General features: G+C 70.6%; 44 protein-coding genes, 3 tRNA genes and 3 pseudogenes (2 of these 50 running past the window's edge). 23 read left to right on the forward strand and 27 right to left on the reverse strand.

Annotated elements, in window-relative coordinates:
- On the forward strand, positions 1 to 1,926 hold the 3' portion of the coding sequence (locus tag EES42_RS21935; RefSeq protein ID WP_164495287.1) for a type I restriction-modification system subunit M. Its footprint begins 81 nt before the window's first position; only the last 1,926 of its 2,007 coding nucleotides appear in the window; the start codon falls outside the window, past its left edge; it ends in the stop codon at positions 1,924 to 1,926.
- Positions 1,927 to 1,976: 50 nt separating this feature from the next.
- Here EES42_RS21935 and EES42_RS21940 read toward each other — a convergent pair whose 3' ends face one another.
- The 4 genes from EES42_RS21940 to EES42_RS21960 form a co-directional block, all read right to left on the reverse strand.
- Positions 1,977 to 2,222: an LLM class flavin-dependent oxidoreductase gene (locus EES42_RS21940; RefSeq protein WP_266620539.1), complete on the reverse strand. Its 246-nt coding sequence runs from the start codon at positions 2,220 to 2,222 to the stop codon at positions 1,977 to 1,979.
- A gap of 241 nt (positions 2,223 to 2,463) precedes the next feature.
- Positions 2,464 to 3,699 carry an SWIM zinc finger family protein gene (locus EES42_RS47315; RefSeq protein ID WP_124719937.1) on the reverse strand — a complete coding sequence of 412 codons (1,236 nt, stop codon included), beginning with the start codon at positions 3,697 to 3,699 and terminating at the stop codon, positions 2,464 to 2,466.
- Positions 3,696 to 6,479 (reverse strand): DEAD/DEAH box helicase, encoded by a 2,784-nt coding sequence (locus EES42_RS21955; RefSeq protein WP_241196537.1) that lies wholly within the window; start codon positions 6,477 to 6,479, stop codon positions 3,696 to 3,698. Before EES42_RS21955 ends, EES42_RS47315 begins: the two co-directional genes overlap by 4 nt.
- 184 nt (positions 6,480 to 6,663) lie before the next feature.
- A complete protein-coding gene (locus tag EES42_RS21960) occupies positions 6,664 to 8,928 on the reverse strand; it encodes a plasmid pRiA4b ORF-3 family protein (protein ID WP_164495288.1) in 2,265 nt (754 codons plus the stop codon).
- A gap of 232 nt (positions 8,929 to 9,160) precedes the next feature.
- Here EES42_RS21960 and EES42_RS46295 point away from each other — a divergent pair.
- Together EES42_RS46295 and EES42_RS21970 are read left to right on the forward strand one after the other, a co-directional pair.
- Positions 9,161 to 9,408 (forward strand): annotated as a pseudogene (locus EES42_RS46295) (hypothetical protein).
- Positions 9,405 to 9,893 (forward strand): annotated as a pseudogene (locus EES42_RS21970) (DNA-binding protein). The pseudogenes EES42_RS46295 and EES42_RS21970 overlap by 4 nt, the downstream one beginning before the upstream one ends.
- Before the next feature lie 12 nt (positions 9,894 to 9,905).
- Here the strand turns inward: EES42_RS21970 and EES42_RS21975 are convergent.
- The 5 genes and pseudogenes from EES42_RS21975 to EES42_RS21995 all read right to left on the reverse strand — a co-directional run.
- Positions 9,906 to 10,121, reverse strand: a pseudogene (locus EES42_RS21975) (LLM class flavin-dependent oxidoreductase); the annotation flags it as partial.
- A gap of 67 nt (positions 10,122 to 10,188) precedes the next feature.
- Positions 10,189 to 10,731, reverse strand: a complete 543-nt coding sequence (locus EES42_RS21980; RefSeq protein ID WP_124719940.1) for an RNA 2'-phosphotransferase — start codon at positions 10,729 to 10,731, stop codon at positions 10,189 to 10,191.
- A 170-nt stretch (positions 10,732 to 10,901) separates the two neighbouring features.
- Complete coding sequence (locus EES42_RS21985) at positions 10,902 to 11,879, reverse strand: MerR family transcriptional regulator (RefSeq protein WP_124719941.1); 978 nt, start codon at positions 11,877 to 11,879, stop codon at positions 10,902 to 10,904.
- A complete protein-coding gene (locus tag EES42_RS21990; RefSeq protein ID WP_164495289.1) occupies positions 11,876 to 13,657 on the reverse strand; it encodes an SDR family oxidoreductase in 1,782 nt (593 codons plus the stop codon). Before EES42_RS21990 ends, EES42_RS21985 begins: the two co-directional genes overlap by 4 nt.
- Positions 13,654 to 14,505: a M24 family metallopeptidase gene (locus EES42_RS21995; protein ID WP_124719942.1), complete on the reverse strand. Its 852-nt coding sequence runs from the start codon at positions 14,503 to 14,505 to the stop codon at positions 13,654 to 13,656. The genes EES42_RS21990 and EES42_RS21995 overlap by 4 nt, the downstream gene beginning before the upstream one ends.
- Before the next feature lie 334 nt (positions 14,506 to 14,839).
- On the opposite strand from EES42_RS21995, the gene EES42_RS22000 reads away from it, so the two are divergent.
- From EES42_RS22000 to EES42_RS22025, 6 genes are all read left to right on the forward strand, one after another.
- A complete protein-coding gene (locus EES42_RS22000) occupies positions 14,840 to 15,829 on the forward strand; it encodes an ABC transporter ATP-binding protein (protein ID WP_124720178.1) in 990 nt (329 codons plus the stop codon).
- Entirely contained in the window at positions 15,819 to 16,727 is a 909-nt protein-coding gene (locus tag EES42_RS22005) for an ABC transporter permease (protein WP_124719943.1), read from the forward strand. The genes EES42_RS22000 and EES42_RS22005 overlap by 11 nt, the downstream gene beginning before the upstream one ends.
- Positions 16,724 to 17,635 (forward strand): ABC transporter ATP-binding protein, encoded by a 912-nt coding sequence (locus tag EES42_RS22010; RefSeq protein ID WP_124719944.1) that lies wholly within the window; start codon positions 16,724 to 16,726, stop codon positions 17,633 to 17,635. The genes EES42_RS22005 and EES42_RS22010 overlap by 4 nt, the downstream gene beginning before the upstream one ends.
- 30 nt (positions 17,636 to 17,665) lie before the next feature.
- On the forward strand, positions 17,666 to 18,385 hold the full coding sequence (locus tag EES42_RS22015; protein WP_124719945.1) for an ABC transporter permease: 720 nt from the start codon (positions 17,666 to 17,668) through the stop codon (positions 18,383 to 18,385).
- 294 nt (positions 18,386 to 18,679) lie between these two features.
- Complete coding sequence (locus tag EES42_RS22020) at positions 18,680 to 19,378, forward strand: hypothetical protein (RefSeq protein WP_124719946.1); 699 nt, start codon at positions 18,680 to 18,682, stop codon at positions 19,376 to 19,378.
- A gap of 331 nt (positions 19,379 to 19,709) precedes the next feature.
- Positions 19,710 to 19,797 (forward strand) — tRNA-Ser (locus tag EES42_RS22025).
- Positions 19,798 to 19,900: 103 nt separating this feature from the next.
- On the opposite strand, the gene EES42_RS22030 is transcribed toward EES42_RS22025, so the two are convergent.
- The 9 genes from EES42_RS22030 to EES42_RS22070 all read right to left on the reverse strand — a co-directional run bounded on the left by EES42_RS22030 (position 19,901) and on the right by EES42_RS22070 (position 29,842).
- A complete protein-coding gene (locus tag EES42_RS22030) occupies positions 19,901 to 20,710 on the reverse strand; it encodes an HAD family hydrolase (protein ID WP_124719947.1) in 810 nt (269 codons plus the stop codon).
- On the reverse strand, positions 20,707 to 21,996 hold the full coding sequence (gene serS / locus EES42_RS22035; protein ID WP_124719948.1) for a serine--tRNA ligase: 1,290 nt from the start codon (positions 21,994 to 21,996) through the stop codon (positions 20,707 to 20,709). The genes EES42_RS22030 and serS overlap by 4 nt, the downstream gene beginning before the upstream one ends.
- A 635-nt stretch (positions 21,997 to 22,631) precedes the next feature.
- The gene (gene pheA / locus EES42_RS22040) at positions 22,632 to 23,567 is read right to left on the reverse strand and encodes a prephenate dehydratase (protein ID WP_124719949.1); all 936 of its coding nucleotides are present in this window, start codon (positions 23,565 to 23,567) and stop codon (positions 22,632 to 22,634) included.
- A 27-nt stretch (positions 23,568 to 23,594) separates the two neighbouring features.
- On the reverse strand, positions 23,595 to 24,875 hold the full coding sequence (efeB, locus tag EES42_RS22045; RefSeq protein ID WP_241196538.1) for an iron uptake transporter deferrochelatase/peroxidase subunit: 1,281 nt from the start codon (positions 24,873 to 24,875) through the stop codon (positions 23,595 to 23,597).
- Positions 24,876 to 24,997: 122 nt separating this feature from the next.
- On the reverse strand, positions 24,998 to 26,989 hold the full coding sequence (locus EES42_RS22050; RefSeq protein ID WP_124719951.1) for a copper resistance CopC/CopD family protein: 1,992 nt from the start codon (positions 26,987 to 26,989) through the stop codon (positions 24,998 to 25,000).
- A gap of 14 nt (positions 26,990 to 27,003) precedes the next feature.
- Positions 27,004 to 27,453 (reverse strand): copper chaperone PCu(A)C, encoded by a 450-nt coding sequence (locus EES42_RS22055; protein WP_124719952.1) that lies wholly within the window; start codon positions 27,451 to 27,453, stop codon positions 27,004 to 27,006.
- The gene (locus EES42_RS22060; protein ID WP_093548233.1) at positions 27,450 to 28,103 is read right to left on the reverse strand and encodes an SCO family protein; all 654 of its coding nucleotides are present in this window, start codon (positions 28,101 to 28,103) and stop codon (positions 27,450 to 27,452) included. The genes EES42_RS22055 and EES42_RS22060 overlap by 4 nt, the downstream gene beginning before the upstream one ends.
- A gap of 45 nt (positions 28,104 to 28,148) precedes the next feature.
- On the reverse strand, positions 28,149 to 28,889 hold the full coding sequence (locus tag EES42_RS22065; RefSeq protein WP_124719953.1) for a YcnI family copper-binding membrane protein: 741 nt from the start codon (positions 28,887 to 28,889) through the stop codon (positions 28,149 to 28,151).
- A gap of 149 nt (positions 28,890 to 29,038) precedes the next feature.
- Complete coding sequence (locus tag EES42_RS22070) at positions 29,039 to 29,842, reverse strand: hypothetical protein (RefSeq protein WP_206433533.1); 804 nt, start codon at positions 29,840 to 29,842, stop codon at positions 29,039 to 29,041.
- 203 nt (positions 29,843 to 30,045) lie between these two features.
- Here EES42_RS22070 and EES42_RS22075 point away from each other — a divergent pair, with 203 nt between their 5' ends.
- Entirely contained in the window at positions 30,046 to 30,609 is a 564-nt protein-coding gene (locus EES42_RS22075; protein ID WP_124719954.1) for an ATP-binding protein, read from the forward strand.
- Positions 30,610 to 30,635: 26 nt separating this feature from the next.
- Here the strand turns inward: EES42_RS22075 and EES42_RS22080 are convergent, their stop codons facing one another.
- Positions 30,636 to 32,099: an aminopeptidase P family protein gene (locus tag EES42_RS22080; protein WP_124719955.1), complete on the reverse strand. Its 1,464-nt coding sequence runs from the start codon at positions 32,097 to 32,099 to the stop codon at positions 30,636 to 30,638.
- A gap of 121 nt (positions 32,100 to 32,220) precedes the next feature.
- Entirely contained in the window at positions 32,221 to 33,747 is a 1,527-nt protein-coding gene (locus tag EES42_RS22085; protein WP_206433547.1) for a PP2C family protein-serine/threonine phosphatase, read from the reverse strand.
- A 499-nt stretch (positions 33,748 to 34,246) separates the two neighbouring features.
- Here EES42_RS22085 and EES42_RS22090 point away from each other — a divergent pair, with 499 nt between their 5' ends.
- Complete coding sequence (locus EES42_RS22090; protein WP_124719957.1) at positions 34,247 to 34,924, forward strand: bifunctional DNA primase/polymerase; 678 nt, start codon at positions 34,247 to 34,249, stop codon at positions 34,922 to 34,924.
- Between the two features lie 801 nt (positions 34,925 to 35,725).
- Here the strand turns inward: EES42_RS22090 and EES42_RS22095 are convergent.
- The 3 genes from EES42_RS22095 to EES42_RS22105 all read right to left on the reverse strand — a co-directional run bounded on the left by EES42_RS22095 (position 35,726) and on the right by EES42_RS22105 (position 38,378).
- Positions 35,726 to 36,691, reverse strand: coding sequence for a DUF5926 family protein (locus EES42_RS22095; RefSeq protein WP_124719958.1), 966 nt, complete (start codon positions 36,689 to 36,691; stop codon positions 35,726 to 35,728).
- 149 nt (positions 36,692 to 36,840) lie between these two features.
- On the reverse strand, positions 36,841 to 37,491 hold the full coding sequence (locus EES42_RS22100) for an ATP-binding protein (RefSeq protein ID WP_124719959.1): 651 nt from the start codon (positions 37,489 to 37,491) through the stop codon (positions 36,841 to 36,843).
- 53 nt (positions 37,492 to 37,544) lie between these two features.
- Entirely contained in the window at positions 37,545 to 38,378 is an 834-nt protein-coding gene (locus EES42_RS22105) for a glycerophosphodiester phosphodiesterase (RefSeq protein ID WP_124719960.1), read from the reverse strand.
- A gap of 254 nt (positions 38,379 to 38,632) precedes the next feature.
- Between EES42_RS22105 and EES42_RS22110 the strand changes: the two genes are divergently transcribed.
- The 3 genes from EES42_RS22110 (at position 38,633) to EES42_RS22120 (ending at position 42,540) form a co-directional block, all read left to right on the forward strand.
- A complete protein-coding gene (locus EES42_RS22110) occupies positions 38,633 to 40,066 on the forward strand; it encodes a S1C family serine protease (protein WP_124719961.1) in 1,434 nt (477 codons plus the stop codon).
- A gap of 148 nt (positions 40,067 to 40,214) precedes the next feature.
- Positions 40,215 to 40,299: transfer RNA gene (locus tag EES42_RS22115), tRNA-Ser, on the forward strand.
- Between the two features lie 648 nt (positions 40,300 to 40,947).
- The gene (locus tag EES42_RS22120; RefSeq protein WP_124719962.1) at positions 40,948 to 42,540 is read left to right on the forward strand and encodes an ABC transporter substrate-binding protein; all 1,593 of its coding nucleotides are present in this window, start codon (positions 40,948 to 40,950) and stop codon (positions 42,538 to 42,540) included.
- 16 nt (positions 42,541 to 42,556) lie between these two features.
- Here the strand turns inward: EES42_RS22120 and EES42_RS22125 are convergent, their stop codons facing one another.
- Positions 42,557 to 43,423: a bifunctional DNA primase/polymerase gene (locus tag EES42_RS22125; RefSeq protein ID WP_124719963.1), complete on the reverse strand. Its 867-nt coding sequence runs from the start codon at positions 43,421 to 43,423 to the stop codon at positions 42,557 to 42,559.
- Positions 43,424 to 43,713: 290 nt separating this feature from the next.
- On the opposite strand from EES42_RS22125, the gene EES42_RS22130 reads away from it, so the two are divergent.
- The 8 genes from EES42_RS22130 to EES42_RS22165 all read left to right on the forward strand — a co-directional run bounded on the left by EES42_RS22130 (position 43,714) and on the right by EES42_RS22165 (position 51,723).
- Positions 43,714 to 44,025: a hypothetical protein gene (locus tag EES42_RS22130; protein ID WP_124719964.1), complete on the forward strand. Its 312-nt coding sequence runs from the start codon at positions 43,714 to 43,716 to the stop codon at positions 44,023 to 44,025.
- A 267-nt stretch (positions 44,026 to 44,292) separates the two neighbouring features.
- On the forward strand, positions 44,293 to 45,504 hold the full coding sequence (locus EES42_RS22135; protein WP_124720180.1) for an acyl-CoA dehydrogenase family protein: 1,212 nt from the start codon (positions 44,293 to 44,295) through the stop codon (positions 45,502 to 45,504).
- Positions 45,501 to 46,451: a bifunctional MaoC family dehydratase N-terminal/OB-fold nucleic acid binding domain-containing protein gene (locus tag EES42_RS22140; protein WP_124719965.1), complete on the forward strand. Its 951-nt coding sequence runs from the start codon at positions 45,501 to 45,503 to the stop codon at positions 46,449 to 46,451. The genes EES42_RS22135 and EES42_RS22140 overlap by 4 nt, the downstream gene beginning before the upstream one ends.
- A gap of 1 nt (position 46,452) precedes the next feature.
- The gene (locus EES42_RS22145) at positions 46,453 to 47,502 is read left to right on the forward strand and encodes an acyl-CoA dehydrogenase family protein (protein ID WP_124719966.1); all 1,050 of its coding nucleotides are present in this window, start codon (positions 46,453 to 46,455) and stop codon (positions 47,500 to 47,502) included.
- A gap of 2 nt (positions 47,503 to 47,504) precedes the next feature.
- Positions 47,505 to 47,900, forward strand: coding sequence for a MaoC family dehydratase (locus tag EES42_RS22150; protein ID WP_277426134.1), 396 nt, complete (start codon positions 47,505 to 47,507; stop codon positions 47,898 to 47,900).
- Positions 47,897 to 49,063: a lipid-transfer protein gene (locus tag EES42_RS22155; protein ID WP_124719968.1), complete on the forward strand. Its 1,167-nt coding sequence runs from the start codon at positions 47,897 to 47,899 to the stop codon at positions 49,061 to 49,063. The genes EES42_RS22150 and EES42_RS22155 overlap by 4 nt, the downstream gene beginning before the upstream one ends.
- 183 nt (positions 49,064 to 49,246) lie before the next feature.
- Positions 49,247 to 49,927 (forward strand): SigE family RNA polymerase sigma factor, encoded by a 681-nt coding sequence (locus tag EES42_RS22160; protein ID WP_124719969.1) that lies wholly within the window; start codon positions 49,247 to 49,249, stop codon positions 49,925 to 49,927.
- Positions 49,928 to 50,073: 146 nt separating this feature from the next.
- Positions 50,074 to 51,723 carry a long-chain fatty acid--CoA ligase gene (locus EES42_RS22165; RefSeq protein ID WP_124719970.1) on the forward strand — a complete coding sequence of 550 codons (1,650 nt, stop codon included), beginning with the start codon at positions 50,074 to 50,076 and terminating at the stop codon, positions 51,721 to 51,723.
- A gap of 70 nt (positions 51,724 to 51,793) precedes the next feature.
- On the opposite strand, the gene EES42_RS22170 is transcribed toward EES42_RS22165, so the two are convergent.
- Together EES42_RS22170 and EES42_RS22175 are read right to left on the reverse strand one after the other, a co-directional pair.
- Positions 51,794 to 55,633: a PAS domain-containing protein gene (locus EES42_RS22170; protein WP_124719971.1), complete on the reverse strand. Its 3,840-nt coding sequence runs from the start codon at positions 55,631 to 55,633 to the stop codon at positions 51,794 to 51,796.
- 284 nt (positions 55,634 to 55,917) lie between these two features.
- Positions 55,918 to 56,373: an SSI family serine proteinase inhibitor gene (locus tag EES42_RS22175; RefSeq protein WP_124719972.1), complete on the reverse strand. Its 456-nt coding sequence runs from the start codon at positions 56,371 to 56,373 to the stop codon at positions 55,918 to 55,920.
- A 231-nt stretch (positions 56,374 to 56,604) separates the two neighbouring features.
- Between EES42_RS22175 and EES42_RS22180 the strand changes: the two genes are divergently transcribed.
- Positions 56,605 to 56,695 (forward strand) — tRNA-Ser (locus tag EES42_RS22180).
- 86 nt (positions 56,696 to 56,781) lie between these two features.
- On the opposite strand, the gene EES42_RS22185 is transcribed toward EES42_RS22180, so the two are convergent.
- Positions 56,782 to 57,671, reverse strand: the 3' portion of a protein-coding gene (locus EES42_RS22185; protein ID WP_124719973.1) for a DUF7507 domain-containing protein. Its footprint extends 505 nt past the window's final position; 890 of the gene's 1,395 nt are visible here — the last part of the coding sequence; the start codon falls outside the window, past its right edge — the gene reads right to left on this strand; its stop codon occupies positions 56,782 to 56,784.

A 57,671-nucleotide genomic window follows, 5' to 3' on the forward strand; every position in this document is an offset into this window, starting at 1 on the left:
CAGTACCGTGATGTCGTCTCCGGAATGCTGGTCCTCAAGCGGGCCTCGGACCAGCCCGGTGTTCTTCGGGTGCCCGAGCGGGCGCGTTGGTCCCACATCGTCGGCTACCAGGGCAAGGCGCTGGGTCACGTACTCAACGACGCCTTGTGGGAACTCGAGCGGAGCAACCCTGAGGTACTGAAGGGTGTCTTTGAAGCCCCCGACTTCGACAGAAGGTTGGGCCGTGCCGAGTTGAAGGCACTGGTCGATCACTTCGACCACATTCTACTGAGCGACGACAACCTGGAGTTCGGCGATGAGGTCGGGCGTGCCTATGACCTGATCCTCAGCGAGTTCGCTGACAGCGCGGGGAAACGGGGTGGTGAGTTCTTCACCCCCCGCTCTGTGGTCCGGCTGATGGTGCGCCTGGTCCGGCCGCAGGAGGGACAGTCGGTCTACGACCCGTTCGCCGGTTCGGGAGGCATGCTCGTCCAGGCCAGGCAGTATGTCGACGAGCACGACGGGGACGGCGCGGACCTCGCTCTGTTCGGGCAGGAAGTGAACGGCGCAACGTGGTCCACGGCCCGGCTGAACCTCCTGTTGCACAGCATCACGGACGGTTCGGTGCTCTGCGGCGACACACTGACCGATCCGCTTCACTCAGTGGAGGACGGGCGTCTCAGACGCTTCGATCGTGTGCTTACCAATCCTCCCTTCTCGATGAAGTACTCCGAGAAGGAGGTGAGGCACCCGGAGCGGATGAAGTATGGCGGGGCATCAGGACAGCTTAAGAACGCCGACCTGATGAACGTCCAGCATGTTCTGGCCACACTCCGTCCGGACGGAATCGGAGCTGTGGTCACACCTCATGGTGTGCTGTTTCGGGGTGGGGCTGAAAGGGAGATCCGCCGGGGCATCGTCGAGGACGCACGGCTCGAAGCGGTAATCGGTATCGGGCCGAACGTCTTCCACGGCACGTCCCTCCCCGCCTGCATCCTGGTGCTACGGGGTGCGAACGGAACACCAGCGGATCAGCGCGGCCAGGTGCTGTTCATCAACGCCGAGCGGGAAGTGGTCACCGGGCGGTCTCAGAACCGACTAGAGCCACAGAATATTGAGAAGATCGTGAGCGTTTTCCGTGAATGGATGGAAATTCCTGGATTCTCGCGGGCGGTCTCGCTGCAGGAGATTGCGGAAAACGACTTCAATCTCAATATCCGGCGCTACGTGGACGCGAGTCCTCCTGCCGAACCACCGCTGGACGTACGTGCGACGCTGTTCGGCGGCGTACCACGAAGCGAAGTTGAGACGGAAGTAGCAAAGTTCCACTCTTACGGCATCGGACTCGCTGACCTGTTCACGCTGAAGAGTGCCGACTATCTCGATTTTCTGAGCGGCGGCTGCGAGGCGACTGCGGCACGTCTCCCGGGCCTCGCTGCTGCCCGAGAGGAGGAGTTCATCGACAGCTGCCGTTCTTGGTGGGAGGAAGCGGCATCACGAATTGCGGAACTAGCCGAGAGCGAAAGGCTATTGATGCTGCGCCCCCGGCTCATGGCTTCGTTCCGTGAGGAACTGTTGCCAGCTGAGATTCTGGACCGATACCAGCTGGCCGGAGCCTTCGCTGCATGGTGGTCGAACCGGCAGGACGACCTCAGAAGCCTGGACCTCCGTGGCTTTCCTGGGGTGATCGACCGGTGGGCCACGGCCGACGGCAGACAGTCTTCGTATCTCCCTCAAAACATGGCGCGCGAACGAGTACTCGATGTTCTTGGTGAGGATCTCCGATCTCGAGTGGAGAAGCTCGTTGTCGCAGAACGACAGGGACTGGTCAATGTCTACCGCTCATGGGGCGACCGATACGAGACCTCGCTCATGGACCTGGAGAGGCAGAGCGAGGCTGCTGCGGCAAGGCTTGGAGCTCGGTTGAAGGAGCTTGGTTACACGTGATCGGCTTGCGCCCTTGGCGCGGATCAACGTGCAACCTGCGTTTCTGCAGTTCAGGCCGCGATGGGTGAAAAAGGCTTGACTGACGTCACGAGCGTTCCCAAACGGATACGCTCGGTTGATGCGGCGGCAGCGCCAAGGGTGGGTACGGCACCGAACCAGGGTTGGTCGCGGAAGCTCCGCCACGACAGGTGGTCATAGGTGTAGGCGGCGTGGAAGTCGAGTTCCTCGGCTCGCTGCCACACTTTCTTCCCCTCGGCCCAGGGGTAGATCGGAAGGATCACGGTGCTCAGGCGCATGGGCAGAGCCTACGTGGCGGCCGAAGGTCGCCATCCTCACGTCCGACGTCGACGATTTTCCGCGGTTGTGCGGCAGCAAGGTTCGGCTCATCGGCCTCTGGCCGCAGCACTGTCCCGAAGTCGGTTGCCGGAGTCCGCAAGAGCAGTGGGCCGGTCGGTTTCGCAGGTCAGCGCATGATGCATGAACGAGGCGCGACTGACGTGGACTTGTGCCCCACCGCCCACGGGCCTGTCGTTCGTGTCACGCCTCGGTCTGCTGCCAGACCGCGGTGAGCGCTGTGATCGGGTCGGTATCGGCCGGTGCTGCGGGCCACCATTCGCCGTCGTCATCCTGGAGGTAGGGGTACCAGCAGGTGTCGGGGCCCAGGCGCAGCTGGATGCCGTGGTCGGTGAGGGTGAGGCGGTTGCGCCAGGTCCGGAGAGGGCCGGGTGTGGTGGTCATCTCGGTGAGGGCTGTGGTCAGAGTGGCGCGGGCAGCCGACATCGTTGCCGGGGCTGGGGTGTGGGGTTGTTCGGCGACGGTGAGGCCCGTCGTGCCGCCGTGGCGCCAGGCGCGGGTGAGGCGGGCGAACTCGGTCGGTCTGGTGCCGGTGTTCTCGATCAGGTGGTGAAACCACTCGGGGCCGGGGCTGCACGCGGCGATCCGTACCGTGTCCTGGTGCTGGGTCAGGTGCAAGTCGGCGGTGTCACCCGCGAGGAGCCGTACGGCGCGTGAGGCGGTGTCGGCTACGAGGTGCTCCAGGTCCGTGGAGGTCAGGCCGCTGCCGGGTGGTGGGGCTACGGGCAGGGTCGTGGTGTGGGCGGCCGGTGCGGGGAGTTCTGGCAGCCCGGGGGCGTGTTCGGCCCAGTCGGTGTACGCGGCGGAGGCCGGGACGCCGGTCGGGGCCGGGGGGCTCGCTGCCTGCCGGGGCACTGTACGGCGTGTGCGCAGCTGGGCGAGGACCTCCTCGCGGCCTCGGCCGCGCAGCGCGAAGAGCACGAACGGGTCGGCGTCGATGGCGGCGGCGATGGCGTAGCAGAGCGCGGCGGCGTGTTTGCAGGGGTATCCCCAGTCGGGGCAGGAGCAGTCCGGGTCGAGTTCGGTGGGCTGGGGGAGAAGGGGGACGCCCGCCTGGCGGGCGTCGTCGACGAGTTCGGCGGGCATCTCGCCGTCGAGGAGCGCCGCCAGATGCCCGGCACGGGCTGCGACGGTGTCGAGCAGGGTGTCCCATTGGGCGTCGGTGAGGACGGGCAGACGGACCGAGGAGCGGTACGGGCTCGGCCGGCTGCCCTGGACGGCGGCCTTGACCCGGCCCGGGGCGACATCGGCTGGGCCGACCTTGCCCTGACGGGCGTAGGTACGTCCGCGGGACAGGCGTCCGGCGTCCAGGGTGGAGTCCTCCAGGGCCGTCACCCACGCCTGGCCCCACCAGGTCGTGGCGAAGGCGCGCTTGCCACGGGCGGGTGTGCGGCGCTGGCCGGGGAGTGCACGGGTCATGACTGCCTTCCCAGGGCGACGAGTTCGGCGAGGTCGGCGTCGGACAGCTCGGTCAGGGCGGCCTCGCCGGAGCCGACGACGGCGTCGGCGAGCGTGCGCTTGGACTCCAGCAGCTGCGCCACCTTGTCCTCTACGGTGCCCTCCGCGATGAGCTTGTGCACCTGGACGGGCCTGTCCTGGCCGATGCGGTAGGCGCGGTCGGTGGCCTGGTCCTCGACCGCAGGGTTCCACCAGCGGTCGTAGTGCACGACGTGGGTGGCGCGGGTGAGGTTGAGTCCCGTGCCCGCCGCCTTCAGCGACAGCAGGAACACTGGTACCTCACCGCGCTGGAAGCGCTCCACCATCTCCTCGCGCCGCGCGACGGGGGTGCCGCCGTGCAGGAAGAGGGTGGGGGTGCCGCGTTCGGCGAGATGTTTCTCCAGGAGGGTCGCCATCTGCTTGTACTGGGTGAAGACCAGCACCGACTCGCCCTCGGCGGTGATGGTGCCGAGCAGCTCGTCGAGCAGGTCGAGCTTGCCGGAGCGGCCGCCGAGCGGCGTGGACTGGCGCAGGTACTGGGCGGGGTGGTTGCAGATCTGTTTCAGCCCGGTCAGCAGCTTGAGCACCAGACCGCGGCGGGCGATGCCCTCGGATTCCTCGATCTTCGCCATGGTCTCGCGGACCACCGCCTCGTAGAGGCCCGCCTGTTCGGCCGTCAGCGCCACGACCCGCTCGGTCTCGGTCTTGGCCGGCAGCTCGGGCGCGATTCCCGGGTCGGACTTCCTGCGGCGCAGCAGGAAAGGGCGCACGAGACGGGACAGGCGTCCGGCGGCCTCGGGGTCCTCGCCCGACTCGATGGCGCGGGCGTGCCGGTCTCGGAAGGCCGCGAGGGGGCCGAGGAGCCCCGGAGTGGTCCAGTCGAGGAGCGCCCACAGCTCGGAGAGGTTGTTCTCCACGGGCGTGCCGGTGAGGGCGACGCGGGCGCGGGCGGGCACGGCGCGCAGCTCGCGGGCGGTGACGGCGTAGGGGTTCTTGACGTGCTGTGCCTCGTCCGCGGCGATCAGCGACCAGTCGGACCCGGCGAGGGCTTCGCGGTCGTGGCGCAGCACCCCGTAGGTGACCAGGACGATCTCGTCGTCGGCCAAGTCGTCGAGGTGGCGCTCGCCGCCGTGGTAGCGGCGCACGGGAGTGGACGGCGCGAACCGGGCCGCCTCGCGCTCCCAGTTGCCGAGCAGGGAGGCCGGGCAGACGACGAGGGTGGGGCCGGCGGTCGCGGGGTCGGTCTGGCGGTGCAGATGCAGGGCGAGAAGGGTGATGGTCTTGCCCAGGCCCATGTCGTCGGCGAGGCAGCCGCCGAGGCCGAGCTCGCACATCTCGGCCAGCCAGGCGAGGCCCCGCCTCTGGTAGTCGCGCAACATGGCCTTGAGCGCGGCGGGCTGCGGGGCGGGAGTACGTGACTCGGGATCGCGGATACGGGCGACGAGGTCGCCGAGCGCGCCGACCGCCTCACAGGGGATCTGCTCGCCGTCCCTTTCCACCTCGCCGGTCAGCGTGGCGCTCAGCGCCTCCATGGGCGTGAGCGGTTCCATCCGGCGGCGCCTGACGCGGGCCACCAGCTTCGGGTCGGCGACCACCCACTGGTCACGCAGCCGAACCAGAGGGCGGCGTGTCTCGGCGAGGGCGTCCATCTCGGCCTCGGTGAGCGGCTCGCCGCCGAGCGAGATCTGCCAGCGGAAGTCGAGGAGTGCGTCGGCGCCGAGGAGTCCGCCAGCACTGGAGCCGGGGGCGGTGCGCTGCCCGATCTCCGCGGCCGCGGTGAGTGCCTTGACCAGCTCACGCGGCCAGTGCACGTCGATGCCGGCCGAACGCAGTGTGTCGGTGGCGTCGCCCAGCAGGTCGAGGGCCTCGTCGTCGGACAGACGGAGTTCGTCGGGAGCGGTGTCTCTCAGCAGCCGCTGAAGCGGAGGCCAGGCGCGGGCTCCGCGGCGCAGCGCCAGCAGCGTCTCGGTCTCGGCGCGCGGGCCGAGCAGCCGTTCCACCTCGTCCGGCTCGCTCCACAGCCGGGCGGCCTCGACGACGAGCCCCGGATCCGCCGCGGTGTGCAGCTGCGGCACGGCCCGGAACACTCGGCGCCGTCCCTCCGGGGGGTCGACGCGCAAGGAGACGCCGACATCGGCGGTGAACGCGGTGGCGGTCTCCTCGGCCCACTCGCGCAGGGCGGGTACGGCACGCGTCTCGCGCCAGGCGTACGGCAGCGCCCCCATGGCGAGCGGCGCGGCCGGGGTGCGGACCAGGTCGTCGGCGACCGCGTCGCAGAACTGGCGTACCAGCGCGGTGGGTTCGGCGATCCGCACCGGAGGCGGGCCGGGCTCGGGCAGACAGTGGGCGTGGGGCGGGAACGCGGCGGCGAGGGCGTCCAGGTTCTGACGCTGGGCAGCGGTGAAAGGCCCCGCCTGCCAGGTGTCGTAGCCGGCGGGGGTGAGGGCGGGGTGGAGGCGGCCGTCGGCGAGCAGCCGGAGCGCGAAGCGGGCGGCGGCCTGCCAGGCGGCGGCGGACGGATTCGGTGGCTGCGCCCCGGTCAGGGCGGCGACGGCGAGGGCGGCGGGCAGCGCGTGTCCCGTCACCTTGCGCCGCCTGACCGAGCGGCCGTGCGGCAGCACCAGTTCCACCGCGTCGGTCTCGACGCCGATGGGTGCCGTGCCCTCGGCGGCGGCCGCCCCGGCGGGCTGCCACAGCAGCAGCCGGCCGAGGCGGGCGGGCTCGCCGGGCAGAAACACCGCCGCCCAGCCGTTGTCGAGCAGGCCCCGCGCCCAGGAGGCCGACTCCGGTGCCGCCAGCGGCAGCACACTCCTGCGGCCCGTGCCCGGCTCCCGTGCGACGACTCGCGCCACCTTCCTCAACTCCGTCCTCCTGTGAGCGAGCCGCACCGTGCCTCGCTCATCACCACGTACCCGTCGTTCTCCGGTGAGTTCCGCCGCCCCGCCGTCACCGGCGGGAGCGCGCCTTGTTCGCCGCGGTGCGGATACGTTTGGCCAGCCGCTTGTCGACATCGCGCAGGCTCTCGCCCAGCTCGGCAAGGACCTGGGCGGTGGCTGGGTGCTCCACTCGCCAAAGGTCGTCCACCCGCTGTTCGAGCACCTCTGGTGCCACGTTCGGGTTCTCCTGGAAGCCCAGGAGCAGCTCCTCGTCCTCCTGGGCACCGACGAAGAGCGAGAGACTGTCGATGAACAGCCACAACCGGGCCTGCTCCGCGCGCGCCGCATCCGCGTGGGCGTCCGCCTCAGGGCGTGCGCCCAGGGCCGCGGCGGCCACCTGGCGGCATCCCTCGATGCCGGAGTCCGCCGCCTTGCGCAGCACGCGCAGTGCTCGCGAGTCGTCGAGTACGGCCAGCACCGGCTGGACCACGGCGCGTCTGGCCGCGATGTCGGGGCCGTCGCCCGCACAGGCGTCGAGCAGCCCCACCGCGGCGTCAGCCCCGGAACGGTGCTTCAGCCACCCTTCGACCTCTTGGCGCGTCTCCTCGGGGGAGTAGCCCAGAAGGCCCTGGAGGAGGGTGTCTGCGTCGGCTTCGGCGTACTCGCCGAGCAGCGGCGCGAGTGCACCGCATTCCATCAAGTAGGCGCGCAGCCCGTGGCGGCCGAGCGGGGTGAGCCGCATGCGGTCCCCGTTCTCGTGGTCCCTCGGCCGGCCCGAGGCGTCCGACCAGGCATCCGAACCGGAGAGCCCGCGCCCGCTGACAGCGTTCAGGGGCGTGGCCAGGAGATCCTCGGCCGCGACGACACCATGGTCACCGGGAACGAACTCCACCGCGCCCAGGTAGGCGAGCTCTTCCGCCAGGTCCCGGAAGGTCGTCGCGAACAAGGCCAGGAGGAAATCGAGCTCGGGCCCTTCGGCACCCGCCTCTCGGGCTTTCGCCCGCAGGTCGTCGATCTCCACCCAGGTGCCGTCCAGGGCGTCGTACAGCTGCCCGATCAGCGCGTCGGCGATCTCGGCCGACAGCTCGTCCAGCTCGCCCAGCTCTCCCAGCTCGCCGAGCGGTTCGTCCAGTACCCCCGTCTCGTCGATCTCCTCCAGCAGGTCGCCCAGGGTGACCGACCAGAGCTCCAGAAGATTCTCGCCGGCGAAGTCGGCCGCCTCGCCACCCCAGGCGCGGCCCCCGCTGATCGTGATCAGCCCGCGGTTCACGGCGAAACTCCACGGCTCGTCGAGAACGTCCACGTCCTTGGCGCTGCGCAGCGCCTTCAACGCACGGGCCCGGGCGGTGGCCTCGGCGTACGGCGAGCCCTCGTCGGCGAACTCCCATAGCCGGAGCTCCTCGACGGCCTCACGGGCGAGCGCGCGCCGCAGCACCCGGCTCGCGGTGACCTGCCGTCCCTCGCGGCACCAGGTGGTGAGCCGCAGCGCCGATTCGAAGAGCGGGACATCCCGCACAGCCGCCGCGAGGTCCTCCCCCGGAGCCAGGGTCACCGGGCGCAGCACGGGCACACTCGCGACCGGTCCGTCGACTCCGGGGTCGACCGGGCTGCCCGGCCCTCGGCAGCGCCCGCAGGCGCACGATGCCGTGTCCTCGGCCGCCGGCTGTCCCCCACCGCCGCGCCCGGCCCGGGTACCGGCCGGCGGCTTCGCCGTGCCGGGCACCATGTCCGGCGTCAAACGGGCCAGCCGCTCGGCGATCCCGTCCCGGGGGAAATCTGCCGGGTTGTAGCCGGCCGACCGCAGCTCGGCGACCAGCTCGTCGAACGGGCCGTCTCCCGCCCTGTCGGGCACTTCGAGGCGTGCCAGTACCTCGCCCAGGCCCCACACCCCGCCGATGTCCTCGGCCGGTACGTCGGCACGACGGCCGCCGACGCAGCGCACCGCTCGCTCCGCGCCGACCGGTCGCGGCAGTGTCTTCTCCAGCGTGATCCGGTGCTCCCAGTCATCGCCGAAGTCGTAGACATAGCGCAGCCGCGCCCCGTCCTCGGGCAGAACATCACCGAGCGCGATGGCGTGCTGGTCGCTGCTGCCGGGGCCGAAGCCGAGATCGATGTCGGTGAGCCGGGCCGCGTCGCCGTACACCCGGCCGGACTCGTCGGTGAAGAGGTGCAGATGGCCACCCTGCCAGCCGAAGGCGGCCTGGACGGCGTCGTGCAGGGTGCGAAGAGAGGTGTCGGACGGCAGTACGAGCCGCCGCCACAGAGGCGGCTGGGTGCCGTGCAGCGCGATCTTCAGCTGGAGATCGGACGGGGCCGCCCCCGTCTCTCGTCGCATCCTTTGTCTCCCACCCGTCCGAGGCCGCTCGAATGGCCCCAGCATGACGGTCGCGTGTGGCCCAACCCAAACCGGATCACTTCGGCTGCGGTCATTTCGGTCGTGGCGGCCCCGGTATCGCTCGCAGCGGATACCCTGTGCCCGCGCACCGACCTCGCGGCCCCGCCATGCGCGGACGCATACCTGGCGGGACGACAGCAGTGGGGTGCGCATATCGCAGTATGTTCGCGTCATGGCGGATACGACGCGCGTCACGGTGACGCTGCCGACCGGGCAGGTCGCCGAACTGAGGTAGCTCACCGACAACGTTTCCGGTTATGTCGCCGAGGTGGCGGCGCGGCAGTTGCGGCACCAGCTTCTGGGGGCGGACCTGCTACGCCACCAGAGGAACACGGGGCCTTCACCGAGGAGGAGCTGGCGGAGGCCCGTTCCGGCATCTCCGGGACGGCGAGCGCCGACGGGTCGGCGAGCGCGGCGTGAACGATCATGCCGAGGCCGTGGTCCTGGACTCCCGAGGGCTCTCCCGCCTGGATCGCGCAGGACCGCAAGATCCTTGCCGTGTTCCGGGTGTTCCACGCCATGGGGCCGATTTCGTCATCGACGCCAACAGCATTGTGGAAGTCAGCCATGCACGCGTGAACATGCCTCGGCCGCGGTGGGCGCTGCCCCGCGTCAAAGTGGAGCCGGTGACCGAGGGCGCGGCGAAAGCGTCCGCAGAACTGCTCAAGGCCGCGGAACTGCTCAAGGCCGCGGGCCTGCAAGGCCACAAGTACGCGATCGACGCGACAGTCGCCGAGGTGGCACTGCGCCAGCCGGGTCCGGTGGTCGTATTGACGTTCGACATCGACGACATGACGCGGCTGTGTGGGGGCCGCGTCCGGCTCATCGGCATCAGAGCGGACGGGCGCAGGTGCCCGTGCGCCGGCCCCGGAGGGAATCCGCCCTCGTCACACCGTGATGGGTGAAAAAGGCTTGACCGAGGTGACCAGGGTGCCCAGGCGGAGCCGGTCGGTGGCGGCGGCCGCGGCGGTGAGAGTCGGCACCGCGCCGAACCAGGGGCCGTCGCGGAAGGTCCGCCAGGCCAGGTGGTCGTAGGTGTAGGCGGCGTGGAACCCCAGTTCCTCGGCACGCTGCCAGACCTTCCGGCCTTCGCTCCAGCGGTGGATGGGGAGGATCAGAGTGCTCAGACGCATGGATACGACCATACGGGCCCGGAAACGGACAGGTCTGCTCCGTGCAGGCACGGGGCTGAGCCGCTGGTCAGTCGCGGAACCGCAGGAACGCGGGCGGTACGGAAGCGGTGAGCCAGACGCCGTTGGCGCTGACGTGGAAGGTGTGGCCCGCGCGGTGCATCGCGCCCGCGTCCACGGACAGGACGACGGGCCGGCCCCGCCGGGCGCCGACCCTGGTCGCCGTCTCGCGGTCGGGCGAGAGGTGGACGTGCGTGCGGGCCATGGGCCGCAGGCCCTCGTTCCGGATCGAGTCCAGCGCATGGCCCACCGTGCCGTGGTACAGGTACGCGGGCGGCTCGGCCGGTGGCAGGTCGAGGTCCACCGGGACGGTGTGGCCCTGGCTCGCGCGGATCCGGCCGTTCTCCACGGCAAAGCGCTGCTTGTCGTTCGTGGCCACGACATGGTCGAGCTCGGCCCGGGTGAGGGGGACGTTGTTCCGGGCCATGGCACGCAGCAACGCGTCGATCGGCACCCAGCCGTTCGCGTCGAGCGTGATGCCGATCCGCTCCGGCTGATGGCGCAGGTGCTTCGAGAGGTACTTGGACACCTTGACGGTGCGTCTTTCATCCATGTCGCTAGGGTGCCGGGGATCGTCTCGTCGGCGCATCCGGGTTTCGCTCACGATGCGCTGGAGCAATTCTCGGCCGGACTGAGGAAAGTTTTCGTCCACAGGTTTGATCCACAGTCAACTTGAGTTATCCACAAGCTGATTGGCGATTCTGTGGACAAGTGCAGCCGAAATTAACCGTTTTGCTTAATTCGCTCCGGTTTGGGGATTGGTGGAGTGAGTGCGTCCAATGTCCTTGATTGCACCTCGCGTTCCGTGGAGGCCGTGACGAAGGCGGAGACGTTCTCCGCGCCAACCAGCTGTTGGACGGCCCGGATTGTCTCGGAAGGGAGATCCACGCGACGCGTCGCGAGCGACGGGGGATCGGATCCGAGAGGTGTGTCCGAGGCGAGGTGATGATGCAGATGGCGGGTCGCGAACGTCCGCATCGCACGGGCGAGTTCGGCGTCGACCGTCTGCTGGGCGAGCGGACGCAGCCTGCGCACCATGGCGGCCGCCTCGGCCGCGTCCGTGTCGGTCGGAGGCCGATGGCCGAGATAGCGGGCGAAGACGTGCTCGGTGGTGAACTCCAGGAAACGCGAGGCGATCTGCTCGACCTGGCCGCGAAGTTCCCTCAAATGCCCGGAGATTGCGCTGAGTGGTACACCAGCCGCGTGCAACTCGACTGCGACAGACAGCTCTTGGGGGCTGGGCACCAGAAACTCGTCGTCCCTTCCCGGGATCGGTTCGAGCACGCCGAGCTCCACCGCTTCGGCGACCGCCTCGTCGTCCGGAGCGCCGCCGAACTTTCGGATCAGCTCGTCCAGGGTGATCCGGTCGGCCTGTTCGTCCGTCCAGGGGCCGTGCACCTCGGCCACGAGCCCGAGCACCCCGCCCAGCCCGCGGCCGGTGTCCCAGGCGTCCAGGAGCTCCTTGATGCTGGCCAGTGTGTATCCGCGGTCCAGCAGATCGGCGATCTGCCGGAGCCGGGCGAGATGGGTGTCCCGGTACACATTGGCCCGGCCGCGCCGCTCCGGTGTCGGCAGCAGACCGCGGTCCTGGTAGGCGCGGATCGTGCGGACCGTGGCCCCGCTCGCGTGCGCCAGGTCCTCGATCCGGTACTCGGCGGCGGCCTTCCGGTCCGCCGCCGGTGACTGCCCGGGGCCGCTCACAGCGGCGGCTTCAGCCGGGCGATCCCGCGCAGCGCGCCGGGGCTGAACCGGGACAGGAAGCGGGCGCCGCGGGCCTCCGGGGTCACCGGCACGACGGCCTGGTTGCGCACCACCGCCTTCAGGATCGCGTCGGCCACCCGCTCCGGCGGGTAGTTGCGGAGCCCGTACAGCCGGCTGGTCCGCTTGCGCAGGCGCTTCTCCTCCGCGGCGTCGGCCCCGGCGAAGTGCGTCGTCGCGGTGATGTTCGTGTTGACGATGCCGGGGCAGATGGCGCTGACCCCGATCGACCGATCGGCGAGCTCGGCCCGCAGGCATTCGCTGAGCATCAGCACGGCCGCCTTGGAGGTGCTGTACGCGGGCAGCGCCCGGGACGGCTGATAGGCGGCGGCGGAGGCCGTGTTGACGATGTGGCCGCCCTGGCCGCGCTCGGCCATCTGCCTGCCGAAGAACCGGCAGCCGTGGATGACGCCCCACAGATTGACGTCGAGGACGTTCTTCCAGTCCTCGCTCGTGGTGTCCAGGAAGGAGCCGGAGAGGCCGATCCCGGCGTTGTTGACCAGGACGTCGACGATTCCGTACTCGGCGGCGACCTTCTCGGCGAGCTTCTCCATCGCCTGCTCGTCGCTGACGTCGACCTCTTCGCCCCAGGCGGCCGGAGCTCCTATGAGCCGGGCCATCTCGGCCGTCCTGGCCGCGCCCTCCGCGTCCCGGTCCACGGCCACCACCCGGGCGCCCGCCTCGGCGAACGCGAAGGCGGTGGCCCGGCCGATGCCGCCGGCCGCGCCCGTCACGAGAACCAGCCGGCCGCCGAACCTGTCCGCGTACGCCCCGGTCGGCGCGGTGTCCTGCATCGGACGGCCGTCTTCCTCGGCGGCCTCGTTGGCGGCGACGAACTCACTGATCCAGGAGGCGAGCTGGTCCGGCCTGGTGCGCGGCACCCAGTGCTTGCCGTCGAGAGTGCGGCGTACCAACTGCGGCGCCCACAGCTCAAGTTGGTCGTAAAGCTTCTCCGAGAGGAAGATGTCGCCGGTCGGGGTGATCAGCTGGACCGGCACATGGGCGTAGGCGTCCGTGCGCGGCCGGCTCAGCCGGGCGCGGACGTTGTCGCGGTAGAGCCAGGCGCCGTGCGCCGCGTCGTCGGGCAGCGAGGACGTCGGGTAGTCGCCCGCCGGGACCTTCTCCAGCCGTTCGAGCATCCGCGGCCACCGCTTGCCGAGCGGGCCGCGCCAGGCCAGCTCCGGCAGGACCGGCGTATGCAGCATGTAGACGTACCAGGACTTGGCGCCCTGGCCGAGCAGCTGGCCGACCCGGCGCGGGGTGGGCCGGGCCATCCGCTGCTTGATCCAGTGCCCGAAGTGGTCCAGGGAAGGGCCGGACATCGAGGTGAACGAGGCGATCCGGCCCTCGGTCCGCTTGACCGTGGCGAACTCCCAGGCCTGGACCGACCCCCAGTCGTGCCCGACCAGATGCACCGGCCGGTCGGGGCTCACCGCATCGGCGACGGCCAGGAAGTCGTCGGTGAGCTTCTCCAGGGTGAAGCCGCCGCGCAGCGGCATCGGGGCCGTGGACCGGCCGTGCCCGCGCACGTCGTACAGCACGACATGCCACTGGTCGGCCAGCTGCTTCGCCACCTCCGTCCAGACTTCCTTGCTGTCCGGATAGCCGTGCACCAGGACGACCGTGGGCCGCTCCTCGTCGCCCAACTCGGCGACGCACAGCTCGATTCCGCCCGTACGCACCCGGCGCTCGCGCGCTCCCGGCAGGTCTCGCAGACTCATGCCGCCACCCTTTCCTCGGCCCAGCGCCGCACATGCGGCAGATCGTCGTCCAGCCAGAAGGCGCTCTGCTCGGGGTCCTTGGAGTCGGTGACCACCAGGATCTCCTCGAACTTGGCGCCCGTACCGCGGAATCCGAGATGGGGCTCCACCGCCCACAGACCCGGCTGCGGGGGATGGTCGGAGAAGCTGTACGGACTCCACAGCGGCGACCAGCCGTCCCGGTGCCCGTGCAGCGCATCGCTCATCAGCCCCTTGATGGACTGGGTGCCGAAGCCGAACACCTGCGGGGACCAGCGGCGCTCGGCGACGCGGTCGACCTTGTGGGCAATGACGCCGAAGGGGTAGGCGCGATGCCGGTTGGCGTACCCCTGCTTGATCATCAGGCGTTCGACGTTCTCGTATATCTCCCGCAGTGAGCGCCGCTCGCGCACCTCGCGCAGTATCAGCTCGCGGTGGGCCTCCAGATCGGCCAGCAGCTTGTCGTGCAGGGGGTTGAGCCCGAGACAGCCGGAGTAGCCGATGTCGGCCGTGAAGCCCTTGTACACCGGGGCCAGGTCGAGGATGAAGGGCATTCCCGGCTCCAGCTTCCGGTTGGTCGGGAAGAACTGGAGGGGCACCTTGAAGCCGGCGAACGCCGTGCGGTCCCCGAACCAGGCGAAGGGGAGGTGGAACCAGTCCCGCACCCCGCGCTCACGCAGCCAGTCGCGCTGCATGCGGGCAGCCTCGCGCTCGGTCATGCCCGGCTTGAGCCCGCCCGCGACCGCCTCCGCGCAGGCGTACGCAAGGCTCTGGACTTCTCTGAACCCCCGCAGCTCCGGGGCGTTTTCGTCCTTCACTGCCGAGTTCATGCCACCGTCCGTTCCCTGCCGTGTGCGGTACGTGCCCGTAACGTGACACTGATGAATGTGACAATGTCCGGCGACTACGTCAAGGGGTGTGCGGAGACCTGTGGACAACTCGGCCGCGCCACCCCTCCGGCCACCCGCCGCGCCACCCCTCCGGCCACCCGCCGGGCCACCCCCGACCGGCTCCTCATCCTTCGCGGTGGCCCCCTACGGGTCCGTACATCTGGAGTCGGAGGCCGATCCAGCCGCCAGGGCTGACGACTGATGTGGCCCGCGCCACTACCTTCGGACTGTGACTGTGATCGCGACCGAAAGCCTGAGCAAGCGGTTCCCCCGGGTGACCGCGCTTGACCGGCTCTCCTTGGACATCGGCCCCGGTGTGACCGGCCTGGTGGGTTCCAACGGAGCCGGCAAGTCCACATTGATCAAGATCCTGCTGGGTCTGTCCCCCGCCACCGAAGGCCGGGCCGCGGTGCTCGGGCTCGACGTCGCCACCAGTGGCGCCGCCATCCGGGAACGGGTCGGCTACATGCCCGAGCACGACTGCCTGCCACCGGACGTCTCGGCCACCGAGTTCGTCGTCCACATGGCGCGCATGTCCGGACTGCCGCCGACGGCGGCGCGCGAACGCACCGCCGATACGCTGCGGCACGTGGGCCTTTACGAGGAGCGCTACCGGCCCATCGGCGGCTACTCGACCGGTATGAAGCAGCGGGTGAAGCTGGCGCAGGCGCTGGTCCACGACCCGCAGCTGGTCCTGCTCGACGAGCCGACCAACGGCCTCGACCCGGTCGGCCGCGACGAGATGCTCGGACTGATCCGCCGCGTCCACACCGACTTCGGCATCTCGGTCCTGGTCACCTCGCACCTCCTGGGCGAGCTGGAACGCACCTGCGACCACGTCGTCGTCATCGACGGCGGCACGCTGCTGCGCTCCAGCTCCACCAGCGACTTCACCCAGACCACCGCGACCCTCGCGGTCGAGGTCACCGACAGCGACACCCACCCGGACGGCACCGACGCGCTGCGCCAGGTCCTCACCCGGGCCGGCGTGGAGTTCATCGGCCAGGACGGTCTCGACACGCAGGGACTGCCCGGCGCGGGCCACATCCTGCTGGTCGAGGCGGTCGGCGAGGAGACGTACGACATCGTGCGCGACAGCGTCGCCGGGCTCGGACTCGGTCTCGTACGGATGGAGCAGCGGCGCCACCACATCGCCGAGGTCTTCCGTACCGAGGGGGCGCCCGAGGCCACCGGACCCGTAGAGCAGCACGCCGTACAGCAGTCCGCCGTACAGCAGAAGGGGAGCGGTCGCGATGAGCACTGAGACCGGGACCGTGGCCGGGAGCGACACCTCCCGCATCCACAACATCGGATACCGCTCCTACGACGGCCCGCGGCTGGGCCGTGGCTATGCGCGGCGATCGCTCTACTCGCAGTCCCTGCGCGGGGCGTTCGGGCTCGGCCGTTCCGCCAAGTCCAAGGTGCTGCCGATGCTGCTCTTCGGCGTGATGTGCATGATCGCGGCGATCATCGTCGCCGTCGCCATCGCCAACCCCGCGGCGACGGCCCTGCCGATCAAGTACACCGCGTTCGCGATCTATCTCCAGGCCGTGATCGGCCTCTTCCTCGCCGCACAGGCACCGCAGTCGGTCTCCAGGGACCTGCGCTTCAAGAGCGTGCCGCTGTACTTCTCGCGGCCGATCGAACGGGTCGACTACGTCGTGGCCAAGCTTGCCGCCATGGCCTCCGCGCTCCTCATCCTCACCGGCACGCCGCTGCTCATCCTGTATGTGGGCGCGCTTCTCGGGAAGTTCGACTTCGCCGACCAGACCAAGGGATTCGGACAGGGGCTGGTCTCGGTGGCGCTGCTCTCCGTGCTCTTCTCCGCGCTGGGCCTGGTGATGGCCGCGCTGACACCGCGCCGCGGCTTCGGCGTCGCCGCGGTGATCGCCGTACTGACCATCACCTACGGTGCGGTCTCCACGGTCCAGGCCATCGCCTGGCAGACCGGCTCCGAAGGGGCCGTCGAGTGGCTGGGCCTCTTCTCCCCCATCACGCTGATCGGCGGCGTGCAGAGCGCGTTCCTCGGAGCCAACTCGGCCTTCCCCGGCGGGGCGGTACCGGGAACCGGGGCCGGCCTGGTCTATCTGATCGTTGTTCTCGCGCTCGTCGCCGGCTCGTACGCCGTACTGATGCGCCGCTACCGGAGGGTCGGGCTGTGACCACCATCGAGATCGACCACACCTCGCGCTGGTTCGGCAATGTGGTCGCCGTCAACGACGTGAGCATGACGGTGGGACCGGGCGTCACCGGGCTGCTCGGGCCCAATGGTGCGGGGAAGTCCACGCTGATCAATATGATGGCCGGTTTCCTCGCCCCGTCGACGGGCACGGTCACGCTGGACGGCAGGCCGATCTGGCGGAACGAGGCCGTGTACCGGGATATCGGGATCGTGCCGGAGCGGGAAGCCATGTACGACTTCCTGACCGGCCGCGAGTTCGTCGTCGCCAACGCGGAGCTCCAGGGACTCGGCGGTGCGGAGGCGCAGCGGGCGCTGGCCACGGTCGAGATGGAGTACGCGCAGGACCGCAGGATCTCGACGTACAGCAAGGGCATGCGCCAGCGCGTGAAGATGGCGTCCGCCCTGGTCCACGAGCCCTCGGTGCTGCTGCTCGACGAGCCGTTCAACGGCATGGACCCGCGCCAGCGGATGCAGCTGATGGAACTGCTGCGACGGATGGGGGCGGAGGGCCGTACGGTGCTCTTCTCCTCCCACATCCTCGAAGAGGTCGAGCAGCTCGCCTCACACATCGAGGTGATCGTGGCCGGACGGCACGCGGCCTCCGGCGACTTCCGCAAGATCCGCCGGCTGATGACGGACCGCCCGCACCGCTATCTCGTACGGTCCAGCGACGACCGCGCCCTCGCCGCCGCGCTGATCGCCGACCCGTCGACGGCCGGTATCGAGGTGGACCGGGGGGAGCAGGCGCTGCTCATCCAGGCGGTCGACTTCGGACGCTTCACCGAGCTGCTGCCCAAGGTCGCGCGTGAGCACGGAATTCGTCTGCTGACCGTTTCGCCGTCCGACGAGTCCCTCGAATCGGTCTTTTCCTATCTCGTAGCGGCCTGAGTAGTGGCCTGAAAGGAGCTGTGAATCGTCATGTACGACCCCACAGTAGCCCGGCTCACCTACCGGGCCCTGCTCGGCCGGCGCCGGGCCGCCATCCTGTTCGTCCTGCCGGTACTGCTGGTGGTCATCGCCGTCGCGGTGAGGACGTTCGCCGGGTCCGATGACCAGGTGGCCTCGGACGTGCTGAGCGGTTTCGCCATCGCCACGATGGTGCCGCTGATCGGTGTGATCGCCGGAACCGGGGCCATCGGTCCCGAGATCGACGACGGATCCATCGTCTACCTGCTGTCCAAGCCGGTGAAGCGTCCGACGATCATCTTCACCAAGCTGATCGTGGCCATCGCCGTGACGATGGTCTTCTCCGCGCTGCCCACGCTGATCGCGGGCCTGATCCTCAACGGCAACGGCCAGCAGATCGCGGTGGCCTACACCATCGCGGCACTGGTCGCCTCGATCGCGTACAGCGCGCTCTTCCTGCTGCTGGGCACCGTCAGCCGGCACGCGGTCGTCTTCGGCCTCGTCTACGCGCTGGTGTGGGAGGCCCTGTTCGGCTCGCTGGTACCGGGGGCGCGCACGCTCAGCGTCCAGCAGTGGTCCCTCGCGGTCGCCGAGAAGGTCGGCGGCTCGGGCGCGATCACCTCCGACGTCGGACTGACGACCGCGACGGTCCTGCTGGCGGCAGTCACCGTGGTGGCCACCTGGTACGCGGGCCAGAAGCTGCGCACGCTGAAGTTGGCCGGCGAGGAGTGACTCGCCCTGCCCGCCCCGTCAACCCTCGCCTTCCGGGCGGGGGTTGACGCATTTCGGACAGTAGTACGCGTAACCGTACGGTTATCGGTTCGTTGGGCAGGCTGCGTGGAGGCAACTGGAATCCGTGGCGTCGTGGCTTTCGTGAAAAGGGATTGCCGATGCCGGCGAGGCAGAGCCCGCCGGGTCGGTCATTGAATGAGTGGCAACCGTGAGCGTCCTCCGCCCTCAGGCCCGGGACAGGGCTGCCCGCCGGCGGTTTCACGAACCGCCGTTCCACGACCGGAAGGCATGCCCATGCCCACAGAAGTCGCCCTGCTCGAATCGCGTGCGCTGCGCGTGGAGCAGATGGAGCGCGTCGATGTCCTCGACAAGGTCAAGAGCCTTGTCATGCTCCCGGACGGAATTCACCTTCGCGCAGAGGATGTGGCTCGGTACTTCGAAGTATCCACAACCTCCGTCAGAAGGCTCACCGACCGCCATCAGGACGAGCTGATGGAGAACGGGATGCGTGTGCTGCGCGGTGCTGACCTGCGCTCCTTCCATAGCGACATGATGTCGCTATGGGCTGGGGAGGTACCGGAAAGTTATCCACAGGCAGCGACCCAGCTCAGGGTCTACACCCGCAGGACCGTACTCAACGTGGCGATGCTTCTTCGCGACAGCGACATCGCCCGCTGCGTCCGTACCTACCTGCTCGACGCCGAGCAGGATCTGCGGGCCGGCTACGCCTCGCTCGAACACCGCGTCACCCGGGTGGAGAGCTGCCTGGCCGGAGTCGGCAGTGCGCTCCAGGAGCTCGGGCCCGTCCTCAACCGGATGGCGCACCGGCTCGACAGTCTCGACCGGCGGCTGGACGTCACCCATCAGGTCGTCGGCGCCATGAGCGTGCGGCTGGGCCATATGTCCGAGGACGTCGTCCGTATCGACGGCAGGATGGATGAACTCGCCCGCAACCTGAAGGATCTGAGCCGCCGTAACAACAAGCAGCGCTGATCCGGAAGGAGTTCGCGGCCCCTCGGCCCGCCCGGAAAACGGATGGCGCCGAAGGGCCGTTCCCGGCACAGTGGTTGGCACGGCACGCGCCGAAACACGCGTCGCAGGCCGAAACGCACGGCGCAGGCCGAAACGCGCGGCACACGCCGACACCTGCACCCCAGGCCGGGAGAGGAGCGCGACGATGACCGAGAGTCCGAGTCCGTCGAGTTCCCCGCAGGGCGGACCCCGGCCGGCACCGGAGTAGTCACTCACCGACGACTCCGCGAGGTGAGGCTCGGGACGAACGCCCGGGGCGGCACCGTTCGCGCATCGCGCCGGCCGCCCTCCCGGAGGATTGGCCGAGTGGTAAGGCAGCGGCTTGCTAAGCCGTCGTCGGGGCCGTGAACCCCGCGCGCGTTCGATCCGCGCATCCTCCGCAGCAGAGCCGGCAGGACCCACGTGCCGGTGAAGCACGCGTGGGCCGGGAGCAGTTGCTCCCGGCCCACGCTCGCCGTTCTCTGTCCTGGTTCCTACGCGTTCCTACGAGGACGTCTGTAGCAGCCGCTCCAGAACCACGGCGATGCCGTCGTCCTCGTTGGACGTGGTGATCTCCTGCGCCACGGCTTTCAGGTCCGCGTGCGCGTTGGCCATCGCCACGCCCCGCCGCGCCCAGGCGAACATCGGGATGTCGTTGGGCATGTCGCCGAAGGCCAGGGTGTCCGCGGCCTTCACACCCAGCCGGCGCGCGGCCAGCGAGAGTCCGGTCGCCTTGCTCAGCCCCAGCGGCAGGATCTCCACCACACCCGGACCGGCCATGACCACGTCCACGAGATTGCCGACGGCCGCGCGTGCGGCCGTCGCCAGGGCGTCGTCGTCCAGGTCCGGATGCTGTATGTAGACCTTGTTCAGGGGCGCGGACCACAGCTCGGCCGGGTCCTTCACGAAGACCGCCGGAAGCGGGCCTTCCTGTACCCGGTAGCCGGGGCCGACCATCACTTCGCCGTCGAGCCCGTCACGGCTTGCCGCCAGGGCCAGCGGACCGACCTCGGCCTCGACCTTGGACAGCGCGAGCCCGGCGAGCTGCCGGTCCAGCGTCAGCGAGGTCAGCAGCTTGTGCTCGCCCGCGTGGTAGACCTGCGCGCCCTGGCCGCAGACGGCGAGCCCTTCGTAGCCCAGGTCGTCCAGGATGTGGCGGGTCCAGGGGACCGCGCGGCCGGTGACGATGATGTGCGCGGCACCGGCCGCGGTGACCGCGGCCAGTGCCTCACGGGTGCGCCCGGAGACCGTTTCGTCGTCACGCAGCAGCGTGCCGTCGAGATCGGTCGCGACGAGCTTGTACGGGAAGGTCACTTGGCGACCGGCTCCAGGATTTCGCGCCCGCCCAGGTATGGCCGGAGCACCTCGGGCACCCGCACCGAACCGTCGGCCAGCTGGTGGTTCTCCAGGATCGCCACGATCGTGCGCGGTACGGCGCAGAGCGTGCCGTTCAGCGTGGACAGCGGCTGGAGGACCTTCTTGCCGTCGCGGGTGTCGCGCATCCGGACGGACAGGCGCCGGGCCTGGAAGCCGTTGCAGTTCGACGCGGACGTCAGCTCGCGGTACTTGCCCTGCGTCGGGATCCACGCCTCGCAGTCGAACTTCCGGGAGGCCGAGGCGCCCAGGTCGCCGGTGGCGACGTCGATCACCTGGAAGGGCAGCTCAAGGGCGGTGAGCCACTGCTTCTCCCAGTCCAGGAGCCTGCGGTGCTCCGCCTCTGCGTCCGCCGGGTCGACGTACGAGAACATCTCGACCTTGTCGAACTGGTGCACCCGGAAGATGCCCCGGGTGTCCTTGCCGTACGTACCGGCCTCGCGGCGGTAGCACGGCGAGAAGCCCGCGTAGCGCAGCGGCAGCTTCTCGGCGTCGATGATCTCGTCCATGTGGTACGCGGCGAGCGGGACCTCGGAGGTGCCGACCAGGTAGTAGTCGTCCTTCTCCAGGTGGTACACGTTCTCCGCGGCCTGGCCGAGGAATCCGGTGCCCTCCATGGCGCGCGGACGGACCAGCGCCGGCGTCAGCATCGGGATGAAGCCGGCCTCGGTGGCCTGGGCGATCGCGGCGTTGACGAGGGCGAGCTCCAGCAGCGCGCCGACGCCCGTCAGGTAGTAGAAGCGCGAACCGGAGACCTTGGCACCGCGCTCCATGTCGATGGCGCCGAGCTTCTCGCCGAGCTCCAGGTGGTCCTTGGGCTCGAAGCCCTCGGCACCGAAGTCACGGATCGTGCCGTGCGTCTCCAGTACGACGAAGTCTTCCTCGCCGCCGACCGGCACGTCCTCGTGGACGATGTTGCCGATCTGGAGCATCAGGCTCTTGGCCTCGGCGTCGGCCTCGTCCTGTGCCGCGTCGGCGGCCTTGACGTCGGCCTTCAGCTGCTCGGCCTTCTTGAGCAGCTCGGCGCGCTCGTCGGGCGAGGCCTTGGGGATGAGTTTGCCGAGCGCTTTCTGCTCGGAGCGGAGTTCGTCGAAGCGGACACCGGACGACCTGCGCCGCTCGTCGGCGGAGAGAAGGGCGTCGACGAGTTCGACGTCCTCTCCACGGGCGCGCTGGGAGGCGCGAACACGGTCGGGGTCCTCACGGAGCAGGCGAAGGTCAATCACCCCTCCAGGCTACCGGCCTGTACTTGCGCAGCTCGAACCGATATTGCCGAGCGTGTCACTTTGCCCTAATTGCCTGAATTGGTAATGCTGGGGGAGATTGTGTGGCCGAAGTCGATCCCGACCGTCAATAAAAAGAGCCTACTCCCCTAAATGGGGCAGAAGGCTTCACTCGTCTTGACGTATCACCCTTGCCTGGAAGGGCAGTTGATCGTTGCTTGTCCACAGGTTCCCGGACTTCCCAAAGTTATCCACAGGCTGTGTGGAAGATCTGTGGATGCCGGAGGAGGGCATTCCGAAAGTCGTGCCATGGGTTGCGGATTTCCCGTTCAAACCCACTTCAGACGCTCGTTCGGGTGGGAATTCCCCCTCTTGGAGAGTTGATCAACGGAATTGAGGCAACACGGGGCGACCTGGGTGGGCTTCCGGTCTGTGGATGCATCTGAGTCGACTGGAGCGATATGTCGACCATGTCGCATTGGAGTGTCGACTTGTCCCCAGGTCGAGAACCGCTCCTGTGGATAACTCTGTGGATGCAGAAAATCGGCAGATAGCACCGGCCCGGCGGTCGTGGGGCGCCGCGACCGCCGGACCGGCACTGACGCCTTCCCGTTCCGTCCCGCAGGAAAGAAACCCCGTCAGCCCCGGCCGTCCAGGTTTCTGGCCAGCCAGTCGGAGGCATCGGTGAACTCCGTGTCCGACGTCCCCGCGCGCAGCGGCCGTACGTCCTGCACCGCCACCCCGGCCCTCGGGTACGAACCCAGGAACCGCACCTTCGGGCAGATCCGCTTCAGCCCCATCAGCGCCTCGCCGACCCGGCGGTCCGCGATGTGCCCCTCGGCGTCCACCGCGAAGCAGTAGTTCCCGATGCCCGCGCCCGTCGGCCGCGACTGGATCAGCATCAGGTTCACCCCGCGCACCGCGAACTCCTGGAGCAGTTCGAGCAGCGCACCGGGGTGGTCCTCGCCCAGCCAGATGACCACCGACGTCTTGTCCGCGCCCGTCGGCGCCGCCGGCCGGGCCGGCCGGCCCACCAGCACGAAGCGGGTCTGCGCGTTCTCCGCGTCATGGATCTCGGTCACCAGCGGCTCCAGGCCGTAGGTCGCCGCCGCGAACTCACCGGCGAAGGCGGCGTCGTACCGGCCCTCCTGCACCAGCCGGGCGCCGTCCGCGTTGGACGCCGCCGACTCCCACACCGCGTCCGGGAGGTTGGCGGCCATCCAGTTGCGCACCTGTGGCTGGGCGGCCGGGTGCGCGGTGACCGACTTGATGTCGGACAGCTCGGTGCCCGGTCGCACCAGCAGCGCGAAGGTGATGGAGAGCAGCACCTCGCGGTAGATCATCAGCGGTTCGCCGGTGGTCAGTTCGTCGAGCGTCGCGGTGATGCCGCCCTCGACGGAGTTCTCGATCGGTACGAGCGCCGCCGCGGCGGCTCCGCTGCGCACCGCGTCCAGAGCCGCGGGCACGGAGACCATCGGGACGAGTTCGCGGGTGGCGGCTTCCGGGAGCGTACGGAGGGCCACCTCGGTGAAGGTGCCTTCGGGGCCGAGATATGCGTAGCGCGTGGCGGACATACCGTCACCCTAATGCGCCCCGGTGGCTCAGGACTCCAGTAGCCGCTGCCCCACGTATTCGCCGTCCGCCGCACCGCCCGGCACCGCGAACAGACCGCTCGCCTCGTGCCTGATGAACGGTGACAGGGCATCGCCCCGGTCCAGCTTCCGTTGCACCGGAACGAACCCGCGCAGCGGATCCGCCTGCCAGCAGATGAACAGCAGACCGGCGTCCGGAGCGCCGTCCGCCGAGATGCCGTCGTGGTACGAGAAGGGGCGCCGCAGCATGGCCGCACCGCTGTTCTTCTCCGGGGCGGAGATCCGGGCGTGGGCGTTGTCCGGGATCAGGAGCTTGCCGTCGGAGCCCGCCTTGTCGAGGTCCATCGCGGTGGTCTCGGTGCCGCCGCTCAGCGGAGCGCCGTCCTTCTTCCGGCGCCCTATGACCTGCTCCTGGCGCTCCTGCGGGAGCTTCTCCCAGTCGTCGAGCAGCATCCTGATCCGGCGCACGACCGCGTACGAGCCGCCCGCGAGCCAGTCGTACTTCGCATCGGCTCCGTCCTGGGCGCCCGTCGCGCCCGACGCGTCCTGGGAGTCCGGGACGAAGATGCGGCGGTCGAAGTCGCTCTCGGCCGGTTTCGGGTTGTTGGTGCCGTCGACCTGGCCCATCAGATTGCGGGCGGTCATCGGCTCGGCCGTGGCACCGGGGGAGCGATTGAAGCCGTTCATCTGCCAGCGGACCCTGGCGGCCGGGGCGGCCTCCTTCTGTACGGCGCGCAGCGCGTGGAAGGCGACGAGTGCGTCGTCCGCGCCGATCTGGACCCAGAGGTCACCGTTGGAGCGCGCGGCGTCGAGGCGGTCGGCGGAGAAGGGCGGCAGCGGGTCGAGCCCCGGTGGGCGGCGGTCGGTCAGGCCCGTGCGTTCGAAGAAGGTCCGGCCGAAGCCGAAGGTGACGGTCAGCGAGGACGGCCCGGCGTCCAGCGCGATCCCGGTGTCGTGGTCCGGGCCGTCCGCCGCGCCGCTCCCGGCGGGCTCGCCCGCCATCAGCCGCCCGGCCGTCGCCGACCACCGGCGCATCAGCGCGGCGGCTTCCTTCCGGCCGGCCCCGGGCACCAGGTCGAAGGCCACGAGATGGCCGCACGCCTGAAGCGGTGTGGTGATCCCCGGTTGATGTTTCCCGTGAAACATCACCTGGGCGGAGCCGACCGCCGTCAGTGCGGTGGGATCGTCCGGCCGGGTCGCGGCATAGCCGGTGGCGCCGCCCGCCGCGCCCAGCACCAGCCCGGCCGCACCGGCCGCGCCCGCGCTGCCGATCAGTCGGCGCCGGGTGATGCCGCCGACGGCGTTCCCGGTCTCGTTGCCACGGGGGGCGTCGCCCCTGCCGCCCGCCGCGAGGGTGTCGCCCCCGCCGCCCGTCGAGGTCTGCCTGCTGTTGTTCGCGCTCACGATCCCGCTCAACCGATCTTCATGTTCTTGTCGATGGTCGTCTGGTCGATGTCCGACGTACGCACGGTCACGGCGACCTTCCAGTTGCCGGCCATCGGGATCTGGACGCCGTCGGCGGTCCAGTGGCCCTCGGTCAGCCGGGCGGGGACGACGGGGAGCGGGCCGATGTCCTTGGACTCCAGGGTGAAGGCGACCTTCACCTCGGGAACGTCCATGGGCTTTCCGTCGCTGCCGTCGACCCAGAGGTGGAGCTCATTGGCGCCGGTACGGGCGGGAGTGATCTCCATTCGCACCGTTCCCTTGCCGTTCTCGCCGCCGGTGTCGAAGGGCAGCTTCATCTCGACCGGGCCCGCGGTTTCCGGGGCGCTCGCCGCGGTCGACGCGCGGGCCGCCTCTTCTTCGGTGCGCGCCGGTTCGGTGGAGGTCAGCACGGTCGTCACCGCCAGCAGTGCCACGGCGACCCCCACTTCCGCCAGCACCGATCGGCGCAGCCCGGACCGGTCGGGGTCGGCGTCGCGGATCCGCTTCTTCTCGGCGGTGGCCACGGCGGCCTGCTGCCGGGCGAGCTGAGCCGCCCGCGCGGGGTCCTCGGCCGTGGCCCCGGAGGTGTCCGGAACCTCGGCGCTTCCGGACGTCTCCGTCGTCGAGGTCCCGGCCGCAGCGGTCCCGGCCGGAGCGGTCTCTCCGTCCCGGGTCTCCGTCGACGCGTCGCCCCCGCCCGTGATCAGGCGTGCCGTCCACCGCCGCGAGAACCAGGCGATCCCGATCAGGACGGCGACCAGCCCCACCTTCACGAGCAGCAGCTGCCCGTAGCCGGTGCCGGTGAGCGCGGACCAGGTGCCGACCTGACGCCAGGACTGGTAGATCCCGGTCGCGGCGAGCACGACGACGCTGCCGAACGCGATGCCGGAGAAGCGCCGTACCGCCGTCGCGTCCATGTCGGGAGTCCGGTACAGCGCGACCAGCAAGGCGGTGAGACCGCCGAGCCAGGCGGCCACCGCCAGCAGGTGCAGCACGTCGACCGGCATGGCGATGCCGGGCTGGATTCCGGTCGAGGCGTGCTCGGCGAGCGCCCACGTACCGGCGATCCCGGCGGCGATCACCGTGCCGCCGATGGCCAGCCCGAAGGTGAGGTCCTTCTTCTCGCGCTCGTCCTCGCGCTTGGCATAGGCGCCGAAGAGCACGGCGATGAAGAGCGCGGAGGCGCCGAGCAGCAGCAGCCGGGAGACGAGCGCGGCGCCGGGCTTGGTGTCGAGCACGGCCTTCAGCCCGTCGAGGTCGAAGGCGTCCGCGAGCTTCCCGGATCCGGTGTACGGATTGCGCAGCAACAGCATCGCCAGGGTGGCGACGGTGAGGGTCATCCATCCGCGTACGACCAGGCGTTGCAGCGGACGGGCGCCCGCGCCGCGCTGCCAGCAGGCCAGCACGAAGGCGGAGCCGCCGGCCAGCAGGATGAAACCGGCGTACGCGGCGTAGCGCGCGATGTCGTAGAGGGTGCCGACGAGGCCACCCCCGGCCTGGTCCGTCGGGAGCGCCACGGTGGTCTTCGAGGGGGCTCCGACGGAGAAGGTGAAGGCGCCGGACACGGGGTGGCTGTCCGCGGACACGGCCTGCCAGGCGACGGTGTACGTACCGTCGGGCAGCCCGGCGTGCAGCGAGACCCCGTACTTCACGGTGGAGCCGCTCTGTAGATCACGCGGTGCGGCGCCGGTGTCGGCGCGCTTGCCGTCGGGGTCGAGGATCCGGATGGAGTCGTCACCGAGGGCGACCTGCTCGGAGAAGGTGAGCGTGACCTCCTTGGGAGCGGTGGCGACCACCGCCCCGTCCTGCGGATCGCTCCCGGTCAGTGCGGCATGCGCGGACGCCGGGCCCGCGCCTCCCAGCAACAGGCCGAACACCATGCCGACGAGGGCGGCGAGGACCGCGGCCGCGGCGAGTGGACGGCGTATCGCGGGAGTCGACGGGGTCGGTCCGAAGTGCGGGGCGGTGGCGGCTGTCATGACGAGTCAGTCCCTCACTGCTTCTTCGGGTTGTGGGTGGTCTCCATCACGGGCAGGTCGACCTTGATCGGGTCGGCCTTCTCGAAGTGCAGCTCCACGGAGACCTTGTCGCCCTGCTTGGGCTGCTCCTTGAGCTTCATGAACATGATGTGGTTGCCGCCGCGTTCCAGATCCAGCTCGCCGCCCGCGGGCACGTCGAAGGACGTCACCATACGCATCGTCTGGTTCTTCGTCTCGTGGATCGTGACGTTGTCGGAGATGGAGCTGGTGACGGAGGTGAGCCGGTCGGACGCGCCGCCGCTGTTCTTCACGACGAGGAAGCCGGCCGCCATGTCGCTGACCGGCTGCGGCATGAACGCGCCGGTCACCTTCAGCTCGGGTTCGCCGTCCGAGGACGAGCAACCTGCCAGTGTCAGCCCCGTGGTGAGGGCGATGACACCGGCGAGGGCGGTGCGGCGGTTCACGGAGTCTCTCCCTTGATGATCTTGGGGAGGTCCTTGGTGTAGTCGTCGGGCGAGGTGTCCTCGCTGTAGACGAGGTAGCCCTGGTCGGTCTTCGGGGAGAACGCGATGACCTGGGACCCGTGCATCGAGACGACCGTGCCGTCCTTCTCCTTCTTCGGCGCGTCGATGCCGATGCCGATCTGGCGTGCGCCCGCCTGGATGGTCGGGAAGTCGCCGGTGAGGCCGGTGAAGGCGGGGTCCTGCTGCTTGAGCCAGCTGCCCAGCGAGGACGGGGTGTCCCGCTCGGGGTCGGTGGTCACGAAGATGACCTGGAGCTTCTCCTGGTCGGCCTTGGGCAGCGACTTCTTGGCGATGGCGATGTTGCTCATGATGAGCGGGCAGACGTCGGGGCAGTTGGTGTAGCCGAAGTAGATCAGCGTCGGCTTGCCCTTGGTCCGCTCGCGCAGGTCGTACTTCTTGCCGTGGGTGTCGGTGAGCACCAGATTCGGCTTGGTGAACGGCTGGTCCAGGGCGGTCGCGGCCTTGGTCTTCGGCTGGACCGACACATCGGCGATGGGCTTCTTGGCGCTGTCCTCGCTGCTGCCGCAGGCGGACAGGGTGAGCGCGGCCGCGGCGACGAACGCCGCGGCCAGCACTGTTTTCTTGGACATGGAGCTCTGATTCCTGGTGGTCGGTGGGACGGGTGGCGCTGTGGATCAGGCGGTGCGGCGGCGGCCGGCGAGGACGCCGAAGGCCACCCCGGCGATGCCGATGACGATGCCGACGATGCCGAGGACGCGGGCCGTGGTGTCACTGTCGGACGCGTCCGAGGCGGCCGTCGTCCGCTTGTCCGCCTGGGCACCGGAGCCGGTGCCCTTGGCGTCGGCGGCCGCACCGTGCTCGCCTGCGGCCGGAGCGGTCAGGGCGAGGACCGGAGCCGGGCTCTCGGGCTCCTCGGCGCCCTTCTTCTGCTCCTCGATCCAGCGGACGACTTCCTTGTTGTCGTACGTCTGGATTGCCTTGAACACCAGCTGGTCGGCGTCCTCGGGGAGCTGGCCGATGGAGAGCGGGAACTGCTGGAAGTCGCCGGGACGGATGCCGCGCTCGTCCTTGTCGCCCGTGGCGGTCCAGGTGACCTTGGAGACGGCCTCGTTGATCTTCTGGCCGTGCATCTCCAGCGGCTTCGCCAGCTTGCTCTTGGTGACCTCGATGTCCCAGCCCGGCACGGCCTGCGGCATGACGGAGGCCAGCGGGTGGTCGGTCGGGAAGTTGACCTCGACCTTGGTCGTCGAGGCGTTGTCGCGCTCGTTGGGGACCTTGAAGTTGACGGTGGCGTAACCGCCCTTGGCGGCCTCGCCCTGCGGCTGCACGCTGACGTGCGCGGAGGCCGTACCGGCGAGGATCAGGACGGTGGACGCGGCGACGCCGCCGGCGAGGGCGATGCGGGAAACGTTCATGGCAGGTATCACTCCACAGAAGCACGAGGAAAAGGTGGTCCGGCGCGCGGGTGTGCGCCGGCATCACGACACCTCTCCCCTCCGAACGGCGGGCATGCGCCGACCGGGTACGGAACAGAGCGGTCCGTGCGCCGGGTGGAGGTGTCGCGTCAGGCTGCGAGTGCGTACGCGAGTGGCGGACCGCGCCTGATCACCAGGTGCTGCAAAGGGTCCCCGGTGGCGGGCGCCGGGGCGTCGACCGCCGTACGGAGGGTGCGCGGCCCGGTCGTCGGGCCGCCGGGGAGCCCGGCGCGCAGGGCACCGACCAGGGCGAGCGCGGCGCGCAGCGCGCGCAGCCGGGCCCCGGCGGCGATCTGCTGGGCGCCGTGCGCGGACAGCCGGACCAGCCGGAACAGGGCGATCTCCCCGCGCCGCAGCAGCCAGCCGGTGGCCACCGCGGCCAGCAGGTGGCCGAGGACCATGGGCAGGTCGGGCAGCAGCGCGGCGAGCGCGGCCGGATCCGTGCCGGACGCGGAGGCCACGTGCTGGTGGGCACCGCCCGACACCGAAGCCGGGTCGATGCCCGCGGTGGTGACGATGCGGTGCGCCTCGGCGGCGCTCAGCTGCGCCGGACCCGCCCCGCACACCAGGCTCGCCGCGAACCGGATCAAGGAGTCGTCGCCCGCCGCGGTGTTCGCCGGGGTGCCGTGCGTACCCATGCCGAACAGGGCGTGCAGGGCGATCTGTCCGCCGGCCAGCGCGGCGGCGATGGACGGCAGTGAACGCTCGCGCCCGGCGAGCGGTGCCACCACCGCGGCCATCCCCAGGAATCCGGCGAGCAGGGTCCACCAGGGGACGGGCGCACAGGAGGCCAGGGCGTGACCTGCCGCGGACAGCGCGACACAGACCGCGGCGAACACCGCGGTCCTCAGGAGCCGCAGACCGGCTCCGGCGCGTGCGATCGGCATAGACATGGCGGGGTCATCATCGCACCGAGCCCCCGGCTTCGGTACGGCAGGTCCGGAAGGTCGCCTTCGCGGGTGTGCGCCGGGCATACACGGGTGTACGGAGAGCTGGTATCCGCCGAATGAGCGGTCTCACATCCGGTGCGTGCTTACGAACGGTGCCGCGCGGCAATAGGTATCGGTATGTCGAGCCGCAGCCAGGAGGCTGGAGCATGAGCATCTGGTGGTCCCTCCATTTGCGGCGCGAGGCTGCGAGCGTCCCACTCGCCCGCCGCTTCCTGCTGGGCACCATGGAGACCGCGGGCGTGGACCCGGACATCTCCTTCGATCTGTCGCTCGCGCTCAGCGAGGCCTGTGCGAACGCCGTCGAGCACGGCGGTGACCACGGGGACCAGGAAGACCGGGAGGGCCGGAGCGACCGGTTCGGCACCCGGGATCCGTGGGACGTGTGGGACGAGCTGCCCGGCGCCGCCTCGGCGCAGTACCGGGTCACCGCCTACCTGGACGGCGAGAAGTGCCGGATCGAGGTCGCCGATTCGGGCCCCGGCTTCCCGGCCCGGAGCACCCTCAGCGACTCCGCGGAGCGGTACGAGGACCAGCAGCGGTACGAGCCCCGGCAGTACCCGCCGCTCAGTGCCGAGGACGGGCGGGGGCTGTGTCTGATCGAGCAGCTCGCCGACCATGTGCACTTCGGCAACCGCCCCGGCCGCGGTGCCGTCGTCAGCTTCGACAAGGTCCTGAAATGGCGGAAGGACGCCCTGCTCATGGTGTCCTGAGCAGAGCGTCCTTCGACGCGTGGGGATCAGCCCTTGAGCCGGGCCATCCACGCCTCGACCTCGTCGGACCGGCGCGGCAGCTTGTCGGAGAGGTTCCGGTTGCCGTCCTCGGTGACGAGGATGTCGTCCTCGATCCGGACGCCGATGCCCCGGTACTCCTCCGGCACGGTCAGGTCGTCGGTCTGGAAGTACAGACCGGGCTCGACCGTGAGGCAGACGCCGGGCTCCAGCGTGCCGTCGACGTACGCCTCGGTGCGCGCGGCGGCGCAGTCGTGGACGTCCATGCCGAGCATGTGACCGGTGCCGTGCAGCGTCCAGCGGCGCTGGAGCCCCAGCTCCAGGACCTCGTCCACGGTCCGGTCGCCCAGCAGGCCCCACTCGACGAGCTTCTCGGTGAGCACCCGCTGCGCGGCGTCGTGGAAGTCGCGGAAGCCGGCGCCGGGCTTGACGGCGGCGATGCCCGCCTCCTGCGCCTCGTACACCGCGTCGTAGATCTTCCGCTGCAGCGGCGTGAACGTGCCGTTGATCGGAAGGGTGCGGGTCACATCGGCGGTGTAGAGGTCGTCGGTCTCCACACCGGCGTCGAGCAGCAGCAGCTCGCCGGAGCGCACCGGTCCGTCGTTGCGCACCCAGTGCAGGGTGGTGGCGTGCGGGCCGGCCGCGCAGATCGAGCCGTAGCCGATGTCGTTGCCCTCGATGCGGGCCCGCAGGAAGAAGGTGCCCTCGATGTAGCGCTCACTGGTCGCCTCGGCCCGGTCGAGGACCTTGACGACGTCCTCGAAGCCGCGCGCGGTGGCGTCGCAGGCCTTCTCCAGCTCGGAGATCTCGAAGGCGTCCTTGACCAGCCGGGCCTCGGACAGGAAGACGCGCAGTTCCTCGTCGCGCTCCGCGGTGACCTTGTCGGTCAGCGCGGCCTCGATGCCGGCGTCGTGGCCGCGGACGTTGCGGACCGGGCCGGTGGCCTCGGCCAGCGCGGCGGGGAGCTCGCGCACGTCCTTCGCGGGGATGCCCAGCAGCTGCTCGGCCTCGGCGAGGGAGTGACGGCGGCCGACCCACAGCTCGCCCTGGCCGTCGAGCCAGAACTCGCCGTTCTCGCGGTTCGAGCGCGGCAGCAGGTGGACGGTCGCCTCGTGACCGTTCTCGGTCGGCTCCAGGACGAGGACGCCGTCCTGGGTCTGGTCGCCGGTGAGGTACGCGTACTCGGTGGAGGCGCGGAAGGCGTACTCGGTGTCATTGGAGCGGGTCTTCAGGTTGCCCGCGGGGACGACCAGTCGCTCACCGGGGAAACGCGCGGAGAGCGCGGCGCGGCGGGCGGCCGTGTGTGCGGCCTGGGCGATCGGTTCGAGGCCGTGCAGCTCGGTATCGGCCCAACCGGACTTCATGTTCGCGGCGAGTTCATCGGAGACGCCCGGGTACAGGCCGTTCTTCCGCTGCTTGACCGTCTCTTCTTCCTCGGTCTCCGGGTTCTCCGGGGTAAGCTCCTCAGCCACGATTTGTCTCTCCTTGATACGACACTGGACCCCGACCATCGTACGGGCGTACGGAAGGGGGCACAGGGCCGGAAGACCTGTTACACGGCTGGGGCGGGCGCGGAGCGGGATCCGGTGGCGCTCAGTCGAAACGCGCGGCCAGTACGACCACGTCCTCGGCGCCGTCGTTCCGGTCGCGAGCGCCGCCGCTCCGGTCGGGCCCGTCCGGCAGCACGGTGTGCAGCACATGGTCGGCGACGGCTCCGGCGTCGTGGCGCATCGCCTTGGGTACGGACGCGGCGGCCGAGTGGAGCCGCGCGAACGCCCGGTCCGTGGAGTCGCCGGTGCGGCGCAGCAGTCCATCGGTGTAGAGCAGTACGGTCTCGCCGGGCGCCGGGGCGATCTCCACGCTGGGCGCCTCCCAGCAGGCGAGCATGCCCAGCGGCGCGGAGACCGAGGTCTCGACGAATTCGGTGCGCCGGTCGCCGATCACGAGCGGCGGGGTGTGGCCCGCGCCGGCCAGCAGGATCTTGCGCTCGGCCGGTTCGCAGTAGGCGAACAGCGCGGTCGCCGTACGGGCCGGTTCGGTCAGCCGCAGCAGCAGTTCCAGGTCGGAGAGCACGGCGACCGGATCCTCGCCCTCCATCACCGCGTACGCCCGCAGCCCGGACCGCAGCCGTCCCATGGCGGCCAGCGCGCTCGGCCCGGAGCCGTTCACCGAGCCCACGGCGAGGCCGAGCGCCCCCTCGGGCAGGGCGAGCGCGTCGTACCAGTCGCCGCCGCCCTGCGCCGCCCTGCGATGGCGGGCGGCCAGCTGCACGCCGGCAACCCGGGGCAGCCGGCTGGGCAGCAGCTCCTCCGTGACGGTGGCGACATCGGCCCTGGCCCGCTCCAGCTCCAGCAGCCTGGCCAGGTGCTCACCGGCGTATCCGGCGTAGAGGCCGACGAGATGGCGCTGGCGCTCCAGGGGTTCGGCGGGTTCGTCGTACAGCCAGACGGCGGCACCGAGCCTGCCGGTCGCCCCGGCGGTGATCGGTACGGCGTAGCTGGCGGCGTATCCGAGCCGGGCGGCGACCTCGCGGCGGCGCGGGTCCAGGCCGGGGTCGCCCAGCAGGTCGGGGGTGGTCAGCGCGTCTTCGGTGTCCGGGAGCCCTTCCAGGATCCGGCCGTAGGAGGTGGCGGTGCGCGGAACGGTCTCGATCTGTCCGAGCTCGGCGTGGGCGAGCCCGAGGCCGATGGTGCTCACAGGGCCGCGGCGGTCGGACGGTTCGAGGACGACCAGGCCGCGGCGGGCGCCGACCAGGGCGGCCCCGGCGTCCAGCAGTTCGTGGAGGGCATCGTCGAGCGTGCCGGTTCTGGCCAGCCGCTCGGTGAGTTCGTGCAACGTGGTGAGGTCGGAGACCCAGCCTGCGAGCCGGTCCTGGATGAAGGCTCCGGGTGCGGAGGGCACTTCGGACAGAGACCCGGCAGTGTGCGCTGAAACCGGAACTGTGGGATCGATTCCAGCCACTTTCGGCAGGTGTGGGGCGCTCATGGCTTCCGGCTTTCCGACCAGTGCTTTCTGTCGAATAGCATCGCAAACCCCCATGTCATTCTGCGCCGCTATCAGTGCATCCGCATGTACACGTAGCACCACATGTACACGCACAAGTGAGGCGATGTCCAGCATTGTCCCCACGGGATTTATGGTGTCCGGACGGCCGCCAAGTTGGCCAAAAAATGCACCCGAAGGCAACTATTTGCGGTCGACTGGGCGTGCTCGAACAGGGGGTGTTCTCGGGGTGAAGTCCCGGAGGGAGCGTCATTTCGGGCATGCTGGGTACGTAATCGATGAAGGCCAGGGGCAGTTCTGATCGCCCCGGAACCCGGCAGCGGGCCCGGACGTCCTCTCCAGTGACGGCCACGCCCCCACCCCCGAGTGGCGGGGTTTGCACCTCGGTACGGCAGGCGCGATGTGCGCGCCGCTCCTCGCCGCGCTTGTCCGGACCGATCCGTCCGGACCCGTCTCGCACCTGCTCGACTCGGCTCGGCCCATGCTCGGTACCGACGTCCCACCCGGACCGCAGATTTGAAGAGCATGTACGCACAGTGAAGTGATGCACACGTACGGCAACTCACACGTGGTGTGATGTGGACCCTCGGCGTTCAACGGAAAGGAACGAGCGCTCATGCGCGAGATCCTCGGAAGGCGACGCAGGCTCCGGCTCCGGCGCAGGGGAAGGCCGGCCCAGCTCGACGCGGCCCTGACCTGTGCCACGGCATGGCGGTGGCCCGTGCTCCCCGGAGTGGGGCTGGAGGCGGCCGGCGGTCGCGGTGACCGTGGCCGCGGCTGCGCCTGTCCCGATCCCGAGTGCGCCGTGCCCGGCGCACACCCCTTCGACCCCGGTCTCCTCGCGGCGACCACCGACGAGCGCATGGTGCGCTGGTGGTGGACCAACCGGCCCACCGCCCCGATCCTCCTGGCCACCGGCGGACGCGCCCCGTGCGCGCTGAGCCTGCCGGCCGTGGCCGCCGCCCGGGCGCTGGTCGAGCTGGACCGGATGGGTGTGCGGCTCGGTCCCGTGGTGGCGACGCCGACGCGGTGGTCGCTGATGGTCGCCCCGTACAGCCTCGAACGGCTCGGTGAACTGCTGCACGCCCAGGACTGGGTGCCCAGCTCGCTGCGTTTCCACGGCGAGGGCGGCTATCTCGTCGTCCCGCCGTCCGAGGTGGGGGCGGGACAGGTGCGCTGGGAGCGCGCCCCGGCGTCGGACGCGCCGTGGCTGCCGGACGTGGGGACGGTGCTGGACGCACTGGTCGAGGCAAGCAGCGGCGCACCGGACGGTGGCAGCCGGCTCGCGTACTGACGGGGGCAGGGCGCCGGAACGCCGGGGTGCCGGGGTGCCGGGGTGAGTCGCGCCGGCCCGGCTTTCCGTCCGGTTATCCGGCGGACCGTCAGATACTCATGCGAAGCCGACGGATGAGGCCGGGAATATCCGGGTGGCCGGATTCCCGGTGACGGATACGGCCTGCCCGGTCCATGCCGCGCAATTGCAAAGTCCGCGGTGTCCGCCGTGGCAAAGTCCGGCGGCGGAAGGCTTTCTGATGACCTTTCCGGAACGCCCCGGACTGGAATGCTCGAATATCTATTCGAGTGTTTCTGGTGTGGCCGGAGGTGGCGGCGGTATTCGTGGAGATCGTCCGTCTCCGGCATCCGCCGCCGACATCCGTCTCCGGTATTCGGCGTCGGCGCCCGGCATCTGTCCGAGACCGATCGGTCCCCACAGGGGCTCATCCCTCCCGCTCCGCCGGTCCGTACGTGGGCCGACCGTCGCCGGCAAGGCAGGGCGGGGCGTGGGGCGGGGTGGTGTGGGGTGGCCGCAGGGGCGGGGCGTGATCCGTCGTGCTCGATGAGCCGGGGCGTATCGACGAGGGGCTTCTGCGCGGGCTCGTGCGCCGCGGTGCGCGCTGTGCGCCGTACCCGGAAATGAGGATGCCCGATCGCTGGCGACGGGGGATGCACCAGCGACCGGGCTTCTAGAACGGTAACAAGAGATCTGCCGTTCGCAAATTCGATCTCGCGTATTCGGACAGGGATTTACCTGTCAGTACGGGGAGTTGTGACGCGAGTCACCTATCGGGCCGACCGGGCCCGGGGCTCTTCACCGTCAGCTGAGAGTCACCTGGCGGTTGGTGAGCCCACCGCGCGCCCGCCGCTCCTCCGCGGTGAGCGGTGCGTCCGAGGCGAGTGCCTCGGCCAGCCGCTCCGCGAACTCCGCCGCGGGCTTCTCGCACTCCTCGGCCCCCATCGCGCTCGGCAGGTCCCAGACCGGGACCATCAGCCCGTGCGCCCGGAAGGAGCCGACCAGCCTGGTGCCCTCGCCCAGCGAGGAGGTGCCGGCGGCGTGCAGCCGGGCGAGCGCGTCGAGCAGCTGCTCCTCGGCGTGCGACATGACCCAGCGGAGGTGGTTCTTCTCCGGGGTCTCGCACCAGTAGGCGGCGTCCACCCCGGCGAGCCGCGTCGTCGGGATCGCCGCCCCGTTCGCGCGCTCCAGGGAGGCGGACACCTCGGGCGTGGCGTTCTCCGCGTCCGGAACCCAGAACTCGAAGCCGGAGTGGACGGCGGGCTCGAACGCCGCAGCCGGGTCGAGCACGTCCTGCAGCCGCGGACCCTCGGCCGGCACGCGCTGCGCGGCCACGGGCGAACCGGGCTCGGCGGCCAGCGCCCGCAGCAGGGTGTCCGCGAGGTCACGGCTGAGGTCGCCGGACGGGGTGTCGTTCTGCAGGGCGAGCAGCACCGAACCGTCGTCGCGGCGGAGCGCCGGCCAGGCCATCGGCAGGACGGTCGCGAGCGTCACCGAGGGCACGCCCTCGGGCAGCCCGTCCTTCAGCGTCAGCGCCACCGTGGCGGCGGGCACCAGTTCGCGCAGCGCGACCCAGTCGCACTCCCCGGCCAGCCCCTCGAAGGGGCGGTGGACGAGCTCGGTCACGGCCTGGGCGGCGGCGCGGCCGTGACATGCCTTGTAGCGGCGGCCCGAACCGCACGGGCAGGGCTCGCGAGCCCCGACCACCGGGATCTCTCCGTCCTTGAGTTGCTGCTTCCCGGCCTTGGTCTGAGGGCGCTTCTTGGCCATGGTGGGCTTTCTCCCGATTGCGACAGTGCGGTCTGGGCCGCGAGCCTAGCCGTCCCTGTCGCGTCCGGGACACACGCGCCCGCGCGCCCATGCGTCCGCCGGTACCGGCATCGGCGCCGGAGCGAATGGCGGAGCGGGTGGCGGGGGCGTCAGCCCGCGTCGTCGAAGGCGTCCGCGAATTCCAGCGCGTCGAGCCCCGGAACGGCGGGCCCCGAGATGGTCGGCCTCGAAATGCCCGGCCTGGGCGTACCCGGCCCCCCGGGCTGCTGCCCGGGTCCCTCGTTGACCAGGACCCAGACGGTCACTTCACCGGACGAGCTGTCGCGTACGCCCCACTCGTCGGCCAGCGCGCTGATGATGTTGAGCCCGCGGCCGCCACGCGCCGTGACCGACGGGGTGGCCGGAATCGGACGGGTCGGACCGCCGCCGTCCGTCACTTCGACGGTCAGCCCGCCCGTTCTGTCGACGCGCCATGCGGCGCGGACGTCGCCGTCACCCACATTCGTGTGCCGGCCCAGTGGCCTGCCGTGCCGGCAGGCATTGCTGAGCAGTTCGGAAAGAATCAGTACTGCATCGTCGACGACCGAATCCGACACCCCGTGACTGCGCAATTGCTCGCGCATCCGGTGCCGCGCCTGGCCCACGCCCGCAGGGCCATGGGGTACGGCCATGCTCGACGACGTGGGCACTTCCTGTGCCACCACCAACGCCACCCCCGAGACCTCCTTTGCCCCACGCCACGGAGTGGATGCCCCCCTGGACTGGACCGGAAACCGGCCAATGGACTGCCAGTGACGCACTCGTAACGATCGAATACGGTTCGAATGCGCCGGTGCACTCCGTGTAACTGATGCTAAGAGCGTCCAAGTTGCGCCAGAACCTGCTTCGGGCGGTTCGTGATGATCGCCTCGATGCCGAGATCGACGCAGCGTTCGACGTCCTCCGGCTCGTTCACCGTCCAGACGTGCACGCGGTGTCCCGCGCGGTGCAGCCGCTCGATGTAGCCGGGGTGATTGCGTACGATCCGCATCCCCGGCCCGGCGATCCGCGCCCCGGCGGGCAGCCGCCCGTCGCGCAGCCGCGGCGAGACGAACTGCATCAGGTACACGGTGGGCAGCATGGGGGCCGCGACCTGGATGCGGTGCAGCGAGCGCGCCGAGAAGCTCATGATGCGTACCGGCGACGGTTCGTCGGCCGAGGGCGCGTCGAGCTCGAAGTGCTTCAGCAGCTGCAACAGCCGCTCCTCGACCTGGCCCGCCCAGCGGGTGGGGTGCTTGGTCTCGACGGCCAGCTGGAGCGGGCGCCCGGCGGCCCGGGTCTCGACGACGAGTTCGAGCAGCCGCTCCAGGGTCAGTACGGAGGTGAGTTCCCCCGGCACCGGATCCCAGTCCGGGGACTCCGACTCCTCGCGGTCCTTCCAGGAGCCGAAATCGAGGGCCGCGAGCTCGGCGAGCTCCAGGGCCGAGACGGCACCGCGGCCGTTGGAGGTGCGGTTCACCCGGCGGTCGTGCACGCATACGAGGTGGCCGTCGGCGGTGAGCCGTACGTCGCACTCCAGGGCGTCGGCACCGTCCTCGATCGCCTTCCGGTACGCGGCGAGGGTGTGCTCGGGGGCGTCGTCGGACGCGCCCCGGTGGGCGATGACCTGGATGGGGCGGTCCGTGGGCTGCTGTCGTGCGTGGGTCACCGCGTCATCGTGTCACCGTCGGGCGACCGCTGTGCCCACGTTGCGCGGCGGAAGCACGTACCCCGGAGTGCGGCCGCGGCGCACCCTGCGGTGCGTCTTGCACCGGGGGACCGTTTTGACCGATGTAAAGATTGGTGTGCGGATGCACAGGTCCTGCTTACAGTGGCCTGACGTGCCTTGGGAAAAGCTGTTATGGGACACGTACGCAGCGGATCTCTTGCCGAAATTGATGTGGAACCGAGGAGTAAAAAGCTGTGAGCACAGAGAACGAGGACAACGAGGGCACCGCGGCCGAGGCCGTTCCGTCCGTTCCGTCCGCACCTCCAGTGCCGGCCGACGCTCCTCAGGGGTCGCCCGGGAGCCCGCCCGAGTCTGCCCCCGCCCCCGTGGCCGAACCGCCCGCCACGCCTCCCCACGCGCCCCACACACCTCCCCCCAACCCCCACGCACCGCAGTCGGCCGCCGACGCCGACTGGCCGCCCCCGCCCGCCGTGCCCGCGTATGCCTCCCACGGTGCGGGCGCCGGCGGCCCGGTCTGGGGCGCGCCGCCCCAGCCGTACGCCCCCGAAGGCCCGCGCAGACGCGGCATGGGCGGCCTCGTGGCGGCGGTGGCGGCCGCGGCGCTGATCGCCGGCGGCATCGGCGGCGCCCTCGGCTACTGGGCGGCCGACCACAACGGCTCCGGCTCGACCACGGTTTCGGCGTCGGGCAACCCGCAGGACCTCAAGCGCGATCCCGGTACGGTCGCGGGCGTGGCGTCCAAGGCGCTGCCCAGCGTGGTCACCATCGACGCGCAGGGCGGCGACGGCGAGGGCGGTACGGGCACCGGCTTCGTGTACGACAAGGAGGGCCACATCCTCACGAACAACCACGTGGTCGCCTCCGCGGCGGACAGCGGCCAGCTCACGGCGACGTTCTCCAACGGCAAGAAGTACGGTGCCGAGGTGGTCGGCCGGGCCAAGGGCTACGACGTCGCCGTGCTGAAGCTGAAGAACCCGCCGTCGGGGCTCGCCCCGCTGTCCCTCGGAAATTCGGACCAGGTCGCGGTCGGCGATTCCACGATCGCGATCGGCGCCCCGTTCGGCCTGTCCAACACGGTCACCACGGGCATCATCAGCGCGAAGAACCGCCCGGTCGCCTCCGGTGACGGCTCCGGCGGCAGCAACTCGTACATGAGCGCCCTGCAGACCGACGCCTCGATCAACCCGGGCAACTCCGGTGGCCCGTTGCTCGATGCGCGCGGTGCGGTCATCGGCATCAACTCCGCGATCCAGTCGACCGGCAGCAGCGTCGGTCAGACCCAGGCGGGCTCCATCGGCCTCGGCTTCGCGATCCCGATCAACCAGGCGACGAACGTCGCCCAGCAACTGATCAAGACCGGCAAGCCGGTCTACCCGGTGATCGGCGCCACGGTCGCCATGGACGAGAAGACCGGCGGTGCGGTCATCTCCGACCAGGGAGTGGGCGGCACGGCGGCGGTGTCGAAGGACGGCCCCGCGGACCGGGCCGGCCTCAAGGCGGGCGATGTCATCACGAAGTTCAACGACACCACGATCGACAGCGGCCCGACCCTGATCGGCGAGATCTGGACCCACAAGCCCGGCGACCGGGTGACGCTCACCTACACGCGCGACGGCAGGACGGGCACCGCCGAGGTCACCCTCGGGGAGCGCAACGGCGACAGCTGACCGGCGGCAGCCGACCGGCGGCAGCCGACGGACCGCCCTCCCTCCGGGACCGGCGGTCCGTCGGCTGCCGGTACCTGCCGAGGCACGCACACCCGGATTCAATGAGCCGGTACGCTGTAGGCGCTCCGTCGCAGGTGGCCGGAGCAGGGGTGGGTTGCCCGAGCGGCCTAAGGGAACGGTCTTGAAAACCGTCGTGGCGCGAGTCACCGTGGGTTCAAATCCCACACCCACCGCAGTGGTTGAGAGCCTCCGACCAGCAGCATCGGTCGGAGGCTCTCCCGTTTCGGTGCGGCTGCGGTGCGGCTGAACCGTTCCACCCCGGCCCGACACCGACGAGACGTGTCCTGCGCCGACGAGACGTGCCCTGCACGGCAATTGGGCCTCGGGCCTCGGCAAAACGTGACCTACGGGTCTGAAACCGGCCACGGACGGTTCCGGACGGAGTACGGGTGGTCGCGGGCCGCGGGGGCCGTCCGAGGTTTATCCGCGGGATGTTCGCTGATCAGGGGCGTAGTCGCGGTGGCCGGGGCGGGCGATCGGGCGGCACGGGTGGATACCAGCCAATTACGTGCCCGGAACTGGCTGAGAGTGAAGATTTTTGTCGCATGATGTGCCACCACACAGCGCTGCGTACTACTAGATTGTCAAAGCACCACGGGACCGATCATGGTCTGCCCTTCATCGTTCATCAGCTGTCATTCGACAGCCAGTCACCACGTAGAACCCTGGTGAACACCATGTCCAGGCAGGCTTTCGGTCCGTTCCACCGCGCACGGCCGGGCTGACAGTGCTGGACGGTCGCGACGTTCGCAGTAGTTCTTGACCTGATCCGGTTGTCCGGAGATCCCCACGTCCCCGGCCGAGAGTATGAGGCACGTTCTGTGAAGGTTCGTACGAGGCGGTCGGCCACTCTGATCTCCGGCGGAGTGGCGGTGGTGCTGTTGCTGGCGGGTTGCGGCTCCGAGGACCAGATCTGGCCATTCGAGAGCAAGGACACGATGGTCGTCGGCATGTCCGACGACATCCTGGCGACCGATCCGGCCGCGGGGTACGACCCGGGTTCCTGGCTGCTGTTCAACAACGTCTTCCAGTCGCTGCTGAGTTTCCCGCCCGGGGGTTCCATACCGGTGCCGGAGGCCGCCGATGAGTGCGGCTTCTCGGACGGCAGCAGGACCTACACCTGCACGCTGCGCGACGGGCTGAAGTTCAGCAACGGCAACAGCCTCACCTCGGCGGACGTCAAGTACTCCTTCGACCGGGCGATCAAGATCAACGACCCGGCCGGCCCCGCACCGCTGCTCTCCACCATCTCGTCGATCAGGACCCCGGACGACAAGACCGTCATATTCCGCCTCAAGGTGCCGGACGCGACGTTCCCGAGCAAGATCGCATCGGGTGCCGGCTCCATCGTGGACCGCCGGGTCTATCCCAAGGACAGTCTGCTCGAAGGCGGCAAGACGGTCGGTTCCGGTCCCTACAAGCTGGATTCCATAGACAAGTCGAAAGCCGTCTTCTCGGTCTATTCCGGCTATCACGGAACCGCCGAGGTGAAGAACTCCGGCGTGACGATGAAGCTCTTCCAGGGAAACCAGCAGGCGCTCAAGACGGCTCTGGAGAAGGACGAGGTCGACATCGCGTATCGCGGCCTCACCGCCAAGACGATTGCCGCGCTCGACACTTCGCCGTCTGCGGAGAAGGACGGCCTCGACGTCGTCCAGGGCAGCAGCGCGGAAGTCCAGCACATGGTCTTCAACGTCAAGGACCCGGTGGTCGGCAAGCTCGCCGTACGCAAGGCCATCGCCTATCTCGTGGACCGTTACGCCCTGGTCAGCGAGGTCTACCAGTCCACGGCGACACCGCTCTACTCGATCGTCCCGGTCGGCGTCACCGGACACGGCAACTCCTTCTTCAACACGTACGGCGACAGCCCGCAGCCGCAGAAGGCGAAGGACGTCCTGAGGGAGTCCGGCATCACCGACAAGGTGAAGCTCACCCTCTGGTCCACGCCGAGCCGTTACGGTCCGGCCACCGACGACGAACTGCAGACCATCGCCGATCAGCTGAACAAGAGCGGGCTGTTCGAGGCCGGGATGAAGTCCGTCCCGTTCGACCAGTACGAAAAGGGCATCGCCGACGGGAAGTTCGGCATCTACGTCAAGGGCTGGGTGCCCGACTATCCCGACCCTGACAACTTCACCCAGCCGTTCTTCGGCGACGGGAACGTCCTGTCGAACAATTACGAGAACAGCGACATAACCAAGCAGATCATCCCGCAGACCTCGTCCATGACCGACCGCGCGAGCACCCGGTCGTCGTTCATCAAGCTCCAGGACATCGTGGCGCGTCAGTTGCCGCTCCTGCCGCTCTGGCAGGGGAAGCAGTACGCGGTCGCCAACGAGAACGTCCGGGGTCTGCAGAACTGTCTGGACACGTCCACCGTCTTCCGGTTCTGGGAGCTCAGCACCGCGTCCTGATGCCGAAACAGGCGGGTCAACACCGGAACAGACGGGCCGCGGACGCGATCGTGGCGCGGGCCTCGCGTTCGGTGAGGCCGGTGCGGACGGCGGCCCGGGTGAGGGCGTCCGCCAGGGCGTCGCCGTATCCGTGTTCGTAGGCGCGGCAGGCCGCCCAGAAGAGCCGTGTGTTGCGCCCGCCCTCGCATGCCGCGAGGACGAAGCGGACCAGCCCCCTCCCCCGGTCCGGATCCGGGTTCTCCGCGCTGTGCCGGCGGCGTGCCGGGGGTGTGAGCAGGCGCAGCAGCGCGCGGGGGCAGGGCGCCGGGGGCAGCCCGGCGGTGCCCGGGGCGAGCCGGTAGCGGCCGTGCCGGGTGGCCGAGCCGGGGCCCACCAGATAGCCGCCGGTGCCCCGGATGTCGATGCCGGGGGCGAGGCGGCTCGCGGAGTTCGGTACGGGGATGCCGGGCGGGCCGGTCAGCCAGAGGTGCCGTCCGCCACTCGGGGTGAGGACCGTGACGGTCGGCGGGATCGTGAACAGGTGGTGCAGGGCCAGCTGTCTCAGCGATACGGCGGAGTCGCCGCCGCCCGTGGGGTCGACGTCCAGGTCGATGCCGATGAGGTGGTGCGGCGGGCGGCCGCAGGCGATGCCGTAGCCGGTGGCCCAGGGGGCGGCGGCGAAGAGGGCCCGCACGGCCGCCGGGTCCGTGGTGGCGTCGTGGACGCCGTGCCCGGGAAGGCCGCACGCGCCCCGGCAGGCCGGCCGGCGGTCGTCGTTCCGGTGCGGGGAGGGCAGCGCGGGGAGCTTGCGGGCGGTCAGCGGGATGACGGGGAGCCCGCGCTCGGCGGCGGAGAGCGCATGGGCGAGGGCCAGGGTGGCGGTCTGCCGGTCGGTGATGGCCATGACTCTATTTTCGTTCAGGTGTTCGAAAAGAGGAAGAGGGCGTGGCTGCGGCTGCCCCTCGGCGCCCCGGTGGGCGCGGGCGGTGGGGCGCGGGCGGTGGTGAGTTGGGGCTTTTGCGGCGCGCAGAGGTTTATCGGCGCGTCCTCACGCCTGCGGGGGAATCGGGTGGCATGGGTGGTTCGGCGGGGATCCGGTGGGCAACTCTGGTGTCGCGACGTCGTGACCAATACCGGGGCGGTCGGCCAACTGCCTCGGAACAAGCCGTACTTCCGGTTCCTGGAGGAATTGACATGGCAAGCATCCGTACCGCTCGTGCCCTCGCCGCTGTTGCCGCCCTGCCCCTTGCCGCCGCGCTCTTCGGTGGTGTGGCCCAGGCCGACAGCGGTTCGTTCGCGAACGACGGATCGAACGCGGCCGTCGCGACGGTCGTCGGCAGCGGTGTCGGCGGCAACAACTCCGGCAACTCGTCCACGTCCCAGCAGCAGGCCGTCGGTGCCGGGGCGTCGAACCAGAGCAATTCCGCGCAGGTGAACGGCTCCGGATTCACCGTGGTCGACCAGGACAACGACAACGTCGCGGTGAACTTCACCAACCTCTGGTGAGCCGTCGCCGGTCATGGGCCGGTCGGGGGGTCGGACCAGGGCCGGCAGGACATGCAGCGGTCCGCGTGAGGGTGCTCCGGCACCTTCGCGCGGGCCGTTCCGCTTTGTACGGCAGTGCTGTGCGGCAATGGCATGCGGCAATGGCGTACAGCAGCGGCATGCGGCAACGGCGTGCGAGGGGCGTCGCCGACCTTGACAGCGGACACAGACCTGACGGACAGTCAGAAACCCTGATCCGTGAGCCCCGTGTCCGGGAGGCAGCCCGCCGTGCACCTCGCCCAGACGGAACGCCAGCAGCAGCTGCGCGCCGAACTACGCACGTACTTCCGCGAGGTGATGCCCGGGAGGGACGCCGGTACCGCCCCGGGGGCCGAGGACCCGGACGAGCAGCGGCGGGTGCTGCGCAGGATCGGCGCCGACGGGATGCTCGGGCTCGGCTGGCCCGTCGAGTACGGCGGCCAGGGGCGCGGCGCGGACGAGCAGTTCGTCTTCTTCGACGAGGCGTACCGGGCGGGGGCACCCGTCTCGATGGTCACCCTCAACACCGTCGGCCCTACGCTGATGAAGTACGGGACCGATGAGCAGAAGGCCTACTTCCTGCCCAGGATCCTCAGTGGCGAGCTGGTCTTCGCCATCGGCTACAGCGAGCCGGAGGCCGGTACGGACCTCGCCTCGATGCGCACCAGGGCGGTGCGGGACCGCGGGGACGCCGCCCGTGCGGACGGTGCCGGGGACGGCGGCCACTGGGTGATCGACGGGCAGAAGATCTTCACCAGCAACGCCCAGAACGCGGACTGGATCTGGCTCGCCTGCCGTACGGATCCCGAAGCGCCCAAGCATCAGGGCATCTCGATCATCCTCGTCCCGACCGACTCCCCCGGCTTCTCCTGGACGCCGATCGAGACGGTGGGCGGGCTCACCACGACGGCCACCTACTACGACGGGATACGGGTGCCCGCCACCAGCCTGGTGGGTCCGGAGAACGGCGGCTGGGGGCTCATCACCAATCAGCTGAACCATGAACGGGTGGCCCTCGCCGCGATCGGGATGCAGGCCGAGGACTTCTACGGGGCTGCCCTCGCCCACGCCCGTATCCCCGACCCGGTGACGGGCCGGCGTCCGGCGGACGAGCCGTGGGTGCGCGGCCGGCTGGCCGAGGCGTACGCCCGGCTCGCGGCGACACGCCTGCTCAACTGGCGTCTGGTGGGGGAGGTCGGGGCGGGTTCACCGGCCCCGGGCGAGGCGAGCGGCGTGAAGTTCGCGGGGACCGAGAGCGCCGTCGAGGTGTACCGGATGTGCCAGGAGATCACCGGCGAGGCGGGCATGGTGCGGGGCGGTTCGCCCGGCGCCTTCGGGGACGGGGAGCTGGAGCGGATGAACCGGGCGGCGCAGATCAACACCTTCGGGGGCGGGGTGAGCGAGGTGCAGCGGGAGATCGTCGCGACGATGCGGCTCGGCATGAAGCGGGGCCGGCGGTGACGGCCGGGACGGGGGCGCCCGAGGACCCGGACGAGCTGTACGGGCGGCTCAAGGAGTTCGAGGGGCGGGCCGCCGCGACCGCGGGCACCGGCAAGGACCCGGTCAACGAGCCGATGATCAGGCACTGGTGCGAGGCGATGGGGGACACCGACCCCGCGTACCGCGGTCCGGACGCGGTCGCTCCGCCGACGATGCTCCAGGCGTGGACGATGGGCGGGCTGTCCGGGCACACCGACCGCTCCGCGGCGTACGAGGAACTCTTCGGCCTGCTCGACGGCGCGGGATACACCTCGGTGGTCGCGACCGACTGCGAGCAGGAGTACCTGCGGCCGCTGCGGCCCGGGGACCGGATCACCTTCGACGCGGTCGTCGAATCGGTCTCGGAGCGCAAGACCACCAAGCTCGGGACGGGCTACTTCGTCACCACGCGCATGGACGTCCGGGCGGACGGCGAACTTGCCGGGACGCACCGCTTCCGGATCCTCAAGTACACCCCGGCTGCGGCGAAGCGGAAGACCCGCGGAGGCGGCCGGAACCTGCGCCCGAGGCCGGTGATCAACCGGGACAACGCCGGCTTCTGGCAGGGCGTCGCCGAGCACCGGCTGCTGATCCAGCGGTGCACCGGGTGCGGCACGCTGCGCTTCCCCTGGCTGCCCGGCTGCAACGCGTGCGGCTGCCAGGAGTGGGACACGGTCGAGGCGAGCGGCGAGGGCACCGTCTTCAGCCATGTGGTGATGCACCACCCGCCCTTCCCCGCCTTCGCCGCCGACGGGGCGGGCGGACCGTACGCGGTGGCGCTGATCGAGCTGGCCGAGGGGGTGCGGATGGTCGCCAATGTCATCGGTGTGCCGTACGACAAGGTGCGGCCGGGAATGCCGGTGCGATTGGAGTTCCTGCGTACGGAACCCGAGTTGGAGCTTCCGGTCTTCCGGGGAGGCGAGGGCTGAGATGGATTTCGCACCCACCGAGGAGCAGGGCGCGGCGCAGGGGCTCGCGGCGCGGATCTTCGGCGATCTGTCGACGCCCGAGCGCCTGGCCGTGGCCGGTACGGGGACGGACGCCGAGCTGTGGAAGGAACTCTGCGCGGCCGGGCTGACCGCGGCCGTCGAGGAGACCGGCCTGCTCGGCCTGGTGCTCCTGCTGGAGGAGCAGGGCCGCACGACGGCCCAGGTGCCGTTCGCGGCGAGCTGTGTGTACGGGCTGCTGGCCGTCGCCCGGCACGGCACGGACGAACAGCGGGAACGGCTGCTGCCCGCGCTGAGGGACGGTACGGCCGTCGCCACCGGGGCCTTCCCGGCAGGCGGCGGGATACGGGCGGACGGTACGAACACCGATGACGCCGGGCGGCTGAGCGGCAGCGTGCCGTACGTGCCGTGGCTGCGGGACGCCGGCCTCGTCCTCGTCCCGGACCGGGAAGCGCGGCTGTGGATCGTACGGACCGGTGATCCCGGTGTGCTGACCGAGCCGGTGGAGACCACGGCGCCCTGGTCGGCGGCGCGGCTCGTCCTGGACGGGGCGGCCGGCGAGCGGCTCGGCGGCGCCGGGGCGTACGGGGCGGTGCTGGCCGCGGCCCGGACGGCGTTCGCCGGACTGCAGGCCGGGGTGTGCGCCGGTTCGCTGGCCCGCGCCGTCGCGCATGTGAACACCCGCGAGCAGTTCGGGCGCCCGCTCTCCACCAAGCAGGGCGTGCTGCTGCGCGCCGCCGATGCCCACATGGACACCGAGGCGATCCGGGTCACCGCGTACGAGGCGGCCTGGCGGTACGACACGGGACTGCCGTACGGACCGCAGGCACTGACCGCCGCCTGGTGGGCGTCGGAGGCCGGCAAGCGGGTGGTGCACGCCGGACAGCATCTGCACGGCGGCACGGGCGCGGACCTCGACCACCCGGTGCACCGCCACTTCCTCTGGGGGCGGCAGCTCGACGCCTATCTGGGCTGCGGCGGCGAAGTGCTTCAGGAACTCGGGGACTCGCTGGTGAAGGAGGGCACGGAATGAAGGTGAAGGCCGGTGACGAACTCGCGCCGCTGGAGATCGCGGTGACCCGCACCCTGATCGTGGCGGGCGCGATCGCCTCCCGCGACTACCAGGACGTGCACCACGACGCGGAGCTGGCCCGGGAGAAGGGATCCCCGGACATCTTCATGAACATCCTGACGACCAACGGCCTGGTCGGCAGGTACGTCACCGACCGGCTCGGCCCCTCGGCCGTGCTCCGCAAGGTCGCCATCAGGCTGGGCGCGCCCAACTATCCCGGGGACACCATGGTGCTGAGCGGCACGGTCACCGCCGTCGCGGACGACGGGACCGCCGAGGTGGCCGTCGTCGGCTCCAACGGCCTCGGCAGGCATGTCACCGGCACGGTGACCGTCGGCGTACCGCAGGGGGCGGCATGAGTGTGCGCAGGGCCGATTCGCTCGGCGGCAGGGCGGCGGTCGTGGGGATCGGCGCGACCGAGTTCTCCAAGGACTCCGGGCGCAGCGAGCTGAAACTGGCCGTCGAGGCGGTGCGGGCCGCCCTCGACGACGCCGGGCTGACCCCCGCCGACGTGGACGGGCTCGTCACCTTCACCATGGACACCAGCCCGGAGATCGCCGTCGCCCAGGCGGCCGGGATCGGTGAGCTGTCGTTCTTCTCCCGCATCCATTACGGCGGCGGGGCGGCCTGCGCCACCGTCCAGCAGGCGGCGATGGCCGTGGCGAGCGGGGTGGCCGACGTAGTGGTCTGCTACCGCGCGTTCAACGAGCGCTCGGGGCGCAGATTCGGCTCCGGCGTGCAGCAGCGTGAGCCCACCGCGGAGGGCGCGGCGCTCGGCTGGAACCTGCCCTTCGGGCTGCTCACCCCGGCCTCCTGGGTCGCCATGGCCGCCCAGCGCTATCTGCACACCTACGGGCTGACGCCGGACGTCTTCGGCCATGTCGCGGTGACCGACCGCCGCCACGCCGCCCGGAACCCGGCGGCGTACTTCTACGGGAAGCCGATCACCCTGGCCGACCACGCGGCGTCCCGGTGGATCGTCGAACCGCTGCGGCTGCTCGACTGCTGCCAGGAGACCGACGGCGGGCAGGCGATCGTCGTCACCAGCGCCGAACGGGCCCGGGACCTGCGGCGGCCGCCCGCCGTGATCGTGGCGGCCGCGCAGGGGGCCGGCCGGGCGCAGGAGCAGATGACGAGCTTCTACCGTGACGACCTGACCGGCCTGCCGGAGACGGGAGTGGTCGCCCGTCAGCTCTGGCGCGGCTCCGGCCTGACCCCCTCCGACATCGACGTGGGGATCCTCTACGACCACTTCACCCCCTTCGTCCTGATGCAGCTGGAGGAGTTCGGCTTCTGCGCGCTGGGGGAGGCGGCCGGCTTCGTCGCGGCGGACGCGCTGCCACTGAACACGCACGGGGGCCAGCTGGGGGAGGCGTATCTGCACGGCATGAACGGCATCGCGGAGGCGGTCCGGCAGATCCGCGGCTCGTCGGTGAACCAGGTGTCCGGGGCGGCCCGGACCCTGGTCACGGCGGGCACCGGCGTCCCCACCTCGGGGCTCATCCTCGGCACGGACGACTGAGCGAGCCCGGCCCCGGGGCGGCGTCCGTGCCGGGGCGCGGCATCAGGGGGCGCCCCTGAGCCCTGGAGACCACGACTCCACCTACAGGAGGTGGAGCAGGCCCCACCCCTACACCCTGAGGCGGACGCGCTTTCGGGACCTGGGGCCGATCCCCGGAGCGGTGCCCGCTTCTAGCGTGGAGCCATGACCACGCCAGTCTGCACGGGCAGCTCCGGGGGAGCCGCCACCACCGGACACGCGCCGCACACGCCGTACCCGGTACACACGTCGCACACCACCGGGCACGGCTCACACGGCCTGCAGGCACCGCACACCCCGCGGGCCGCACGCGCCGCGTACGCCGCGCGGACCCCGTACGCCACCTACGCCCCGTACCCATCGTTCTCCTCGTTCGTCCGCGCGAGAGGCCCCGTGCTGCTGCGGGCCGCGCGCTCGCTCACCGCCAATCCGAGCGATGCCGAGGACCTGCTGCAGACCGCGCTCACCAAGACGTACGTCGCCTGGGAGCGGATCGAGGACCACCGGGCGCTCGACGGCTATGTCCGCCGGGCCCTGCTGAACACCCGGACCTCGCAGTGGCGCAAACGCAAGGTCGACGAGTTCGCCTGCGACGAACTGCCCGAGCAGGAGGCCGCCCCGGCCCCCGACCCCGCCGAGCAGCAGACGCTGCACGACGCCATGTGGCGGGCCGTGCTGAAGCTGCCGGACCGGCAGCGGGCGATGGTGGTCCTGCGTTACTACGAGGACCTGAGCGAAGCCCAGACGGCCGAGGTGCTCGGGGTCTCCGTCGGCACCGTGAAGAGCGCGGTCTCGCGGGCGCTCGGCAAGCTCAGGGAGGACCCGGAGCTGGCTCCGGTGCGGTGACCCCGGGGGTGGCGGCGCACCGGCGACCGCGCCTGATTTTGCCGAACGACACCGATTCGTACTCTCGGAAGTAGTGACATACCAAGCGGTATGTGAGCAGAATCAGGCCAACCTTACTGCCGCGTAGCGCCCACCGGGAGGACGCCGTGCTGAGCACCATGCAGGACGTACCGCTGACTGTCACCCGCATCCTCAGCCATGGGATGACCATTCACGGGAAGTCACAGGTCACGACCTGGACCGGTGAACCCGAGCCGCAGCGGCGCAGCTTCGCCGAGATCGGCCGGCGCGCGACGCAGCTCGCGAACGCGCTGCGCGACGAGCTCGGTGTGGTCGCCGACCAGCGGGTGAGCACCCTCATGTGGAACAACGCCGAGCATGTCGAGGCGTATCTCGCGATCCCCTCGACGGGTGCGGTGCTCCACACGCTCAACCTCCGGCTCCCGGCCGAGCAATTGGCCTGGATCGTCGCTCACGCCGACGACAAGGTCGTCATCGTCAACGGCTCCCTGCTGCCGATGCTCGCGCCGCTCCTCCCTCAGCTGCCTTCGATCGAGCACGTGGTCGTCGCAGGCCCGGGCGACCGCTCGCTCCTGGCCGGGGCGGCGCCCCGGGTGCACGACTACGAGGAGCTGATCGCCGGCCGCCCCACCCACTACGACTGGCCCGAGCTGGACGAACGCCAGGCCGCCGTCATGTGCTACACCTCCGGCACCACCGGCGAACCCAAGGGCGTCGTCTACTCCCACCGCTCCATCTACCTGCACTCCATGCAGGTCAACATGGCCGAATCGATGTCCCTGACCGACAACGACACCACGCTGGTGGTCGTTCCCCAGTTCCATGTGAACGCCTGGGGGCTGCCGCACGCGGCGTTCATGTCCGGCGTCAGCATGCTCATGCCCGACCGGTTCCTGCAGCCCGCCCCGCTCGCCGAGATGATCGAGCGCGTGCGGCCGACCCACGCCGCCGCCGTCCCCACCATCTGGCAGGCACTGCTCGCCGAGGTCACCGCCAACCCGCGCGACCTCAGCTCCATGGCCCGCGTCATCATCGGCGGCGCCGCCTGTCCGCCCTCCCTCATGGCGGCGTACGACAAGCTCGGCGTCCGCCTCTGCCATGCCTGGGGCATGACGGAGACCTCGCCGCTCGGCACCATCGCCCAGCCGCCCGCCGGACTGACCGAGGAGGAGGGCTGGCCCTACCGCGTCACCCAGGGCCGCTTCTCGGCCGGAGTGGAGGCACGGCTGGTCGGCCCCGGCGGCGAGCACCTGCCGTGGGACAACAAGTCGGCCGGTGAGCTGGAGGTGCGCGGCCCCTGGATCGCCGGGTCCTACTACGGAGGCAGGGACGGCGAGACCCTGCGCCCCGAGGACAAGTTCAGCGAGGACGGCTGGCTGAAGACCGGTGACGTCGGTGTGATCAGCGAGGACGGCTTCCTCACGCTCACCGACCGGGCCAAGGACGTCATCAAGTCCGGCGGCGAATGGATCTCCAGCGTCGAACTGGAGAACGTTCTGATGGCGCACCCGGACGTGGCCGAGGCGGCGGTCGTCGCCGTCCCGGACGAGAAGTGGGGCGAGCGCCCGCTGGCGACCGTGGTCCTCAAGGACGGCGCGAGCGCCGACTACGGGTCGCTGAAGGACTTCCTCGCCACGTCCGGCATCGCCAAGTGGCAGCTGCCGGAGCGCTGGACGGTCATCGCGGCCGTGCCGAAGACCAGCGTCGGCAAGTTCGACAAGAAGGTGATCCGCAGGCAGTACGCGGAGGGCGAGCTGGACATCACCCAGCTCTGAGCCGAGGGCCGCGGACACGACGAGGGCGGTACGGGAACCTCCCGTACCGCCCTCGTCATGTACCGGTGTCTCAGTTCGTACCGATCTTCGCCAGCAGGTCGACGATGCGCGCCTGGACCTCTTCGCTCGTGGACCGCTCGGCCAGGAAGAGCACGGTCTCGCCCGAGCTGAGCTTCGGCAGCTCCGGCCCGTGCATGTCGGCGGAGGTGTAGACGACCAGCGGGGTCCGGTTCAACTGACCGTTGGCGCGCAGCCAGTCGACGATGCCGGCCCGGCGGCGGCGCACCTGCATCAGGTCCATCACCACGAGGTTGGGCCGCGTCCGGGTGGCGAGCGTCACCGCCTCGCTGTCCGTGGAGGCCCGTGCCACCTGCATGCCGCGGCGCTCCAGGGTCTCCGTCAGCGCCAGCGCGATCTCCTCGTGCTCCTCGATCAACAGCACCCGGGGCGGATGCTGTTCGCTGTCGCGCGGGGCGAGCGCCTTGAGGAGCACGGCGGGGTCGGCGCCGTACGCCGCCTCCCGCGAGGCCTGCCCCAGGCCCGCGGTCACCAGCACCGGGACCTCGGCCGCCACCGCCGCCTGACGCAGCGACTGGAGGGCCTTGCGGGTGATCGGACCGGTCAGCGGATCGACGAACAGCGCGGCGGGGAACGCCGCGATCTGGGCGTCGACCTCCTCGCGCGAGTGCACGATCACCGGCCGGTAGCCGCGGTCGCTCAGCGCCTGCTGGGTGGAGACGTCGGGCGCGGGCCAGACGAGCAGCCGGCGCGGGTTGTCCAGCGGCTCCGGGGGCAGCTCGTCATCGACGGGCTGCGGCGAGGGACGGTTGGCGACCTCGACCGCGCCGCCCGGACCGTCCAGCGGCTCCGGCCCCTCGGCGCCCTCGTCGGGGGCCCCTATCGCGTACGAACGCCCCTCGGCCTCCGGGGCGGAACGCAGCGGGCCCTGCGCGGGGACGGACGGGGCCGGCGCCGACGCGGCGGCCTGCGGGGTGCGCTCGCCGTCCGGCGGCGCGGCGAGCTTGCGGCGCCGCCCGGCACCGCCGAGCGTCTGGTTCTGCTGGTGCGCGATGTGCTGGGCGAACGGCACACCCTGCCCGAGCGTCCGCACGCTGAACGCGCGCCCCTGCGTCGAGTCCGACGACCCGCCGGGCACCGGAGCCTCCGCGGGCAGCGGCTGGCTACGCGCGTCCGCCAGGGGCGCGATGCCCCGCGCATGGCCTTCCGCGCTCTCCGGGCCCTCCGCAGGGTCTGCCGCGACGGCCGCGGTGCCCGTGGCGTGCGTGGTCTGTCCGGCCGCGAGCGGCTCCGCGCCCTCGGCGGGCAGGTCTTCGGCCTGATCGGGCCGCTCGGCCTGCTGCGGGACCTCGGGGTGGCGGGCCCGGCGACGGCCGGTCGGTACGGGATGCGGCTGGGGCGGGGTGTGGTCGTCGCCCGGTGCGATGCGTACGGAGTCATGGCGACCCGGCAGCGAGGCGTCGGCGTCGGCGTCGACGGCCGGGGACCGGTCGGCCTCCGCGGGCGGCAGCGCGAACGCGGTACGGGGCCCTGCGGGCTCGGCCTGGGCGGCCCGCTCCTGGGTGGCCGCCAGCGCCCGCCGGGCCCGCCGCCCGGTCGGCTGGGACGCCTGTGCCGGTACGGGCGAAGCGCCGGCCGAGCCGGAATCCGGAGCCGGAGCCTGGGCCGAATCCGCATCCGAAGCGGAGGCGGGCAGAGCCAGCTGGTTCTGCCCCTGCCCCTGATTCTGGCTCTCGGCACCCTGCCGCGCGCGGTGTCCGCCCGCGGGTACCGGCACGCCCTGCGGCGGCACGGTCTGGCCGAGCTGCGGCCGGCCGCCGCCCTGCGCGCCTTCCGCCGCCGTCACCACGGAACCTTCGGACGGCGCCGCGGGCAGCGCCAACGCCTGCCCGACACCCTGCTCAGGAGAGTCGGCGGACGGAGCCGGCCCGGGCACCGGCTGCTGCGCACCGGTCTCGGCCGGGCTCGGCCGACCCCGCCTGCGCCCCGAACCCTCGCTGCGCGCGCTCTCCGCGATCTGGGCGGCGTCCGGCACCACGGGCTCACGGCGCGCCCGCCGCCGCCCGGTCGGCTCGGCCGCGGCCGTGTCGCCGTCGGCCCCGGCACCTGCCCCGGAACCGCCCACCGGACTCTCCAGGAACGCGTCCGTGGACGCCCGCCGCGCGCGTCGCCGCCCGCCGCCCGACTGCTGCCCGGCCTCCGGCCCGCCCGGGCCGGCCACCGGCTCGGCCTCCGGCTCCGGCGCGGGCGCCGTCACCGTCCCCGAGCCGGCCCCCAACGGCACTTCGAGCACATACGCGCTGCCGCTCATCCCCGGCACCTCGTGCGTCTGGAGCACACCGCCGTGCGCCCGCACGATCCCGCGCACGATCGGCTCGTGCACCGGGTCTCCCCCGGCGAACGGCCCGCGCACCTCGATCCGTACGACCTCACCGCGCTGCGCCGCCGCGACGACGACCGTGGAGTCGACGTACCCGCCGCCGGGCACCACCCGGGCCTTGCCGGTGGAGTCGACCCCGGCCACATCCGCGACCAGGTGGGCGAGCGCGGTCACCAGCCGGGCTGCGTCCACCTCGGCCTCGATCGGCGGCGCGTGCACGGCGAACTGGGCGCGCCCGGGACCGATCAGCTCGACGGACGCGTCGATACCGGCCGTCACGACCGAGTCGAGCAGCACGTTCGCCTTGGCCAGCTTCTCGGAGCCGGCGTCCAGACGCTGATAGCCGAGGACGTTGTCGACGAGGGTGGTCATCCGGGCGTAGCCCGCCGCCAGATGGTGCAGGATCTGGTTGGCCTCGGGCCACAGCTGCCCCGCCGGGTCGGCGGCGAGCGTCGAGAGTTCGCCGCGCAGTTCCTCCAGCGGGCCGCGCAGCGATTCGCCGAGCACGGCGGTGAGCTGGGTGTGCCGGTCGGTCAGCGACGCCAGCCGGTCGGCCTGCGCCTCCAGCTCGGCCGCGTACCGCTCGGTCCGGTCGGCCAGCTCCGAGCTGTGCCGCTCCGTCAGCTCGGCGACCTCGGCGGTGTGACTGTCGGTCAGTTCGGCGAGCTCGGCCCGGTGCTGCGCGCCGAGCTCCTCGTACGGCCTGCGGTCGGTGAACGTCATGACGGCGCCGACCAGCTGGTCGCCGTCCCGGACCGGCGCGGTGGTCAGGTCGACCGGCACCTGCGCGCCGCTCTTGGACCACAGGACCTGGCCGCGCACCCGGTGCTTGCGCCCGGACCTGAGGGTGTCGGCGAGCGGCGACTCCTCGTACGGGAACGGCTCGCCCTCTGCCCGCGAGTGCAGGATCAGCGGATGCAGCTCCTGGCCGCCCAGGTCGCTGGCGCGGAAGCCGAGGATCTGCGCGGCGGCGGGGTTGACCAGGACCACCCGGCCGTCGGTGTCCGTGCCGACGACGCCCTCGGCCGCGGCCCGCAGGATCATCTCGGTCTGCCGCTGCGAACGGGCCAGTTCGGCCTCGGTGTCCACGGTGCCCGTCAGATCCCGCACGACGAGCATCAGCAGCTCGTCGCCGGTGTAGCTGCCGCTGTAGGTGCTCTGGAAGTCGTTGTACGCGGCCTGCCCGTCCTCCAGGCTGGCGCTGGTCACCTCGACCGGGTACTCGGTGCCGTCGGTGCGCCGGGCGGTCATCCGGGTCGGCTTCGTACGGCTGCGGTCGTCGGCGGTGTCGGCGCGGCGCATCGAGCCCGGGATCAGCTTGGAGTCGAACTCGGGCAGCAGGTCCAGCAGCCCGCGCCCGACGAGCGCGGTGCCCGGCGTCTCGAACATTTCGAGCGCGATGGTGTTGGCGTTGACGACCGTGCCGTTGCAGTTGACGAGCAGCAGCCCGTCGGGGAGTGCATCGAGTATGGCTGCGAGGCGAGCAGCGCCTCGGGATGGCCTGCTGCTCACGACGACGCTTCCTCCCTGGTTACCGCACCTTGCCGACAGCGGGCCCCATCTTGCCCCTCGGGCCGCGGGCTGTCACTGGAGGAGTCTAAAGGCAGCGAAGGGGCGAGGGGCTGCGGATGAGGGGGAGCTCTCACCAAGGTTCTGTGCATACGGTGTACGACTCCGCCCCGTCTCCGCCTCGTCATGTGTCGTCGATCGTGCCCCGGCCGGGGCACGATCCCCTGCTCACGGGGTACGTCCGGTTCGGCCGGACGCACCCCGGCCACCGGGCCGGCCCGGCCCGGTCATCGGACGTTGGGGAGCACCGGGATCAGATTGTTCCAGCGGGAGATCTCGCAGCCGTTGGTCCGGCTGAAGACCGAGTCGATGTGCCGTCCCTGCCAGGTCCCGGTGACCCGGGCGGTGGCCGGACCCCCGGACTGCAGGGTGCACAGCGCGTCCGCGGGCACCGGGGCGAACGGGTCCCGGCTCCCGCCCGCCAGCTCGTCCAGCCGGCCGCAGGCCTGCTCCGCCACCGGGTGACTGCCGCCCGCCGGCGCGCACCGCAGCTCGAAGCTCCCCTCGGCCGCGGAGTCCCCCGTACCCGAGACGGTGATCGTCAGCCGGGTACGGGCGTCGTCCTGGAGCACGGGCAGCGGCAGGGGCAGCGGGAGGGGGCCGGTGGCCGCGGCCGCGGCCGGGGCGACGGCGGAAAGCGCGGCGAGGGAGACGACGGCGGTGAGGGCGAGGCGGCGCAACATTGCGGGCTCCTGTGCTCGTGCACGCGGCGGCGGAAGTGCCGGTGGAACGGACGGAAGGACAGGAGGCGGCGCCTCCGACATCACTAACGCTCCGCACGCCACGGCGTTGCGCAACCGCAGGTGCTTTGCCCTCGTGCCCGACTGCCTAGTACCGTAGGCATCGATTGGTGACGCACCGCTCAGTTGTGTCATCATCTGCAGGCACCACTCGCGCTCGCGCGGGGTGTAGCTGGAGGCGTCGCCTAGTCCGGTCTATGGCGCCGCACTGCTAATGCGGTTTGGGTCTTAAAGCCCATCGAGGGTTCAAATCCCTCCGCCTCCGCTCTCCGACCAGGGAGTTCAGTCAATTTCGACTGAACTCCCTGAGTCGTTTCCGGAGCCGTTGCGGCGACCGGCGGCAGCCCCCGGCTACTTCCGGGTGGCGCAGGGGTCGCAGCAGGAGGGGGCCGGCTCGACGCAGATGGTCACGGCGTCGGTGTTGTTGCCGGTGTCGGGATCCTTTTCGTTGGCGGTGACCGTGGCGGTGTTGACGACGGATCCGGTCCGGGTGGCCTTGGCCCGCAGCACGAGGGTGGCCCCGGAGCCGTCGGCCAGGGTGCCCACGGCCCACCGTCCGGTGGCCGGGTCGTAGCTCCCGGGGCCGTCGGCGGACAGGAAGGCGAGACCGTCCGGGAGCCGGTCGGTGACGGTGACGCCGGTGGCCCGGTTCGGGCCGGCGTTGTGGACGGTGATGCGGTAGGTCACGGTCTGGCCGACGGTGACGGTGGTCGCGTCGGCTGCCTTGGCCACGGCCAGGTCGGCGGCCGGGTTGACCTGTGTGACCTGCTCGTCGGAGGTGGCCGTCAGTGGCTCCGGGGTATCGCCGAGGCGGTTCTCGTAGGAGGCGGTGGCGGTGTTCCTGAGCTGCTGCCCGCCGGCGGCCCGGTCGATGGTGACCCGGTACTCGGCGGTGGTTCCCCCTGGCAGGGTCTCGGTATTGGGCAGGCTGCCGCCTGCCTCGGTGGTGGTGCTGCCGAGGGCGAAGACCACCTTGTCGCCCTGGGCGTCGTAGTACGCCTGGTCGTCGCCCCGCGCGTCGGTCTTCGGCCCGGCGTTCGGGCCGTCGACGATGCGCAGGGAACCGGGCAGATACGTCGTGCCCTGCGGGATGACGTCGGTCAGCACGAGGTTCTCGGCCGCGCCGCCGCCCTCGTTCCTGGCGTTGACGCGGTAGGTGATGACGTCGCCCACTTCCAGCGGCCCCGTGGGAGCGGCGGTCTTGGTGAGCACCACGTGGGGCGCGGTGCCGAAGAAGATGC

The organism is Streptomyces sp. ADI95-17, from assembly GCF_003846175.1.
GTDB classification, from domain to species: Bacteria; Actinomycetota; Actinomycetes; order Streptomycetales; family Streptomycetaceae; genus Streptomyces; species Streptomyces sanglieri.

Bases quoted from the DNA above. Each gene is read 5' to 3' on its own strand.
- EES42_RS21940 (WP_266620539.1), bottom strand. From the start codon at position 2,222: ATGCGCCTGAGCACCGTGATCCTTCCGATCTACCCCTGGGCCGAGGGG.
- EES42_RS47315 (WP_124719937.1), bottom strand. From the start codon at position 3,699: ATGACCCGTGCACTCCCCGGCCAGCGCCGCACACCCGCCCGTGGCAAG.
- EES42_RS21960 (WP_164495288.1), bottom strand. From the start codon at position 8,928: ATGCGACGAGAGACGGGGGCGGCCCCGTCCGATCTCCAGCTGAAGATC.
- EES42_RS21980 (WP_124719940.1), bottom strand. From the start codon at position 10,731: ATGGATGAAAGACGCACCGTCAAGGTGTCCAAGTACCTCTCGAAGCAC.
- EES42_RS21990 (WP_164495289.1), bottom strand. From the start codon at position 13,657: ATGAGTCTGCGAGACCTGCCGGGAGCGCGCGAGCGCCGGGTGCGTACG.
- EES42_RS21995 (WP_124719942.1), bottom strand. From the start codon at position 14,505: ATGAACTCGGCAGTGAAGGACGAAAACGCCCCGGAGCTGCGGGGGTTC.
- EES42_RS22005 (WP_124719943.1), top strand. From the start codon at position 15,819: ATGAGCACTGAGACCGGGACCGTGGCCGGGAGCGACACCTCCCGCATC.
- EES42_RS22015 (WP_124719945.1), top strand. From the start codon at position 17,666: ATGTACGACCCCACAGTAGCCCGGCTCACCTACCGGGCCCTGCTCGGC.
- EES42_RS22020 (WP_124719946.1), top strand. From the start codon at position 18,680: ATGCCCACAGAAGTCGCCCTGCTCGAATCGCGTGCGCTGCGCGTGGAG.
- pheA (WP_124719949.1), bottom strand. From the start codon at position 23,567: ATGTCCGCCACGCGCTACGCATATCTCGGCCCCGAAGGCACCTTCACC.
- EES42_RS22050 (WP_124719951.1), bottom strand. From the start codon at position 26,989: ATGACAGCCGCCACCGCCCCGCACTTCGGACCGACCCCGTCGACTCCC.
- EES42_RS22060 (WP_093548233.1), bottom strand. From the start codon at position 28,103: ATGTCCAAGAAAACAGTGCTGGCCGCGGCGTTCGTCGCCGCGGCCGCG.
- EES42_RS22065 (WP_124719953.1), bottom strand. From the start codon at position 28,889: ATGAACGTTTCCCGCATCGCCCTCGCCGGCGGCGTCGCCGCGTCCACC.
- EES42_RS22070 (WP_206433533.1), bottom strand. From the start codon at position 29,842: ATGTCTATGCCGATCGCACGCGCCGGAGCCGGTCTGCGGCTCCTGAGG.
- EES42_RS22075 (WP_124719954.1), top strand. From the start codon at position 30,046: ATGAGCATCTGGTGGTCCCTCCATTTGCGGCGCGAGGCTGCGAGCGTC.
- EES42_RS22085 (WP_206433547.1), bottom strand. From the start codon at position 33,747: ATGCTGGACATCGCCTCACTTGTGCGTGTACATGTGGTGCTACGTGTA.
- EES42_RS22090 (WP_124719957.1), top strand. From the start codon at position 34,247: ATGCGCGAGATCCTCGGAAGGCGACGCAGGCTCCGGCTCCGGCGCAGG.
- EES42_RS22095 (WP_124719958.1), bottom strand. From the start codon at position 36,691: ATGGCCAAGAAGCGCCCTCAGACCAAGGCCGGGAAGCAGCAACTCAAG.
- EES42_RS22125 (WP_124719963.1), bottom strand. From the start codon at position 43,423: ATGGCCATCACCGACCGGCAGACCGCCACCCTGGCCCTCGCCCATGCG.
- EES42_RS22130 (WP_124719964.1), top strand. From the start codon at position 43,714: ATGGCAAGCATCCGTACCGCTCGTGCCCTCGCCGCTGTTGCCGCCCTG.
- EES42_RS22145 (WP_124719966.1), top strand. From the start codon at position 46,453: ATGGATTTCGCACCCACCGAGGAGCAGGGCGCGGCGCAGGGGCTCGCG.
- EES42_RS22155 (WP_124719968.1), top strand. From the start codon at position 47,897: ATGAGTGTGCGCAGGGCCGATTCGCTCGGCGGCAGGGCGGCGGTCGTG.
- EES42_RS22160 (WP_124719969.1), top strand. From the start codon at position 49,247: ATGACCACGCCAGTCTGCACGGGCAGCTCCGGGGGAGCCGCCACCACC.
- EES42_RS22175 (WP_124719972.1), bottom strand. From the start codon at position 56,373: ATGTTGCGCCGCCTCGCCCTCACCGCCGTCGTCTCCCTCGCCGCGCTT.